At 69.0% G+C, this 55,860-nt stretch carries 52 protein-coding genes (2 of these 52 running past the window's edge); 24 read left to right on the forward strand and 28 right to left on the reverse strand.

The window, feature by feature from the left end:
* A protein-coding gene (locus tag I7X12_RS00340; protein ID WP_198061910.1) for a threonine--tRNA ligase crosses the window boundary here: on the reverse strand, positions 1-1,328 show its 5' portion. 544 nt of this gene lie to the left of the window's left edge; only the first 1,328 of its 1,872 coding nucleotides appear in the window; it begins with the start codon at positions 1,326-1,328; the stop codon falls past the left edge of the window.
* 77 nt (positions 1,329-1,405) lie between these two features.
* Positions 1,406-2,323: a PspA/IM30 family protein gene (locus tag I7X12_RS00345; RefSeq protein WP_198061911.1), complete on the reverse strand. Its 918-nt coding sequence runs from the start codon at positions 2,321-2,323 to the stop codon at positions 1,406-1,408.
* A 229-nt stretch (positions 2,324-2,552) separates the two neighbouring features.
* Between I7X12_RS00345 and I7X12_RS00350 the strand changes: the two genes are divergently transcribed.
* The 4 genes from I7X12_RS00350 (at position 2,553) to guaA (ending at position 8,145) form a co-directional block, all read left to right on the forward strand.
* The gene (locus tag I7X12_RS00350) at positions 2,553-4,646 is read left to right on the forward strand and encodes a hybrid sensor histidine kinase/response regulator (protein WP_198061912.1); all 2,094 of its coding nucleotides are present in this window, start codon (positions 2,553-2,555) and stop codon (positions 4,644-4,646) included.
* A 143-nt stretch (positions 4,647-4,789) separates the two neighbouring features.
* Positions 4,790-5,428, forward strand: a complete 639-nt coding sequence (locus tag I7X12_RS00355; RefSeq protein WP_394355619.1) for an alpha/beta hydrolase — start codon at positions 4,790-4,792, stop codon at positions 5,426-5,428.
* A 123-nt stretch (positions 5,429-5,551) separates the two neighbouring features.
* Positions 5,552-7,228, forward strand: coding sequence for a glutamine hydrolyzing CTP synthase (gene pyrG / locus I7X12_RS00360; protein WP_198061914.1), 1,677 nt, complete (start codon positions 5,552-5,554; stop codon positions 7,226-7,228).
* Positions 7,228-8,145: a glutamine-hydrolyzing GMP synthase gene (guaA, locus tag I7X12_RS00365; RefSeq protein WP_198061915.1), complete on the forward strand. Its 918-nt coding sequence runs from the start codon at positions 7,228-7,230 to the stop codon at positions 8,143-8,145. Before pyrG ends, guaA begins: the two co-directional genes overlap by 1 nt.
* Positions 8,146-8,170: 25 nt before the next feature.
* Here guaA and I7X12_RS00370 read toward each other — a convergent pair whose 3' ends face one another.
* A complete protein-coding gene (locus tag I7X12_RS00370; protein WP_198061916.1) occupies positions 8,171-9,505 on the reverse strand; it encodes a PQQ-like beta-propeller repeat protein in 1,335 nt (444 codons plus the stop codon).
* Between the two features lie 119 nt (positions 9,506-9,624).
* On the opposite strand from I7X12_RS00370, the gene I7X12_RS00375 reads away from it, so the two are divergent.
* The 3 genes from I7X12_RS00375 to I7X12_RS00385 all read left to right on the forward strand — a co-directional run bounded on the left by I7X12_RS00375 (position 9,625) and on the right by I7X12_RS00385 (position 11,574).
* On the forward strand, positions 9,625-9,963 hold the full coding sequence (locus I7X12_RS00375) for a DUF7126 family protein (RefSeq protein WP_198061917.1): 339 nt from the start codon (positions 9,625-9,627) through the stop codon (positions 9,961-9,963).
* 84 nt (positions 9,964-10,047) lie between these two features.
* Entirely contained in the window at positions 10,048-10,830 is a 783-nt protein-coding gene (locus I7X12_RS00380; RefSeq protein WP_198061918.1) for a hypothetical protein, read from the forward strand.
* Between the two features lie 78 nt (positions 10,831-10,908).
* Positions 10,909-11,574 (forward strand): hypothetical protein, encoded by a 666-nt coding sequence (locus tag I7X12_RS00385; protein WP_198061919.1) that lies wholly within the window; start codon positions 10,909-10,911, stop codon positions 11,572-11,574.
* A gap of 27 nt (positions 11,575-11,601) precedes the next feature.
* On the opposite strand, the gene I7X12_RS00390 is transcribed toward I7X12_RS00385, so the two are convergent.
* From I7X12_RS00390 to I7X12_RS00410, 5 genes are all read right to left on the reverse strand, one after another.
* Entirely contained in the window at positions 11,602-12,276 is a 675-nt protein-coding gene (locus I7X12_RS00390) for an MBL fold metallo-hydrolase (protein ID WP_198061920.1), read from the reverse strand.
* A gap of 130 nt (positions 12,277-12,406) precedes the next feature.
* Positions 12,407-14,578 (reverse strand): beta-glucosidase, encoded by a 2,172-nt coding sequence (locus I7X12_RS00395; protein ID WP_198061921.1) that lies wholly within the window; start codon positions 14,576-14,578, stop codon positions 12,407-12,409.
* Positions 14,579-15,188: 610 nt separating this feature from the next.
* Positions 15,189-16,148, reverse strand: coding sequence for a WD40/YVTN/BNR-like repeat-containing protein (locus I7X12_RS00400; protein WP_198061922.1), 960 nt, complete (start codon positions 16,146-16,148; stop codon positions 15,189-15,191).
* Between the two features lie 321 nt (positions 16,149-16,469).
* Positions 16,470-17,660, reverse strand: a complete 1,191-nt coding sequence (locus I7X12_RS20810; RefSeq protein ID WP_198061923.1) for a molybdenum cofactor synthesis domain-containing protein — start codon at positions 17,658-17,660, stop codon at positions 16,470-16,472.
* A gap of 138 nt (positions 17,661-17,798) precedes the next feature.
* A complete protein-coding gene (locus I7X12_RS00410; protein WP_198061924.1) occupies positions 17,799-18,980 on the reverse strand; it encodes an ABC transporter substrate-binding protein in 1,182 nt (393 codons plus the stop codon).
* Between the two features lie 143 nt (positions 18,981-19,123).
* Between I7X12_RS00410 and I7X12_RS00415 the strand changes: the two genes are divergently transcribed.
* From I7X12_RS00415 to I7X12_RS00425, 3 genes are all read left to right on the forward strand, one after another.
* Positions 19,124-20,170, forward strand: a complete 1,047-nt coding sequence (locus tag I7X12_RS00415; RefSeq protein ID WP_198061925.1) for a zinc-binding dehydrogenase — start codon at positions 19,124-19,126, stop codon at positions 20,168-20,170.
* Positions 20,163-20,525 carry a hypothetical protein gene (locus I7X12_RS20505; protein WP_232342957.1) on the forward strand — a complete coding sequence of 121 codons (363 nt, stop codon included), beginning with the start codon at positions 20,163-20,165 and terminating at the stop codon, positions 20,523-20,525. The genes I7X12_RS00415 and I7X12_RS20505 overlap by 8 nt, the downstream gene beginning before the upstream one ends.
* A gap of 116 nt (positions 20,526-20,641) precedes the next feature.
* On the forward strand, positions 20,642-22,459 hold the full coding sequence (locus I7X12_RS00425; protein ID WP_198061926.1) for a histidine kinase N-terminal 7TM domain-containing protein: 1,818 nt from the start codon (positions 20,642-20,644) through the stop codon (positions 22,457-22,459).
* Between the two features lie 301 nt (positions 22,460-22,760).
* Here I7X12_RS00425 and I7X12_RS00430 read toward each other — a convergent pair whose 3' ends face one another.
* Both I7X12_RS00430 and I7X12_RS00435 read right to left on the reverse strand, forming a co-directional pair.
* Positions 22,761-23,363, reverse strand: a complete 603-nt coding sequence (locus I7X12_RS00430) for an NUDIX hydrolase (protein ID WP_198061927.1) — start codon at positions 23,361-23,363, stop codon at positions 22,761-22,763.
* Between the two features lie 88 nt (positions 23,364-23,451).
* Positions 23,452-23,865 carry an Lrp/AsnC family transcriptional regulator gene (locus I7X12_RS00435; protein ID WP_198061928.1) on the reverse strand — a complete coding sequence of 138 codons (414 nt, stop codon included), beginning with the start codon at positions 23,863-23,865 and terminating at the stop codon, positions 23,452-23,454.
* Positions 23,866-23,968: 103 nt separating this feature from the next.
* On the opposite strand from I7X12_RS00435, the gene carA reads away from it, so the two are divergent.
* On the forward strand, positions 23,969-25,036 hold the full coding sequence (gene carA / locus I7X12_RS00440) for a glutamine-hydrolyzing carbamoyl-phosphate synthase small subunit (protein WP_198061929.1): 1,068 nt from the start codon (positions 23,969-23,971) through the stop codon (positions 25,034-25,036).
* A 32-nt stretch (positions 25,037-25,068) separates the two neighbouring features.
* Here carA and I7X12_RS00445 read toward each other — a convergent pair whose 3' ends face one another.
* The 4 genes from I7X12_RS00445 to I7X12_RS00460 form a co-directional block, all read right to left on the reverse strand.
* Complete coding sequence (locus I7X12_RS00445) at positions 25,069-25,776, reverse strand: PH domain-containing protein (protein WP_232342959.1); 708 nt, start codon at positions 25,774-25,776, stop codon at positions 25,069-25,071.
* A 151-nt stretch (positions 25,777-25,927) separates the two neighbouring features.
* Positions 25,928-26,092: a hypothetical protein gene (locus I7X12_RS00450; protein ID WP_198061930.1), complete on the reverse strand. Its 165-nt coding sequence runs from the start codon at positions 26,090-26,092 to the stop codon at positions 25,928-25,930.
* 67 nt (positions 26,093-26,159) lie between these two features.
* The gene (locus tag I7X12_RS00455; RefSeq protein ID WP_198061931.1) at positions 26,160-26,474 is read right to left on the reverse strand and encodes a HalOD1 output domain-containing protein; all 315 of its coding nucleotides are present in this window, start codon (positions 26,472-26,474) and stop codon (positions 26,160-26,162) included.
* Positions 26,475-26,696: 222 nt separating this feature from the next.
* Entirely contained in the window at positions 26,697-27,101 is a 405-nt protein-coding gene (locus tag I7X12_RS00460) for a CBS domain-containing protein (RefSeq protein ID WP_198061932.1), read from the reverse strand.
* A 140-nt stretch (positions 27,102-27,241) separates the two neighbouring features.
* Between I7X12_RS00460 and I7X12_RS00465 the strand changes: the two genes are divergently transcribed.
* Positions 27,242-27,565 carry a DMT family transporter gene (locus I7X12_RS00465; protein ID WP_198061933.1) on the forward strand — a complete coding sequence of 108 codons (324 nt, stop codon included), beginning with the start codon at positions 27,242-27,244 and terminating at the stop codon, positions 27,563-27,565.
* Positions 27,566-27,598: 33 nt separating this feature from the next.
* Here I7X12_RS00465 and I7X12_RS00470 read toward each other — a convergent pair whose 3' ends face one another.
* The 6 genes from I7X12_RS00470 to I7X12_RS00495 all read right to left on the reverse strand — a co-directional run bounded on the left by I7X12_RS00470 (position 27,599) and on the right by I7X12_RS00495 (position 34,836).
* Entirely contained in the window at positions 27,599-27,745 is a 147-nt protein-coding gene (locus I7X12_RS00470) for a hypothetical protein (protein WP_198061934.1), read from the reverse strand.
* Between the two features lie 643 nt (positions 27,746-28,388).
* A complete protein-coding gene (carB, locus tag I7X12_RS00475; protein WP_198061935.1) occupies positions 28,389-31,676 on the reverse strand; it encodes a carbamoyl-phosphate synthase large subunit in 3,288 nt (1,095 codons plus the stop codon).
* A gap of 264 nt (positions 31,677-31,940) precedes the next feature.
* Positions 31,941-32,171 (reverse strand): hypothetical protein, encoded by a 231-nt coding sequence (locus I7X12_RS00480; protein WP_198061936.1) that lies wholly within the window; start codon positions 32,169-32,171, stop codon positions 31,941-31,943.
* Positions 32,172-32,410: 239 nt separating this feature from the next.
* A complete protein-coding gene (locus I7X12_RS00485; RefSeq protein WP_198061937.1) occupies positions 32,411-32,944 on the reverse strand; it encodes a DUF5815 family protein in 534 nt (177 codons plus the stop codon).
* 65 nt (positions 32,945-33,009) lie between these two features.
* Positions 33,010-33,426 carry a DUF7124 domain-containing protein gene (locus tag I7X12_RS00490; protein WP_198061938.1) on the reverse strand — a complete coding sequence of 139 codons (417 nt, stop codon included), beginning with the start codon at positions 33,424-33,426 and terminating at the stop codon, positions 33,010-33,012.
* 129 nt (positions 33,427-33,555) lie between these two features.
* Positions 33,556-34,836 carry an NAD(P)/FAD-dependent oxidoreductase gene (locus tag I7X12_RS00495; RefSeq protein ID WP_198061939.1) on the reverse strand — a complete coding sequence of 427 codons (1,281 nt, stop codon included), beginning with the start codon at positions 34,834-34,836 and terminating at the stop codon, positions 33,556-33,558.
* Between the two features lie 225 nt (positions 34,837-35,061).
* Between I7X12_RS00495 and I7X12_RS00500 the strand changes: the two genes are divergently transcribed.
* Entirely contained in the window at positions 35,062-35,655 is a 594-nt protein-coding gene (locus tag I7X12_RS00500; protein WP_198061940.1) for a DUF6149 family protein, read from the forward strand.
* Between the two features lie 8 nt (positions 35,656-35,663).
* Here I7X12_RS00500 and I7X12_RS00505 read toward each other — a convergent pair whose 3' ends face one another.
* The 3 genes from I7X12_RS00505 to I7X12_RS00515 form a co-directional block, all read right to left on the reverse strand.
* The gene (locus I7X12_RS00505; protein ID WP_198061941.1) at positions 35,664-37,157 is read right to left on the reverse strand and encodes a hypothetical protein; all 1,494 of its coding nucleotides are present in this window, start codon (positions 37,155-37,157) and stop codon (positions 35,664-35,666) included.
* Positions 37,158-37,381: 224 nt separating this feature from the next.
* On the reverse strand, positions 37,382-38,767 hold the full coding sequence (locus tag I7X12_RS00510) for an NAD(P)/FAD-dependent oxidoreductase (RefSeq protein WP_198061942.1): 1,386 nt from the start codon (positions 38,765-38,767) through the stop codon (positions 37,382-37,384).
* Between the two features lie 83 nt (positions 38,768-38,850).
* A complete protein-coding gene (locus I7X12_RS00515; RefSeq protein WP_198061943.1) occupies positions 38,851-41,103 on the reverse strand; it encodes a sensor histidine kinase in 2,253 nt (750 codons plus the stop codon).
* A 179-nt stretch (positions 41,104-41,282) separates the two neighbouring features.
* Between I7X12_RS00515 and I7X12_RS00520 the strand changes: the two genes are divergently transcribed.
* The 3 genes from I7X12_RS00520 (at position 41,283) to I7X12_RS00530 (ending at position 44,287) form a co-directional block, all read left to right on the forward strand.
* Positions 41,283-42,158: a homoserine kinase gene (locus I7X12_RS00520; RefSeq protein WP_198061944.1), complete on the forward strand. Its 876-nt coding sequence runs from the start codon at positions 41,283-41,285 to the stop codon at positions 42,156-42,158.
* A 171-nt stretch (positions 42,159-42,329) separates the two neighbouring features.
* Complete coding sequence (locus I7X12_RS00525; RefSeq protein ID WP_198061945.1) at positions 42,330-43,109, forward strand: DUF485 domain-containing protein; 780 nt, start codon at positions 42,330-42,332, stop codon at positions 43,107-43,109.
* Positions 43,109-44,287 carry an inorganic phosphate transporter gene (locus I7X12_RS00530; protein ID WP_198061946.1) on the forward strand — a complete coding sequence of 393 codons (1,179 nt, stop codon included), beginning with the start codon at positions 43,109-43,111 and terminating at the stop codon, positions 44,285-44,287. The genes I7X12_RS00525 and I7X12_RS00530 overlap by 1 nt, the downstream gene beginning before the upstream one ends.
* A gap of 49 nt (positions 44,288-44,336) precedes the next feature.
* Here I7X12_RS00530 and I7X12_RS00535 read toward each other — a convergent pair whose 3' ends face one another.
* A complete protein-coding gene (locus I7X12_RS00535; RefSeq protein ID WP_198061947.1) occupies positions 44,337-44,945 on the reverse strand; it encodes an undecaprenyl diphosphate synthase family protein in 609 nt (202 codons plus the stop codon).
* 177 nt (positions 44,946-45,122) lie between these two features.
* On the opposite strand from I7X12_RS00535, the gene I7X12_RS00540 reads away from it, so the two are divergent.
* Both I7X12_RS00540 and I7X12_RS00545 read left to right on the forward strand, forming a co-directional pair.
* A complete protein-coding gene (locus I7X12_RS00540; protein ID WP_198061948.1) occupies positions 45,123-46,469 on the forward strand; it encodes a DUF92 domain-containing protein in 1,347 nt (448 codons plus the stop codon).
* Positions 46,466-46,939, forward strand: coding sequence for a GNAT family N-acetyltransferase (locus tag I7X12_RS00545; RefSeq protein ID WP_198061949.1), 474 nt, complete (start codon positions 46,466-46,468; stop codon positions 46,937-46,939). The genes I7X12_RS00540 and I7X12_RS00545 overlap by 4 nt, the downstream gene beginning before the upstream one ends.
* A 56-nt stretch (positions 46,940-46,995) precedes the next feature.
* Here I7X12_RS00545 and dnaG read toward each other — a convergent pair whose 3' ends face one another.
* On the reverse strand, positions 46,996-48,444 hold the full coding sequence (gene dnaG / locus I7X12_RS00550) for a DNA primase DnaG (RefSeq protein WP_198061950.1): 1,449 nt from the start codon (positions 48,442-48,444) through the stop codon (positions 46,996-46,998).
* 253 nt (positions 48,445-48,697) lie between these two features.
* On the opposite strand from dnaG, the gene I7X12_RS00555 reads away from it, so the two are divergent.
* The 5 genes from I7X12_RS00555 to dhaM all read left to right on the forward strand — a co-directional run bounded on the left by I7X12_RS00555 (position 48,698) and on the right by dhaM (position 52,598).
* On the forward strand, positions 48,698-48,919 hold the full coding sequence (locus I7X12_RS00555; RefSeq protein WP_198061951.1) for a DUF3311 domain-containing protein: 222 nt from the start codon (positions 48,698-48,700) through the stop codon (positions 48,917-48,919).
* Complete coding sequence (locus I7X12_RS00560) at positions 48,912-50,417, forward strand: sodium:solute symporter family protein (RefSeq protein WP_198061952.1); 1,506 nt, start codon at positions 48,912-48,914, stop codon at positions 50,415-50,417. The genes I7X12_RS00555 and I7X12_RS00560 overlap by 8 nt, the downstream gene beginning before the upstream one ends.
* 104 nt (positions 50,418-50,521) lie before the next feature.
* Positions 50,522-51,517 carry a dihydroxyacetone kinase subunit DhaK gene (gene dhaK / locus I7X12_RS00565; RefSeq protein WP_198061953.1) on the forward strand — a complete coding sequence of 332 codons (996 nt, stop codon included), beginning with the start codon at positions 50,522-50,524 and terminating at the stop codon, positions 51,515-51,517.
* Positions 51,514-52,218 carry a dihydroxyacetone kinase subunit DhaL gene (dhaL, locus tag I7X12_RS00570; protein ID WP_198061954.1) on the forward strand — a complete coding sequence of 235 codons (705 nt, stop codon included), beginning with the start codon at positions 51,514-51,516 and terminating at the stop codon, positions 52,216-52,218. Before dhaK ends, dhaL begins: the two co-directional genes overlap by 4 nt.
* The gene (dhaM, locus tag I7X12_RS00575; RefSeq protein WP_198061955.1) at positions 52,218-52,598 is read left to right on the forward strand and encodes a dihydroxyacetone kinase phosphoryl donor subunit DhaM; all 381 of its coding nucleotides are present in this window, start codon (positions 52,218-52,220) and stop codon (positions 52,596-52,598) included. Before dhaL ends, dhaM begins: the two co-directional genes overlap by 1 nt.
* A gap of 66 nt (positions 52,599-52,664) precedes the next feature.
* Here dhaM and ptsP read toward each other — a convergent pair whose 3' ends face one another.
* Both ptsP and I7X12_RS00585 read right to left on the reverse strand, forming a co-directional pair.
* Positions 52,665-54,356 (reverse strand): phosphoenolpyruvate--protein phosphotransferase, encoded by a 1,692-nt coding sequence (gene ptsP, locus I7X12_RS00580; protein WP_198061956.1) that lies wholly within the window; start codon positions 54,354-54,356, stop codon positions 52,665-52,667.
* Complete coding sequence (locus I7X12_RS00585) at positions 54,353-54,673, reverse strand: HPr family phosphocarrier protein (RefSeq protein ID WP_198061957.1); 321 nt, start codon at positions 54,671-54,673, stop codon at positions 54,353-54,355. The genes ptsP and I7X12_RS00585 overlap by 4 nt, the downstream gene beginning before the upstream one ends.
* A 109-nt stretch (positions 54,674-54,782) precedes the next feature.
* On the opposite strand from I7X12_RS00585, the gene I7X12_RS00590 reads away from it, so the two are divergent.
* Complete coding sequence (locus I7X12_RS00590) at positions 54,783-55,685, forward strand: HFX_2341 family transcriptional regulator (protein WP_198061958.1); 903 nt, start codon at positions 54,783-54,785, stop codon at positions 55,683-55,685.
* Positions 55,686-55,857: 172 nt separating this feature from the next.
* Here the strand turns inward: I7X12_RS00590 and I7X12_RS00595 are convergent, their stop codons facing one another.
* A protein-coding gene (locus tag I7X12_RS00595; protein WP_198061959.1) for an NAD(P)-dependent alcohol dehydrogenase crosses the window boundary here: on the reverse strand, positions 55,858-55,860 show its 3' portion. It continues 1,038 nt past the right edge of the window; the window shows 3 of its 1,041 coding nt (coding positions 1,039-1,041); its start codon lies beyond the right edge, outside the window; its stop codon occupies positions 55,858-55,860.

Here is a 55,860-nt window from a genome sequence, read left to right on the forward strand (position 1 = left end):
ATCGGCCGGCCCAGGCCGTCGATCGCGGCGAAATCGATCTTCGCCGACCAGTAGTGGCGGCGTTCGGGGACGACCTCCAGGAGGACGGGTTTACCGAGTTCGTCGACTACCTCCGCGACCCACGCCTCGTTGTCCTCGTAGAACTCGCGGGTCACCCGCAAGGCGGGCTGGTAGTCCAGCCCGAGGTCGTCGCTCGTCCGCAGCGAGAGCGTCGCCTGGCGCAGTAGCTCCCGGCGAGCGCCCGCCATATCGGCGGTCGCGGTGTGCATGTCCGGCATCGTGAACGACCGCAGCCGTTTGAGTCCCGTCACCTCGCCCTTCTGCTCGCGCCGGAACGAGTACGTCGACAGTTCGTAGATCCGCAACGGGAGGTCGCTGTCGGCGACGTGCATGTCCCGCATGATGGAGAACTGGCCGAAGCAGGCGGCGAATCGGAGCATCATCCGGCGGTCGCCAGACTCGAAGCGGTACTGGCGCTCCCCGAACTTCCCGGCGTGCTCGTCGATTGCGCGAGCGCCCAGGTCGTACATGACCGGCGTCTCGACGGGCATCCCGCCGTAGTCGACGACGAGGTCGTTCACGTACTCTATCAGGGAGTCCCGGACGAGCTTTCCGCGGGGGTACCATCGGAGGTTCCCCACGTCCGACAGCTCGTCGTAGCCGGCGAGGGACTTCTCCTGCATGAGTTCGACGTGGGGCGGCTCCTCGCCGGGCGAAGCCGTCACGCCCTCGACCTCGCTCTCGACGAACGCCCGCATCCCCTCGCTCACTTCGGATTTGGCCGCGACGGCCTCGTCGGTCGAGCCGTCGGGCCACAGCAGGAGCCACTCGCTGGGCTCGCGCTCGGTCTCCCCCTCCCCGCCCTCGCCTTCGTCCCCTCCGGCCCCCGCTCCGTCGCGGTGAGCGGCGACGTGTCGCGACAGCTCCGAGAGCGGGTGGCCCTTGCAGGCGACCTCGAAGGACTTGTACCAGCCGAAGGGCGCCCGCAACACCTCGTATCCCTCACCTTCGAGTTCGGTCTCCAGGTCCCGCATGACGGACTTGGCGGCGTCGGGGCTCGCCAGGTCATCGCTGAGATGGGCGTACGGGTAGAGCACCACTCGATCCGTGTTGAGCTGGCCCGTCACGTCCCGGAGTTCGTCGGTCGCGTTCGCGACGACGCCCGACAGGTCGGCCTCGTCGTCGGATTCGACGCTGACGAAGGCCGTCACGCACTCCTCCATGCGCCCCTCCATCGGGACGCCCTCCGTCTCGGCGAGGTCGTCGGGGCCGGCCTCCTGGCGGGCCTCGAACTCCAAGTGGTCGGAGTGGACGAACAGGAGTCGCATACCGAACGGTCACGCGGCGGCGCAAAAAGTGTGCTGGCGAGGCCGGAGACCCCTTCAGTACGGGCGACTCGGCGTCGCTACTGCTCGTCTTCTTTCAGCTCTTCCAGTTCCGCTTCGACCTCGGAGTCGTCGACGGACGCGTCCTCGCCGGCGTCTACGTCCGCCGCGTCCACGTCGGTGTCGACGTCCATGTCGACGTCGGCGTCCTCGGTCGCGGAGTCGGCGGTCCCGCTATCGTCGTCCGAACCGCCGCCCGTCCCGCTCGCGCTCTCGGCCTCCTCGCTGGTCTCTGTCGTCCCCTTGCCCATCTCGCCTTTGAGCGTGTCGAGCTCGGCGTCGACGGAGCTGTCGGTGCTGAGCTGCTCGAGCTCGCGGTCGATCTGGTCCTTGTCCGAGAGCACGTCGTCGAACGCCCCGCTCTCCTGGAGTTCGTCCATCGCCTGCGAGCGTGCCTCCATGTCCTCGGTGCGTTCCTCGGCGCGCTCGATGGCCCGGCCCACGTCCTCGAACTCGTCGCCGGCGCCGGTCATCGCCTCGGAGACCTTGGTGCTGGCCTCGGCCGCTTCGTAGCGGGCCTTCATCGTCTCCTTTTTCGTGCGGAACTCCTCGATACGGCTCTGGAGGGTGTTCTTCTGCTCGACGAGCCGGTCCTGCTGGTTCTGGAGTTCGGCGATCTGGCTCTCCAGACCCTCGATCTGGCTCATCTTCTGCTTTTTCTTCTCTAGCGCTTTGCGCGCCAGGTCGTCGCGGTCCTGCTGGACCGCCTCGCGAGCCTGCTCGTTGTGTTTCTCGACGTTCTCTTCGAGGCGGCGCTTCTGGATCTCCAGGCGCTTTTTCTGGGTGGTCAGGTCGGCGATGCCCTGTTTGACGTCCTGCAGCTGGTCGCGCAGTTGCTCGTAGGAGTAATCGAGCGTTTCGGAGGGGTCTTCCGCCCGGTTGAGCACCGCGTTGATCTTCGACCGGACGACGTACGAGGCGCGCGAGATGATTCCCATACCCCTCGCTTTGTGCCCGAGCCTTTAATTGTTTTTCAGCCACAGAGTGCCTCGCGTCGGGCTTGTGCGCCCGGGTCGGGTTCGCGGCGGCCCCCGGAGTCCACGAGTGAGGCCACCGGGCTACGGCGGACTATCCGGAGCATGGTAATTCGCTCCGATCCGAAAGAAGACTCTCAGGCACGATACTCGCGGCCCAATCGTTTTTATCGGGTGCCTCCTGATGGGGATCATGACTGAGGCGTCGCAGGGCGAAATCCGGGTCCTTCACGTGGACGACGACCCGGACGTGTCCGATCTGACCGCTACGTTCCTGGAACGGGCCGACGGGCGGATCACCGTCGAGACGGCCGCCGACGCCGCGGAAGGGCTCGATCGTCTCGAGGACTACGCGTTCGACTGCGTCGTCTCCGACTACGAGATGCCGGGGATCGACGGGATCGAGTTCCTCGAGCGGGTGCGGGAGGAGTGTCCGGAACTCCCCTTCGTTCTCTTCACCGGGAAGGGGTCGGAGGCGGTGGCGAGCGAGGCGATCTCGGCCGGCGTGACCGACTACCTCCAGAAGGAGACCGGCACCGACCAGTACACCGTCCTGGCGAACCGAATCGCGAACGCGGTCGAACACGCCCGCTCTCGCCGACGGGTCGAACACAGCGAACGCCGACTCCGCAAGATCGTCGACTCGCTGCCCCACCTGGTCTACGTCGTCGACGAGACGGGCACCTATCAACTGGTCAACGAGGCGCTCGCGGCGTTCCACGGCACCACCGTCGAGGCGATCGAGGGGTCGACCGTCGACGAAGTGCTGAGCGACCGGGCGGCAGCGCAGTTCCGCCAGGACCTCCAGTCCGTCGTCGCGACGGGGGAACCGAAACGGCTCTCGGGCATCGAAGTGGCCGACGCCGAGGGGGACACCCACGTCTTCGAACCGCAGATCTACCCCTACGACATCGGCGAGACCGACGACCGAGCGGTACTGGGCGTGACGAGAGACGTGACCGAACGAGCGGACCGCGAGCGGAAACTCGAACGGCTCCAACACAGGACGCGGGCACTGATGCACACCGAGACGCGCGAGGAGACCGCGCGAGCGGCGACCGAGGCCGCCGACGCCGTCCTCGAAGCCCCGCTGAGCGGCGTCTTCCTGCGGGACGAGGACAGCGAGCGACTCGAACCGACTGCGGTCGTCGACGCCGTCCGGGAGGTGTTCGACGAAGTGCCGGTCTACCCACGCGAGGCCCCAGCGGGGTCGCGGGCCGCAGTGCTCTGGGGCGTCTTCGAGTCGGGGGAGCCGGTCCGCGTCGACGAGGTGTCGGAGTGGGACCGCCTCGACGAGGAGAGCCCCGCCCAGAGCTTCGTCGTCCACCCGATGGGTGACCACGGCGTGTTCGTCGTCTCCGCCGAGCGAGCGCACGCCTTCTCCGGAACCGACGAGGTGCTCGCCGAGATCCTGGCGACGACGCTCGAAGCGGCGCTCGACCGAACCGAGCGCCGGGCGGAACTACGACGCCAGCGCGACGAACTCGAACGGAAGAACGAGCGCCTCGAGGCGTTCACGAGCGTCGTCAGCCACGACCTCCGGAACCCGTTGACGGTGCTCAACGGCGCGATCGAGGCCGCCGAGGCGACCGGTGACTCAGAACAGTTCGAACGCTCTCGGGATGCCATCGACCGGATGGACACGATGATCGAGAACCTCCTCGCACTGTCCCGAGAGGGCGAATCGATCGCCGAGCCGGAACCGGTCGACCTCGCGCGGGCGGCCAACCGCGCCTGGGGCGCAGTCGAGACCGACGCCGAACGGGTCGCGGTCGAGACAGACCTGACGGTCCGGGCCAACCCCGAGCGGCTCGCGCGGCTGCTGGAGAACCTCTTTCGCAACGCCGTCGAGCACGGCTCGACGAGCCCTCGGTCGCAAGTTCCCGAGGACGCCGTGGAACACGATTCCACGGACAGTCGGCCAGGGGCCGACGACGCCGACGGAGCGAGCACCGTCGAGCCGTCGGGCGTTGACACGTCCGACGACGCCGTCGAGCACGGCGACGCGGACCGCGTGGTGGACGACGCGTCCGCCGAGCGCGACCTCGTCGTCCGTGTCGGTGACTGCGACGGCGGCTTCTACGTCGCCGACGACGGGCGGGGGATCCGTGAGGACGTGCGCGGCGACGTGTTCGACTCCGGATTCTCGACGCGGTCGGACAACACCGGCTTCGGCCTGGCCATCGTCGAGCGGATCGCCGAGGCCCACGGCTGGCGCGTCGACGTGACCGACGACGAGGCGGGCGGTGCGCGCTTCGAGGTGACCGGCGTCGAGTCCGTCGAGTGAGGGCCCCCCGGTCGAGAGCGACCCCGACCTCTCGTCGAGTGAGGGCCCCCCGGTCGAGAGCGACCCCGACCTCTCGTCGAGCGAGGGCGTCGACGGGGAGTGCCCGCCGAAAGCTTCGAGGTGCCGACCGACGAATGTCGGTCGTGAGCGAGCCAGTGGCGGTCCCCGGCGGTCGCGACGTGCGCGGGTCGCTGGACGAACCGGACGACCGCGCCGAGCCGACGGCCTGCGTCGTCGCCTGTCCGCCCCATCCGCAGCTGGGCGGGTCGCGCTCGGACCGCCGGCTGACCGCGGTCGCCGACGCGCTGACCGACCGCGACACCGCCTGCCTGCGCTTCGATTACGGCGAGTGGGGCGAGGGTCGGGGTGAACTCCGGGACACCCGGGCGGCCGTCGCGTGGGCCGCGGAACGCTACGGCACGGTCGGCCTGTTCGGCTACAGCTTCGGCGGCTGTCTCGCACTCGTCGCGGCGGCCGAGCGTGAAGACCGAGAGACCGAAGGTTCGACCGAGTCTCTCGCGGCCGTCTCGGCGCTGGCACCCGCGTCGCGGGTCGGCGACGGCACGGAGGCGGTCGACGCCGTCGTGGCCGTCGAGCGGATCGACTGCCCCGGCCAGGTCGTCTACGGGAGCCGGGACGACACCGTCGACTGGGCGCCGGTCGTCGAGCGGGCGCGCGAGCGGGGGCTCGAAGTGGCGGAACTGACCGCAGACCACCACTTCGTCGGGCAGGCGGGGAAGGCGGCACGGGTCGTCGCGGACTTCCTCGACGGCCGGGTCTGACCGGGTCGTCGACGGATCAACGAACCGACCGGATCGGCGGTCCGCGGCCGTCACACGTTGACAAACGACCGGATCTGAAACGGCTCCCGAAACGGTTTTCAGGTCCCACCGCGCACGGTCGGTATGCCGACGGAACCGGAGACAGGGTACGACGAAACTCTGGGGAACAAGTTCGTTTTCGTCACCGGGGGCGTCATGTCCGGGCTGGGCAAGGGTATCACGGCCGCCAGCACCGGGCGACTCCTCTCGAACGCCGGCTTCGACGTGACCGCGGTCAAGGTCGACCCGTATCTCAACGTCGACGCCGGGACGATGAACCCCTTCCAGCACGGGGAGGTGTACGTCCTCAAGGACGGCGGCGAGGTCGACCTCGATCTCGGGAACTACGAACGATTCCTCGACATCGACATGACCTCGAAGCACAACGTGACCACGGGCAAGGTCTATCAGTCCGTCATCGAGAAGGAACGCTCGGGCGACTACCTGGGCAAGACCGTCCAGGTCATCCCACACGTCACCGACGACATCAAGCGGCGCATCCGCGAGGTCGCCGAGGGCAGCGACGTGTGCATCATCGAGGTCGGCGGCACTGTCGGGGACATCGAGGGGATGCCCTACCTCGAAGCGCTCCGGCAGTTCGCCCACGAGGAAGACGAGGAGGACATCCAGTTCGTCCACGTTACCCTCGTGCCCTACTCGAAGAACGGCGAGCAGAAGACCAAGCCGACCCAGCACAGCGTCAAGGAGCTGCGCTCGATCGGCCTCCAGCCCGACATCCTTGTCGGCCGCGCCGACGACCGGCTCGACCCCGAGACCAAGGAGAAGATCGCCCTCTTTTGCGACGTGCCGACCGAGGCCGTCTTCTCGAACCCCGACGTGCCCGACATCTACCAGGTGCCGCTGATGGTCGAGGACGAGGGCCTCGACGAGTACGTCATGGAACGGCTCGGCCTCGCCGACCGCGCCTTGCCCGAATCGGAGCGCCACAACGAGTGGCGCGAGCTGGTCACGCAGGAACAGACCGGAACCGTCAACGTCGCGCTGGTCGGCAAGTACGGTCTCGAAGACGCCTATCTCTCCATCTACGAGTCGCTGAAACACGCCGGGCTGGCCCACAACGTCAACGTCGAGACCGAGTGGATCCACGCCGAGGAACTGGCCGACGGCACGGACGGGCAGCTCGACGGCATGGACGCCGTCGTCGTCCCCGGCGGGTTCGGGTCGCGGGGCACCGAGGGCAAGATGGAAGCGGTCCGCTACGCCCGCGAGAACGACCTCCCCTACCTGGGCCTCTGTCTGGGCTTCCAGCTCGCGGTCGTCGAGTACGCCCGGAACGTCCTCGGGCTGGAAGGCGCTCACTCCGCCGAACTCGACGAGGAGACGGCCTACCCGGTCATCGACATCCTCCCCGAGCAGGAGGGCGTCGACGACATGGGCGGGACGATGCGCCTCGGTGCGCACGTCACCGAGATCGAGGCAGACACGCTCGCGGCGGAGATCTACGGCGACGACAGCTGCACGGAACGGCACCGCCACCGCTACGAGGTCAACCCCGAGTACATCGACGACCTGGAAGCCGCTGGGCTGCGCTTCTCGGGCAAGTCCGGCCGCCGGATGGAGATCCTCGAACTCCCCGACCACCCCTACTTCGTCGGGACGCAGTTCCACCCCGAGTTCCGCTCGCGCCCCGGCCGGGCGAGCCCGCCGTTCGTCGGTCTGCTCGACGCGGCGCTGGATCTGCAGGAGGGGTCCGGTGAGGACGATGCGACCGTCGCGGAGACCGAGGAGGTGGAGGTCTGATGGTCGACGTCGACTCGTTCATCGACGAGAAGCTGACGGAGATCGCGGAGGAGATCGGCGACGCTAACGCCGTCATCGGCCTCTCGGGCGGCGTCGACTCCTCGACGGCCGCCGCGCTGGCCTACGAGGCCATCGGCGACCAGCTCACCGCCGTCTACGTCGACACCGGCCTCATGCGCAAGGGCGAGACCGACCAGATCCGCGAGACCTTCGACTACATGGACTCGCTGCGTATCGTCGAGGCCCAGGACCGGTTCGTCGAGGCGCTCGAAGGCGAGACCGACCCCGAAGAGAAACGCCACATCATCGGCGAGCAGTTCATTCGGGAGTTCGAGGAGGTCGCCCGCGAGGTCGACGCCGACTACCTCGTCCAGGGGACCATCTACCCCGACCGCATCGAGAGCGAGGGGACCATCAAATCCCACCACAACGTCGGCGGGCTCCCCGAGCGCATCGACTTCGACGGCATCGTCGAGCCCATGCGGGACCTCTACAAGGACGAAGTACGGGAAGTCGCCCGCGAACTCGACCTCGAAGAGATCATCTCCGAGCGGATGCCGTTCCCCGGCCCCGGTCTCGCAGTGCGGATCATCGGCGAGGTCACCGAGGAGAAACTGGAGGTCGCCCGCGAGGCCAACCACGTCGTCGAGGAGGAACTCAAAGACCACGACCCGTGGCAGGCGCTCGCGGCGGTGCTGGGCAAGGCCACCGGCGTCAAGGGCGACAACCGCGTCCACGGCTGGGTCGTCGCCGTCCGTTCCGTCGAGAGCCGCGACGGCATGACCGCCCGCGCACAGGACGTCGACTGGGACACCCTCCAGCGCATCCAGTCGCGGATCACCGGCGAGAACGACAACGTCGCTCGCGTGCTGTACGACGTGACCCACAAGCCGCCGGCGACGATCGAATACGAGTAAGCAGTTCGCCGCGGATCGCAGATTTTCAGTTCCGCCCGAACGCCGCGAGCCCTTCGTCCGTCGCGACGACGTAGTACTCGCCGGCGACGGCCTGGGGGCCGACTCGCGGATTCTCCCACTGCGCTACCGTCGCGGAGCCGACCCGTTCGTCGGCCGCCGGGTCGACCGCGCTCGCGGTCAGTTGCCCGTCCTCGACGGTGGCCCCGTAGAGGAAGCCGTCGGCCGCGACGAGGCCGCCGTCGGTGTCCATCCGCTCGACGGAGCCGTCGCCGGTGTCGACGGCGAAAAATCCCCACTCGCCGCGTCCCATGCCCTGGACGTAGACGGTGTCGTCGAGGACGAGCGCCATTCCGTAGAAGGCGGCCTGTTCGAACTCGTCGTCTTCGCCCTCGTAGTTCGCGGGGTCGTCGCCCTCCGGGATCGCCGTCCACAGCTCCGAGCCGTCCTCGATATCGACGGCGACCATCCCGCCGGTGTCACGGTTGGCGACGCGCCCGCAGACCGCGTAGGCGACGCCGTCGACGACGACCGGCGAGTTGAACGGCGCGCCCCGTTCCTGATAGAGAACGGTGTAGAAGTCGTTGCTCAACCTCCAGCGCCGTTCGCCGCTCTCGCGGTCGACGGCGTGGATCTCGTCGTGCGCGGTCGCGAATATCGTGTCACCGGTCACCGTCGGCGGGTATCGATTGCGCCAGAGCGGGTCCTCGCCCGGCGCGTAGCGGGACTCGCGGCTCCCGTCGTCCGCGTCGTACGTCGCCAGGAGCCGGTCGCCGACGACCAGCGAGCCGCCCTCGGCCGTGACCGGCGACTCGTACGGCGTCTCCAGCGACGCCTCCCACTCGGTCTCGCCGTCGGCCGGCGAGAGCGCCGCGAAGCCGGGGCCGTCCGAGAACGTTCCGACGACGAGACGCTCGCCGTCCGAGCCGAGCGTCCGCGCCGGCGAGGTCTCCCCCTCGCCGTCCGCGTCGGACACCGGGAGCGACCGCTCCCACTGGCGCTCGCCGGTGGCCAGATCGAACGCCGAGACGACAGTCTCCCAGCCGGAGTCGTCGTTGACGTCCGCGGCGGCGAAGACCGTCCCGTCGAGGACGACCGGCGAGGACGTGGCGCCCACTCTCGCGGACGCGTCGGACTCCTCGCGGTAGCCAGCCGTCCACGCCACCGAGAGGTCGCCGCCCGGCCCGGGTGCGGAGGGGTGGACGGCCGCGTTGCGGGGACCGAAGCGAGCGCTCGGCCAGTCGGTCTCGCCGGGTTCGAACGCGGCCGACTGGCCGATACCCGCGGGACAGCCGGCGAGGGCGGCACCGCCGGCGACACCGAGCGCGCGGAGGAGCGAGCGTCGTCGGAGGGACGTGTCCATGTCGGGCGTTCCGGAGGGACTGGTAAGTGTTTTTTCCTGTTCGCGTGACCGGTTTCCGGACCCGCGGCTTGGCTGTCGGAAACGTGAGACACAAGCCCCCGGGTGTCGTGGCTGTCCGTATGAACGCAGTTTTCGCAGGCAGCGACACCGAAGGGTTGGCCGACGAGTTGCGCGAACGGGGGGCGACCGTCGGGATCGTCGACGGCGTCGCCAACCGACCCGCGCTCGAAGACGCCGGCGTCGTGGACGCCGACGTGTTCGTCCTCACCGACGTGGGCCAGGCAACTTCGATCGTCGTCGCGAGGGATCTCAACCCCGACATCCGGGTCGTCGCCTACACCCCCGACTCGCTCCCGGAGTTCGTCAGCGGCCAGCAGGTCCTCGCGATGGACCCCGCGCTGTTCGACGCCGACACCGTCGCCGAGGAGCTGATCGACGCCGGTGACGACAGGGAGTAACGCCGGCGTCGGCCGCTCCGACGGTACCCGGTCGTGTCGGACCCGGGGCAACACTAATGTCCGTCCGCGGTATATTCTATTGACATGACCGAACTATCGACCGGCCCCGCGGTGAACGCGTCGGCGACGGCGGCGGCGCTCTCCGCGTGGCGCGAGGGCGTGGGCGCCCTGGTCGGCGGCGCGCTCCTCGGTGGCGCCCTCCGGTCGCTGCTCGCGATCAACGGTGTCGCGGCGCCGTCCGCGGCCGCGTTCGTCGCCGGCGGCGCGCTGGCCGCGGTCGTCTGCGTCCTCGGCCTGATCGCGGTCGCCGCGGCCCGCCGGACCGTCCGATTCGGTCGCGACTCCCTCACCGTCGAAGGCGGACTCCGACCCGGTGCGACCGCGGTCGACTACGACGACATCGACCTCGCGATCCGCCGCGAGACCGCGAGCGACCGGCGGCTCGGGACGGCGAGCTACGAACTGGTCCGCTCGGGCCAACCGAACCGCTTCCTCGGCCACCTGCGCGAGCCCGACGAGTTCGAGCGGGCGCTCGACGCCCGCGTCCCCACTCCTCGGGAGCGGGTCGGTGCCGTCGACGAGGCGACGGTCCGCGAGGGGCTCCAGCGGAGCCGCGTCTTCTGGCGGGGCTGGCCGAGCGACGAACCGCTCCCTCGTTCGGCCGTCCTGCGCGACGAGACGCTCGTCGGGAAGCTCGACGGGGAGGGAACGGTGACGCCCGCTCGCGGCGGGGACGACGAACGACCGCGTCCCTCGACGCCCGGCGCTGACCGGCCGGCTACGCTCGACGGGATCGCTCGCAACGGGAACGTCAGCCAGGTCGAGGAGTTCTCCGGAGGGACCGGAGGCGACGGAGTCGCCGAGTAACCCCCGGGCGGCCGGAGCCGGCTCCCCGCCGTCCGCTCCGCCACGAAGCTTATCCCCGCTCGCCGAATAGTTAGCACGATGACCGATCCGATCCCGAGCGAACGGTTCGCCGGCGCCGTTCCCGCACTTGGGTCAGAGCTGCGCGTCCATCGCGACCGGCTAGAGTACGACCCCGGTGGACTGCGCGGGCTCGTCAGGGGGCCGAAGACCGTCGATATCGCGGAGATCGATCTCGTCGTCCGCCGCGACACGCGGCTGGACCGGCTGGTCGGCGCCGGGAGTTACGACCTGATCCGCTCCGGGGAGCCGACGGTCAGGCTCTCCCACCTCGCAGATACCGAAGCGGTCGAGCGCACGCTGGGCGGCCGCGTGCCGGTGCCCCGGGACCGGGTCGGGGCGGTCGACGACGCGGAGACCCGTGCGGCGCTCCAGCGACGGCGGGTCGCCTGGCGGCGCTGGCCCGACGACGAGCCGCTCCCCCGTACGGCCGTCGTGACCGAGCCCGACCTGGTCGAGCGGCTCCACGTCGGGGTGGAGATCGAACGGCCCGAGGTCACCCGTGTCGAGGACGCCCGCCTCTCGGACGTCACCGCCGCCGACTTCGAGAACGGGAACTTCCCCGGCGGCGGCGGAGGCGGGGACGCCGACTTCACCGGCGGTACCTCGCGTCACTCGCCGGGACTCGCCTCCAACGAGGCCGGTGCGGAGAAGAACGTCGGCAGCGAGTCCGGCGGCGAGATGTGAGCCGTCGACCCGTCCGGTGAGCCGAGATCAGAGTCGTCCCGCGAGGTCGACCAGACGGTCGCGACCCCCTCGTTCGAACGGGACGCCGTGACCGACGGCCGCGACTTCGAACGCAGTGGCTTCCTCGCTCAGCTCGCGGATGCTCCGCCGGACCTCGCTCGTGTCGGCCGAGATGATCCACGGCGAGGGGGCGAGATCGCCGTCGGACTCGCGGACCAGATCGCCCAGGACCGCGATGCCGAGGGCTTCACTCACGTAGGCGACGTGGCCCGGCGTGTGGCCGGGCGTCTCGCGGACGGTGAACGAGCCGACCTCGTCGCCGTCGGCCAGCGGGACGACGTCGTGTTCCGGCGGTGTGACCAGCGGACCGACCAGCCGCTGGAACGCGCCCTTGGGGACCGAGAACGGCGGCGTCTCGCGGCCGGCCACCAGCGGTGCGTCCCCTCGGCCCGCGTATATCGTGACGTCGAGGCCGTCGAGACGCGCGATGCCGCCGACGTGGTCCAGATCGTAGTGGGTGACCAGCACCCGGTCGAGGTCGGCGAGCGCGAACCCCGCGTCGACGACGGCGTCGAGCACGCGACCGCCGTGCCAGGGCATACCCGCGTCGACGAGCGTCAGCGTCCCACCGTCGTCGACCAGATAGGCGTTGACGCCGCCGAGTTCGATCCACCAGGCGTCCTCGGAGAGTCGCGTGACCATGCGGTCGTGTACGGCCGTCGATGGGATAAAGCAGCGGTCGCGGATACACCGGCGGTCGCGGCGCGAGCACTCGTGATCGGAATTCCCGGCGCGACGGCCCGCGACCCGCTTTCGGCCGTCGAGACGGCCGTTACCGTTCGATCGTCACGTCGAGGGGGCGGTCCCGCGAGGACGAGCCGAGCGAGACGACGTGGTCGCCCGAGTCGACGGTCCAGCCCGATTCGGCGTCGTAACGGCCGAACGCCCGCTCGTCGACGTCGACGGTGACGCGCCGGGACTCGCCGGCGTCGAGCGCCAACGAACGGAATCCGCCGAGCTCCCGCGGCGGCCGCTCCAGGTCGTCGGGCGCCGTCGGCGAGTCGACGTACGCCTGGACGACCGTCCGGCCGGCGCGGTCGGCGGTGTTCTCGACGGTCAGTTCGACCGTCGAGTCGTCGACGGCCTCGGCGTCGCGGTACTGGAAGGTCGCGTACGAGCGGCCGTGGCCGAACGGGTAGGTCGGTTCGGCGTCGGCCGCGTCGAAGTATCGGTAGCCGACGAGCAGGCCCTCGTCGTAGTGGACCTCTCCGTCGACGCCGGGGTACCGGTGCTCGGCGGCGGTGGGATAGGCGTCTTCGGGGGCGAACGTCACCGGGAGCCGCCCGCCTGGGTCGCTGTCGCCGTAGAGGACGGCCGCGGCGGCCGAGCCGTGTGCCTGGCCGGGGTACCAGCTCGCGACGACGGCGGCCACGTCCTCGCGCCAGGGCGTCTCGAACGGGCCGCTCGTGTTCGCGACGACCACCGTCCGGTCGTTCGCGGCGGCGACCGCCTCGATCAGGTCGTCCTGGTCGCCGGGGAGCGCGAGCGTCTCGCGGTCGGCGGCCTCGGTCGCCTGATCGCGGACGAACACGAGGGCCACGTCCGCGTCCTCGGCGGCTGCGACGGCGTCGTCGACGGACACGTCGGCGCCACTCTCGTCGCCGCTCTCCTCCCCGTCGTCGCGTTCGAACGCGTCGAACAGCGAGATGTCCTCGACTCGGGGGTGGCCGCGGGCGACCGAGACCGGCCCCGCCGCGCGGGCCTCGATCCCCTCGACGGGGCTCGTCTCGGTGAACGGCGTGGTCTCCGAGGAGCCGCCGCCGCCGAGGATCGCCTCGTCGACGTTCGGGCCGATCACGGCCACGTCGGCGTCGTCCGCCAGGGGCAGGACGCCGTCGTTGTCCAGCAGGACCGTCCCGCGGGTCGCGATCCGCTCGGCGAGGTCGCGGTGGTCGGGCGTGTCGACCGCGCCCTCGGGTTCGCCCGCGTCGGCGCTTCCGTCGAGCAGGTCGTGGCGCTCCAGCTGCGTGAGCAACCGGCGGACCATGTCGTCGAGCCGCGATTCGGGCACCTCACCGGCTTCGACGGCGTCGGCCAACTCCTCGCCGTAGAGCCCGCCGGTCGTCGGGTCCGGCATCCCGTCGGCGTAGTCGGAGCCCCCCTGGGCGTCGAAGTCTTCGTCTCCGTCCTCGGGCCCGCTCGCCCCGCCGTCGTCGCCGTCGTCGCCCGGCGCGCCCATCGACTCCATCAGCTCCTCGGCGGAGATGCCGGGCATCTGGAGGTCCAGCCCGCCGTTGGCGGTGCCGACCACGCTCTCGGTGCCGAACCAGTCCGACATGACGACGCCTTCGAAGCCCCACTCGCCCTTCAGCGTGTCCGTGAGGAGCCCCCCGTGTTCGCTCATGTACGTCCCGTCGACGCGGTTGTACGAGGACATCACCGCGCCGGCGCCGGCCCCGACGGCGTCGCGGAAGCCCGGCAGATACAGTTCCCGGAGAACCCGCTCGTCGATCTCGGCGCTGACGGTCGCGCGGGCTGTCTCCTGGTTGTTCGCGACGAAGTGCTTCGGCGTCGCGACCACGCCCGTCGACTCGATGCCGTCGACGACCGCGGCCGCGAACCGCCCCGTCACGACCGGATCCTCGGCGTAGTACTCGAAGTTACGCCCGCAGTGGGGGACCCGGATCAGGTTCAGTCCCGGCCCGAGCAGTACGTCCTGGTTTCGGCCCTGCGCCTCGCGGCCGAGCGCCCGAGCGAACTCGCGAGCCAGTTCCGGGTCGAACGACGACGAGAGCGCCGTCGACGCCGGGAACGCCGTCGCCGGCTCGTCCGTGCGGACGCCCAGCGGGCCGTCCGAGAACCTGACCGCGGGGACGTCCAGACGTTCGACGCCAGGGACGAACCCCGTCGCCGTCCCCTCGGTGTCCGTCGCACCGTGGGTCAGCCGTACTTTCTCCGCCAGCGTGAGTTCCGAGAGCAACTGCTCCACTGTGTCCGATGGCATTGACTGGACGTTCAGTCAGGATCGGCTTAATCGTTACGCCACCATCTTTTTCCCGGTGGGGTTTCCTCGCCCGCTTCGCTCGCTGCGGGAACCCCACCGGCAAAAACATGGGTGAAAAAGGCCGCTCGCGCCGCCGGCGCGAGCGGTGAACCGCGCTCACTGCGTTCGCGCGGATGCTCAGTACAGCTGAGAGACTGATCAATCCACCGTGGCGCGCGCTGTCGCGACTCTTGTGTCGCGACAGCATCGTGCGAGGGATGAGCGAACGGAGTGAGCGAATCGGCTGGGGAGGCTCGTGGCCGTCTGCGGTGCTGTGCCTGGCGGACTGAAAGGGCGAGGCGCGCTCGCGCCGTGAGTCGCCTGAGCGGGCACTATCCGCGCGGGCGGTGCCGAGAGCGCGGATATCCCGTCTCAGCGACCGCGAGCGCGCCTCGCCCTTTCATCGCTTGCTGTCACCAGCGAGTGCGGTTGCTGTCGTGTCTGTTTCTTTCACGAGGTATTTGACTGGAACGATAGCTCAACTCACACAAAAAACCGACCAACACAGACGTCTACCGAGGACCGAATGCGGGGGGTTGGAGCCAAGATAGGCCCCAGCGTCGTAGTCGAGTCAGTGTTCGAGGATCGCGCCGCCGGCGCCGATGGCGATCTCGACGTCGCCCCTCCGGCAGACGGCCTTCAGGTTCTGTCCAGTCGGGGTGGCGTCGGACTCCCAGGCCTCGCTCTCGCGGTCGTAGACGTTCCCGCCGCCGCCGACGGCGAGGCCCGCACCGCCTTCGACCTCGATGTCGCGGAGGCCGGCGTCGCCGGTGTCGGTGGGGACCCAGCGCGACCCGGTCCAGTGGAACACCATGCCGCCGCCGCCGGAGACCCACACGTCGTCGGCCCCGTCGGAGTCGACGCCGTAGAAGTTGACGTTGGCGTCGGCCAGTCCGATCGCGTCCCAGGTCGCGCCGTCCCGGGTGGCGAAGACGGACTTGTTGCCGTCGACGATGTGGCCCTTGCGGTCGTCGTAGAAGTCGACGGCGTTGATGGCCGACCCGGAGCCGGGCGTGACGTAGTCCCAGGTCTGGGTGGCGCCGTTCTCGAAGCTGTAGTACATTTTCCCGGAGTCGCCGGCGACGTAGACGTTGGCCTCGCCGGCCGCGCCCGTGACCGACACGTCGTTGAAGTTGTTGGTCACGTCCATCGGCGCCGAGTGGTCGTTCAGGTTGCCCGTCGTCACGTCGTACTCGCCGATGGCGCCCGAGGAGCCGACGAACCACAGTCGCTCGCCGTCGTCGGTCACGTCCGCGCCGTAGAGGTTGTTGCCGTTGCCGGTCGGCCCGCCATCGAGGATCTTCTGCCAGCCCCGCTCCGTTCGGTCGAGGACGACCCCGGCGTCGCCGACCGCGTACGCGCCCTCGCTCGTCTCCTCGACGTCGTAGAGCGTGCCCCCCGTCGGCGACTCGACGGCGGTCCACTCCGAGTCGTCGGTCGACGCGGCCGCGGCCGTCGGGATCGCCGCCGCGCCCAGCGCCGCGCCGGCTGCCTTCAGCACGTTGCGTCGGGTGGAGGTGCGTTCGGACATTGCATCCGGGACATGCGACCGGTTACACTTAATGCGAGGTCGCATTTAGCGCCGATTTACGGCATTTTAGAGCCTAAAGAGACGTATTTCGATCCGCTCGGTCCGACGAACCGACGGATTCCGGTTCTGGGGCGTCGCGCCGCTAGCCCGCGTTAACAGACGTGAAACGCCGAAAGGTTGAACTTGGGGAAAGCGAACCGGCCGACGGCGACCCGAATCGGACCGAATACGCTCTCGTCTCGGGAGGACGGATCGGTACCCGAACGCTGTGGTGAATTGGCGGCCCGACGGACGGCGGGCGACGAGCCCAAGGCCAGGTGGTCAGTCGTCGCGGCGGGCCAGCGAGACGAGGTGGGCCATCTCCTCGACGACGAGTTCCTCAGTGCCCAGCCGGGCGGCGGCCTCGCTCCCGGGGAGACAGAAGACCGGGACACCGTCGACCATGCCGGCGGTGGCCCGGGAGACCATCGCACGGGTGCCGATCTCCTCGTAGGAGAGGATGCGGAACAGCTCGCCGAAGCCGGGGAGTTCGCGGTCGAAGAGGGGCCGGGCGCCCTCGACGGTCACGTCGTCGGGCGTGACGCCCGTGCCGCCGGTCGTGACGACGACGTCCACGTCGTCGCGTCCGGTGAGGTTCAACAGTGCAGTCTGGACGCCGTCGAGGTCGTCACGGAGGATCTCGCGGGTGACCACTTCGTGGTCGGCGGCCTCGATCACCGCCTCGATCACGTCGCCGCTCGCGTCGTCCTCGCGTGTGCGCGTGGAGGAGACCGTGACGACCGCGACACCGAGCAAGTCCACCGCTGCGCCGTGGGCGTGACCGTGAGCGTGGCCGCCCGAATCGTGCGCGTGGTCGTCGCTGTCGTGGGAGTGACCGCCGGACCCGTGGGCGTGCTCGTCGGGCTCGTGCGAGCGGCCGGCATCGGACTCGACGGCGGCCTCCGCGTCGGTCTCGTCGTCGGCGAACGGGTGGTCCCCGGGGTCGTCTGCTTCCTCGGGGGTCCGATCCGACTCGCCCGCCTGCGACAGCGGGTCGTCCGCCGACGGGTCGACGCCGCGGCCGTCGTCGGTCGGTTCTCGTCCGCTTTCGTGGACCGACCGGTCCTCGGCGTCGTCGGTCGACAGATCCGTGCCGACGTCGCTCTCCGAGGAATCCGTTCCGGCGTCGCCCGTGTCGGGCGCAAGCGGGTCGGCACTCGGTCCCCCGGACGAACTGGCGAGTGGGTCCGTACCCGAGTCGAACGCATCGGCATCGCTCTCATCGTCGGACGCCTCCGGGACGGATTCGGCGGTGTCCCCGCTCTCGGACGTGCTCGCGTCGTCCGCTTCTGAGTCGACGGCCGATTCGTCCGCGGGTTCGGACTCGGTCGACTCCGCTGCCGGTTCCCCGTCGACCGGCTCGTCCGTCGGCTCTCCTTCGGCGCCCTCCGTCTCGTCCCCCTCTGCGTCGGCCGCCTCGTCCTCGTCGTCGCCGTACCCGCGGCTGGTGTCGCGGGACTGGAAATCGACCATGCCGTCGTTACCCGGCAGCGAACCAAAAAGGCCAGCATGCCGACCGGAAGAGCGGAGCGCCCCGAGCGGCGTGGCCGAGGCGATGCGGGCGGCGCCGATCGGGAGGATGCGACGGCGGTCGCGAGCGCGCGGCGGCAGTCAGGACAGCGCCGTGACCACGGTGTCCGCGGCGGCGTCGGCGTCGCGGTCCTGGAGGAACGTGGCGACGGCGTCTTTGAGCTGGACGACCTGCTCGGGCTGGACCGCCAGCCCGTGACACATCGACGGGAGCTGGGTCGCGCGGCCGCCGAAGGCATCGTGCAGCTCGCGGCTCATCGGGTGCAGCTCGGCGACCGACACGTCGCTGCGCGGCGGGACCGAGCCGCTGATCGTGTTGAACCGCTCGATCGTCTCGGCGGAACCGAGGTACTCGACGAAGTCCATCACCTCGTCGTCGCCCTCGGTGTGGGCGGCCGGGACGATCGCGTTCGTATTGACGATGTGGGTTCCGTCCGTGCCGGGGAACGGGACGCAGTCCCAGTCGTGACCGAACTCCATGTCCGTCCCGGCCATGTGGCCGGTCGACCACGAGCCGTTGTTGATGCAGGCCGCCTCGCCGTCGGAAAAGGCGAACTCGAGGTCGCTGGAGTCCATGAACTCGGGGTTGTCCGGCCCGGCGGCGAGGTACTTGCCGAGCGTGTCGAACCCCGCGCGGATGCCCGCTCGATGGGGCGAGGGTCGGCCGTCGGCCGCTTCCCTGTAGCCGCTCGGCCCCTCGTGGGCGAGGAACAGGGTCTCCCACAGCTGGAGGAGCCCGAACGGGTTGCGCCCGAAGACGGCGATCGGCTGGTCGGCCTGCTCGGCCAGCGCCGGCAGTGCCTCGGCGAGTTCGGTCGGGCCGGAGAGCCGCGCGGGATCGACTCCCGCCGCCTCGAACAGCTCGACGTTGTAGTAGAGGTTGCTGATACGATGCATATCCAGCGGGACGGCGTGGTACTCGCCGTCGAAGCGGGCCACGTCGACCATCCCGTCGAAGTACGCCCGGTCCATATCGGTGCGCTCCCACAGCTCGGTGATGTCGGCGGTCGCGCCGGCCTCGACGGTCGGTCGGAGGTTCGCGCCCGGCCACTCGTCCCACACGTCCGGCGGGTCCTCGCGCAGGATCCGGCTCTTGATCATCAGCCGGAGCGCGTTGATGACCGTCTGCTCCTCGGCGACCGACACGTTCGGGTTGCGGTCGGTGTACTCCGCCAGGACCGCGTCCATCGCCTCCTGCTCGCTCCCCCACACGAAGTGGTGGTGGATCTCTATCTCGCGCTGTCCGCCCACGGCCGTTGACATACGTTCCCATCTGTCCGACCCCCATAATGAGCTTACCCCCGAATTATCCGAACTGAGAATCGGTCTGGGCCGTCCGCCGCTCGCTGGCGCGGCGGGTTCGTCGGGTTCGTCACCGTTTTGACACCGCGCGAACGAGTACGAGTATGTACGCAGTCCAGTACGCGGACCACGGCGACCGCGACGTGGTCGAGTACGCCGAGCGGTCCGACCCCGAGGTGGGCCGGGGGGACGTGCTCGTCGACGTGAAGGCGGGCGCGCTGAACCACCTCGACGTGTGGACCCGGAAGGGTCTGCCCGGGGTCGACCTGGAGATGCCCCACGTCCCCGGCTGCGACGCCGCGGGCGTCGTCGAATCGGTCGGCGCGGACGTGACCCGCTTCGAACCCGGCGACCGCGTGGCGGTCACCGCGGGCGTCAGCTGCGGCGAGTGCGAGTTCTGCCGGGCGGGCGAGGAATCGATGTGCGTCGACTACCACATCGTCGGCGAGCACGTCCCCGGGGTCCACGGCGAACTCGCCGCCGTCCCCGAGGACAACCTCGTCGCCGTCCCCGAAGGCGTCGACTGGGAAACCGCCGCCGCGGCGCCGCTGGTCTTCCAGACGGCCTGGCGGATGCTCGTCACCCGCGCCGACGTCGACCCCGGGGAGTCGGTCCTCGTCCTCGGCGCCTCGGGCGGCGTCGGCCACGCCGCCGTCCAGATCGCCGACTACGCCGGCGCCGAGGTGTTCGCGACGGCCAGCACCGACGAGAAGCTAGAGTACGCCCGGGAAGTCGGCGCCGACCACGCGATCGACTACACCGAGGACGATTTCGCCGCACGGGTTCGCGAACTGACGGACGGCCGGGGCGTCGACGTAGTGGTCGACCACGTCGCCGGCGAGACGTGGGACGACTCGCTGCAGAGCCTCGCGAAGGGCGGCCGACTGGTCACCTGCGGTGCGACCGCCGGCGGCCGGCCACAGACCAACGTCAACCGGGTGTTCTGGAATCAGCTGTCGATCCTCGGCTCGACGATGGCGACCCCCGGCGAGGTCGACGACGTCCTCGCGAAGGTGTGGGACGGAACCTTCGAAGTACGGGTGCGCGACCGTCTGCGGATGAGCGAGACGGCCCGCGCCCACGAACTGCTGGAGGACCGCGAAGGGTTCGGGAAGGTCGTCGTGGTCCCGGACAGTGAGTACGATGAGTGAGACGCCAGCTACGGACGACGACGAACGCGCGGACGCTCGCGGACGGCGTGGGAACTCGGACGACGGAGCCGGAACGGAATCGGACGCGAGCGTCCCGCCAGTGGACCCTGGGGGTTACGACGTGCCCGACCCCGAATCGCGCGAGTTCGGACTCCGCGGCTGGGGGCTCGTCGTCGCGCTCGTCGTCGCGCTCGTCGTGATCCCCTGGACGATCATCGGGATCCCACAGGCCCAGGGGCTGCTCGAGACGCTCCCGCTGGGGTATCGGGACGCCTACCTTGTCCTGCCGTTCGTCCCCGCGGTCTTCCTCGGCGCGCTCGGCGTCTGGACGGCGCTCGCGAACCGGCGCGCCTGACCGACCGAATCACTCGCCGTCACCGGTTTCGCCCGGTCCGTCGCGACCGCTCCGATCCAATTTTGATATCGGGCCATATACACTTATCTCGGGGACGGCGAAAAGCTCCCGTATCGATGGCGACGCCGGCGTTTGCGCCCTTCGTCCTGCTCGCGGCTATCGTCGGGAGCGGCGTCGCTACGTTCGTGTGGGCGTTTCGCGACACGCCGGGCGCGAAACCGCTGTCGGCGTTCGTCGCGGGGGCGAGCCTGTTCGCGCTCGCCCAGGGGATGGCGCTGGCGTCGCCGGGACTGGCCGGGAAGCTCCAGTGGTCGAGCGTCGCCGCGACCGTCTCGGTGGTCCTCCCGGCCGCCTGGCTGCTGACCGTCCTCGCCTACACCGAGAGCGACCGGTCGCTGGAACGGAGGGCGCTCGCGTTGTTGCTCGTCGAACCTCTCGTGTTCGCATCGCTGGTCTGGACGAACGACGCCCACAACCTCGTCTGGGCCGACCGCTGGATCGAGACGGCCGGCGCGAGCGCGTATCTGACCCGGGAGTTCGGCCCCGGGATGTGGGCCCACGTCGGCTACTCCTACCTGCTCATCGCCGTCGGTGGGCTCGAACTCGTCCGGCTGAACTTCCGCACGACGGACTTCTTCCGCAGCCAGGGGACGGCACTGCTGGCCGCGATGTTCGTCGCCGCGTCGCTGTGGGCCGGGTCGCTGTTCGGCCTCGTCCCCAGACAGTACGACCTGGGCGGCGTCGGGTTCGTCTTCGGCGGTCTCGTCATGACCGCCACCCTGTTCCGCGGTCGGCTGCTGTCTATCACCCCCGCGACCCGCCAGCTCGGCCGCGAGGCCGTCGTCGACGAGATGGACGACCGGATCGTCATCCTCGACGACGAGGACCGCGTCGTCGACGTGAACCCCGCGGCCGCACAGCTCCTCGACGTCGACCCACAGGGGGTCGTCGGAACGCCGATCGGAACTGTCGCGCCAAGACTCGCGTCGGCGATCGACGGCGACTCGACGGGGCAGACCGACCTGGAACTCGACGGCCCCGACGGACGCCAGTACTACGACGTGCGTGTCTCGCCGCTCTACCGCAGTTACGGCGGCGTCGCCGGCCGCGTCGTCAGTTTCCGTGACGTGACCGACCGCCGCCAGCACGAGCAGCGACTCGACGTGCTCAACCGCGTCCTCAGGCACAATCTCCGCAACGAGTTGAACGTCGTCGCCGGCAACGCCGAACTGCTCCGCCAGGACGTCGAGGAGACCGAGGACGTGCGTCGGCGACTCGACCGCATCGAGGAGACCGTCGACGGTATCGTCGCCCGCAGCGAGAAGATCGGCCACGTCTCCAGAATGGTCGACGAGGAGTGCGACCAGGCGTTCGCCGCCGCCGAGCGGGTCGATAGCCTCGCCGACGGCGTCGAATCCGCTCACGACGGCGTGACCGTCACCGTCGACCTGCCCGAGGGGCTGACAGTGGTCGGCGGCCCCTGTCTGGAGCGGGCCTTCGAGGAACTGCTCGAGAACGCGGCCGAACACGCCGGCGACGACCCCGGGGTCAAGGTGCGAGCGCCGGACCGTCGGGGCGAGTTCGTCGAGATCCGGGTCGCCGACGACGGGCCCGGGATCGAAGACCAGGAACGGACCGTCATCGAAGCGGGCCGCGAGTCGGCACTCGAGCACGGCAGCGGTGTCGGCCTCTGGCTCGTCAACTGGGTCGTTCGCGAATGCGGCGGATCCGTCGAGTTCGTCGACGAGGGCAGCGGTTGCACCGTCGCGCTCAGACTTCAGCGGGTCGACGCTGCCGACGGCGTCGGACCCGGTTCCGGCGGGGATTCGAACGGCGAGTCGGACGCGAACTCGGACCCGGGCTCTGCAGCCGATCCGACCGGTGAGGGAAGCACCGACGGTCGCGACCGGACGGAACTCGAAGCGGACGACTGACGCCCGCCGACCCCCGTCCGGGAGTCGGTCCGCGCCCGAACCCGCGCTCACCGTCGGTGTGGCGCCGCTGGGTGTCCGTTTCACGCCGTGTCGGGTCCCGACGGTCGCTCGGCGGCCCGTCGCAATCGTACCGTTCACGACGCCGAAACGTGAACGGAGGCTCGCGTCCGACGCCGTCGAGGGCGACGAGGAGAGCGCGACACGGTCCGACGGGGGACCGGCCGGAGAACGGGGTGACGAGAGGCGACGGCTCTAGTGAGAAGCGAGGGGGCACTCGCGGGAGAACGGCGGGTCGACCGCCTTACTCGAAGTCCCGGCGCATCGCGATCTCGAACCAGGGACAGAGCCGCAGTTGCCGGTACCAGCGCGGATGCTCGTGCAGCCGCTCGTAGGGGACCCACATGTAGCCGCCGACCTCCTCGGGGTCGGGGTCGAGGGAAGTGTCGAGCAGCGTGGCCTTCAGTACCGCACAGACCTCGTGTTCGAGGCCCTCGTCCATGTAGTAGCGCTTGTACTCGAAGCGGTCGGTCACCCGGAGGTTGTCGTACTGCTCGGGCGTGACGCCGAGTTCCTCCTCCAGGCGCTGGCGGGTCGCTTCGACCTGCGTCTGTCCCTCGACCGGGTGGGAGGCGACGGTGCCGTCCCAGTAGGTGTCCCAGAGCCGTTTCTTCGGGCTGCGCTGGGCGAGCAAGATGCGGTCGTCCTCGTCGAACAGCAGCGCGGTGAACGCGCGGTGGCGAGTGCCGTCGCCGGTGTGAGCGTCGAGGCGGTTGACCAGCCCCTGTTCCTCGTCGTTCTCGTCGACGGCGATCACCGACTGCTCGGCGTTCTCGTGGTAGTCGTCGGCTCCGTCGGCCGACGGCGCGCCGTCGCCTCCGGGAGCCCCCTCGTCGTCCGTACTCATGGGAGTCACGTGGGAGAGCGGGTTCAAACAGTCTTCGACTCGCGTCGGTGGTCGCTCCCGTCCGCGTCCGCCGGTTCGCGATATACGCTCACCCGACGCGCTCGTCCAGAATCAACCTCGTCTTCGTACTCACGACCTCGTCCAGCTCGCGGGTCTGGGTGATGATCTCGTTGACCCGCTCGGTGTCCTGGGCGTCGACGACGAAGACGATGTCCTCCTCGCCGGAGACCTGCCAGACGAAGTCGACCTCGGTCCAGTCGGCGACGCGCTCGCTGATGTCGTGGGTGTCGACGCTCACGTCGACCCCGACCTCGATCATCGCTTTGACGTTCCCCGTCCGCGTCGCCACGGTGAAGCGCTCGATGACGCCGTCCTCGACGAGCGACTCCACGCGGTTGCGGACCGTCCCTTCGGAGGTCCCCACGTCGTCGGCGATCTCCGTATACGGCGTGCGTGCGTCCCTGCGGAGGATGTTCAGGATCGCCCGGTCGAGGTCGTCCATCGAATATCTCCACCTTCCGCACCACCCCACTTGACCGTTACGAAATTCGTAACCTGGCTTCGAAAGCAAGGCTTATGCACGGAGGTGGTATACGCATCTCGTAATGACGGACGCCTACGTGGCACTGGAGGGCGGACGCGTCGTCGAGGCGCGCGCTCGCTCGCCGGGCACGACTCGCGGGGAACTGGTATTCACCACAGCGTACACGGGCTACGAGGAGAGTCTCACCGACCCCTCCTACGAGGAGCAGATCCTCACCTTCTCCTATCCGCTGATCGGTAACTACGGGGTCCGAGAGGAGCGCTTCGAGTCCGACCGCGTCCACCCGCGCGGCGTCGTCGCACGCGACCTGACCGACGACGTGGTCGAGTGGCTCGAAGAGGAGGGCGTCCCGGCCGTCGACAAGCTCGACACCCGCGACCTCGTGACGGAGATCCGCGACTCCGGCGCGATGAAGTGCGGCATCGCCGCGGGCGAAGACGTGACCGAGCAGGACGCGCTGGACGAACTCGACCAGTGCGAGCACATGAGCGACCACACGGAGATCGGCGACCAGGTCACCACGCCCGACACCGTCGTGTACAACGAGGACGGTGACGGCGCGGACGTGGCGCTGATCGACTGCGGCGCCAAGGGCTCGATCGTCGACTCGCTCGTCGAGCGCGACGCGACGGTCCACCTCATGCCCCACGACACCACCGAGGCGGAGGTCGCCGAGCTGGACCCCGACGTGCTGTTCATCTCCAACGGCCCGGGCGACCCGGAGAACTTCGAGGAAGCAAACGAACTCGTCGACGACTTCGTCGGCGAGACGCCGATCGCGGGCATCTGCCTGGGCCAGCAGGTCGTCGCCAACGCGCTGGGCGGCGAGACCGAGAAGATGGAGTTCGGCCACCGCGGCGTCAACCAGCCCGTCCGTGACCTGCGGACCGACCGCGTCGTCATGACCACTCAGAACCACGGCTACACCGTCGCAGACCCCGGCGACAACCTCGAAGTCACCCAGATCAACGTCAACGACGACACGCCCGAAGGCCTGGAGAACGACGACCTCGACATCCTCACCCGCCAGTACCACCCCGAGGCCAACCCGGGCCCGAACGACTCGAAGAGCTTCTTCGACGAGGTCCTGGCGATGGCCGACGACGAGCCCGTCACGACGACGAACTGAAGGCGTCTCTTCTCCGACCGCGCCGCCTCGTCTCACTCGGACCGGTCGACTGGTTTCCCGCGGTACTGGATCTCCGAGTCCGACCCGTCCGCTCCGCGAGCGGTGTCGCTCTCGACTCCGGCCTCGTCGGGCCCGTCACCACCGGCCGACCCGGAGTCCGACGGCGGCTCGTCGGGGACGCCCGGGTGGGCCTCGCGGCTGATCGGCTGGCCGCGGTAGGTTAGCTGGTTCGCACCGTCGTCTATCTCGATCTCCTCGGGCGACTCCGACGTGCGCTCCTCGACGTACTCCGCCGCTGCGGCGAGCAGCGACTCGCTCGTCGACCGCTTGGCCCAGCAGTGGTACTGCTTGCGCGGCGTCCGGAGGACGAATCGGTTTGCGAGCAGCCCGGTGTGATACGAGGCCGCGACGACCGAATCGTGGGGGACCTCGACCACGCTGTCTTCCTCGTCGCCACCGACCAGACAGAGCGTCCGACGGTCCGTGACGACGACCGCCGTCCCGCGGTCGCCGGCCGGTTTCGTCGTGTTGCGCTTGGTTCCCAGGCCGATACCGCGTTTCGCGTTGGTCAGGACGTACGCCGGCGCCTCGGTCCCGTCGAGGCGCGTGACCGGGGGCCGGTGCAGTCGTCCCTCGGGGAACGCCTCCTCGCGTCCCGCGAGGACACCGACGGTCACCGATGGGTGTGGCGCCATCTCCGCGAGTGTCATCGCCCTGTCGAGGGCGCTGCCCTCGGTCATCGACTCCCTCCGGGCGGCGTCGCGGGCGACTCGCCAGTCATCGACCGGTCGTTGACACCGAGCTCATATCAGCATACGCCTACGATTCCTTTGGGTGGGGGTACGTCCTAATACGCTCGGATGTCAGCCGTCCGAACCCAGGTAGCACGGGCTAGCGTTCCCACTCGTAGAACCACCACGACGCGCCGAACAACAGGAGTCCGGCGCCAAGCGCCGACGTGGCCGGCTCCGGGAAGACGAACAGCACGAACCCGACCAGGATGAGGAGGCCCGGCTCGATCTCGTTCCAGTACTCGGAGTAGCTCGGGAGTGCCATGTGCCGTCGTTGGACGCCGACGGGCAAATACGTTGACCAGCCGGTCGAGGCGGTCCGGACTCGTCCGCTATGCCGTGCCCGAGTCGTCCACCCGAACCAGCTTGACGTTGCCCCGCTGGTCGATCGTGACTCTGTAGCCCGAGTACGAGAAGGCGACCTCCATCTGCGCGGCCGACGACGGCGGCGTTTTGAACAGGTTCTCGATAGTGTGGTTGACCTCGCGGTACAGCGAGGGGAGTTCGGTCGTGTCTACTCCTTCGAGTCGCGCGACCAGTTCGAGAAACTCGTTGTCGGCCGTCTCCGACCGCGGCTCGATCTGTGCTCGCACGATCCCCGGGGGATCCCCCCGCTGCTCGTCGTCGTCGGACGGCTCCCGTGGCATATACCGTACGATACGGAGCAAACGAGACAAGTGTAGTTGCCAGCTTTCGACGGGCTACCCACCGAGAACCGTTCGATCGACGGTACGATGACACCGTCGGGTTGCGAGTTCGAGGCCACCGGGCCACCGGGAACGCCGCCGCTCGCGGCCGGGACGCTCCCGATCCAGCGGTGGCTCTCCAGTCGCCGAGCGGTGACGGAGAGGGAGACGGAGCGCCCGCGGTCAGGCCGGCGACGGCGTCTGCACGCTGGAGATGTAGCCGGCCAGGTCGGTCGTCGAGATCATCCCGATGACACCTTCCTCGTCGTCGATCACGGGCAGGTGGTGGATCCCGTGTTCGATCATCAGGTCGGCGGCGTCGACGATGGAGGTCTGGGCGTCCGTCGTCACCACGTCGGTCGTCATGTAGCGCTCGACCGTGGTCTGGGCCTTCGGCTTGGACTTGGCGACGATGTCGACGAAGTCCGTCGTCGTGAGGATGCCCAGCAGCTGGTTGTCCTCGTCGACGACGACCAGCGACCCGACGCCGTTGTCCTGCATCTGGGTGGCGGCGTCCTCGACCAGCGTGTCGGGGCCGACGGCCTGGAGGTCCGAACTCATCAACCGCGCGACGAAGATGTCTTCCATAGACACCCCTACACATATCCAGCGTATAAACGTCGGCGGTCCCGGCAGAGCGGTCGGGCGAGCGGCCCCGCGCCGCGACCTCGGCCTGCCGGGGGGCTCGAACCGCAAGTCACAGGCACCCCCTCACGAAAGGGGGCCTCATGGCGTGGTACCTCCTCCTCGTCGCCGGCCTGTTCGAGATCGCGTGGGCGATCGGCCTGGAGTACTCCGAGGGACTCAGCCGCCCGGCCCCGACCGCCGCGACCGGCGTCGCGATGCTGATCAGCGTCGTCCTGCTCGCGAAGGCCGTCGAGACCCTGCCGGTCGGCACCGCCTACGCCGTCTGGACCGGTATCGGCGCCGTCGGCACCGCCGCGCTCGGGATCGTCCTCTTCGACGAACCGCTGAGCCCCGCCCGCGTCGCGTTCGTCGGCCTCATCGTCGTCGGCATCGTCGGGCTGAACCTCACCGCGAGCGCGTCCTGAGGCGGGGCTGGCGCGTCGCGCGTCGACGGCGTGTCAGGTCTGCCGATACAGCAGCGTCGCGACGCCGACGGCGAGGAGGAGCAACCCCCACATCAGGTCGCCGCCGGGGAGGACGCCCAGTAGCAGGGTGACGATACCCGAAGAGATCAGCGACCAGCCGAGCGTGGTTCGGAAGGCCATGGGATCGGTTGGTGGTCCGAACGGAAAGGTGTCGGGTCGAGGTTCGCGAGCGGTCAGTTCGCGTGCTCACTTATCGGTTGGTTCCGGTTGTACTGGAGCGAAACGAAGTCGAGCGACAGCGACCGCACTCACCGGGGACAGCAGGCGATGGCCGCCCTCGACGCGCTCGCGGTCGCTGCGGCGGATATTCTCGCTCCGCTCGAATAGTGCCGCCGCAGACGACTGAACTGCACGCGAGCGCACCTCGCCCGTTCAGTCCACCAGGAGAGCAAGCTCCGCTGAGCCCTCGTTCGCTCCACTCACGAGGACGCCAGGACCGCACAGCACCATGACCGCCGCGCGCAGCACCGCAGACGGCCACGAGCCTCCCCAGCCGATTCGCTCACTCCGTTCGCTCATCCCTCGCACGGTGCTGGCGCGTCTGGCGAGATCGAAGCTCTCGCTAACCCTCGTTCGCTGCGCTCACGAGAAAGACGAGACTCGCGACAGCGCGCGCCACGGTGGATTGCTATCTCTCTCACCTGTACTGAGCACGATCGACATCACCGCAGCTCGTGGCGGGTCGAAACGGAGAAAGAAAGCGGAGAAAGAAAAGGGAGAAAGAAAGCGGAGCAGTGGGAGGGGTCGAACCGGGGTCGACCGCTCAGTCGTCTTTCGGCTGGCCCCAGTACTCGTCGCGCTTGACCCGGTCGCCGACGGGCTGGACGTCCAGCGGTTCGTCGGCGGCCTCGATGGCTTCCAGGGCCGCGCGGGCGGAGGCGAGCGTCGAGAAGTAGGTGATCTCTTCCTCGACGGCCGCTTCGAGCGGCGCGCGCTGGCGCGAGACGATGAGGTCGACCTCGCCGCTCTCGACGGCGTCGACGAACTCGTCCTCGCTGTCGAACTCGACGAGGTCGAAGTGCTCGGCGTAGGCGTCGACCAGTTCCTCGCCGGCCTCGGTCCCGCGGCCGGGGAACTCGCTCTCGGAGAGGTCGACGACGGCGGTGCCTTCGAGCGGGATGGCCTTGCCGACGGACATCTGGGCCTTCTGGTAGGCCTTGCCGAAGCTGTCGGCGGTGCCCATGACCTCACCGGTCGATTTCATCTCCGGGCCGAGGCGCGGGTCCGAGCCCGGCAGGCGGTCGAACGGCAGGACGACCTCCTTGATCGAGGTCTGCTCGGGCACTTGCTCGGTCACGTCGAGGTCGTCGAGAGACTCGCCGGCCATGACCTTCGCGGCGAGCTTCGCGATGGGGACGCCCGTCGCCTTCGAGACGAACGGGACGGTACGCGAGGAGCGGGGGTTGGCCTCCAGTACGTACACTTCCTCGTCGCGGACGGCCAGCTGGACGTTCATCAGCCCGACGGTGTCGAGCGCGCGGGCGATGTCCTCGGTGACCTCGCGGACCTTGCGGTTGACGTCACGGCCGAGCGAACGCGGCGGGATCATGCAGGCGGAGTCGCCGGAGTGGACACCGGCGGACTCGACGTGCTCCATGATGCCACCGATGAGGACGTTCTCGCCGTCGGAGACGGCGTCGACGTCCAGCTCGACGGCGTCCTCGAGGAACTCGTCCACGAGGATCGGCTTGTCCGGGCTGACCCGAACCGCTTCCTCGATGTACTCCTTGAGGTCCTCGTCGCTGTAGACGACGTCCATCGCACGGCCGCCCAGAACGTAGGACGGGCGGACGAGGACGGGGTAGCCGATCTCGTGGGCCAGGTCCAGCGCCTCCTGCTCGCTGGTCGCGGAGCCGCCCTGGGGCTGTGCGATGTCCAGGTCGTCCATGAGGCGGTTGAAGCGGTCGCGGTCCTCGGCGAGGTCCATGGCGTCGACTTCCGTGCCCATGATCTCGCAGTCGAGACCGCGGCGTTCGATCTCGGCTTCGAGCGGGTGGCCGATGTCGACGGAGGTCTGGCCGCCGAACTGCACCATCACGCCGTCGGCGCCGGTCTCTTCGACCACGTCGGCGACCTCCTCGGCCGTGATCGGCTCGAAGAACAGGCCGTCGGAAGTGTCGTAGTCCGTCGACACCGTCTCGGGGTTGTTGTTGACGACGGTGGCGTCGATGCCCAGCTCTTCGAGGGCGCGGACCGCGTGGACCGAACAGTAGTCGAACTCGACGCCCTGCCCGATGCGGATCGGGCCGCCGCCGACGACCACGACGCTCTCGGCGTCGCGGTCGACCTGGACCTCGTTGCGACCCAGCCCCGAGATGGGGTCACGGGAGGAGTAGTAATAGGGCGTCGTCGCCGCGAACTCGCCGGCACAGGTGTCGACGAGCTTGAAGTCGCGGTCGGAGGTCTCGCTCTCGACATCGTCGACGGTCACGTCGGGACCGGGGGCGGTCGCCGCGTCGGCGGACTCCGCCTCGGCCCCGCCGTCGGCCATCGCGGTGTCGTCGTCGGGCGCGTCGGGCCCCTCGACGGTCGGGAGCCAGGAGACGTGCGTGTCGTTGAACTCGCCGCCGGCCAGCGCGGTGATCTCCTGGTCGGTGAAGCCCACGTCCGCGGCGGCCTGGTAGTCGCCCTCGGCGGCGGCGTCGGCCGCGTCGGCGATGCGCTGGAAGCGTTCGAGGTACCACTCGCGGATCTCCGTGATCTCGTTGATCTCGGAGACGTTGTAGCCACGGGAGAACGCCTCGAAGATGGCGTAGGGACGGTCCGGCGAGGGGCGTTCGAGGTAGTGCTCCTCCAGTTCGTCGTTGAAGACGGTCGCGAAGTCGACGGCCGGGTCGTACTCCGAGGAGCGTAGCGCCTTCAACAGAGACTCCTCGAAGGTGCGGCCGATCGACATCGCCTCGCCGGTGGACTTCATCGCCGGGCCGAGTTCGAACTCGACGTCGCCGAACTTGTCCTTGGGCCACCGGGGCACCTTCGTGACGACGTAGTCGATGGCCGGCTCGAAGGCGGCGGTGGTCTGGCCGGTGATCTCGTTTTCGATCTCGTGGAGGCGCTTGCCCAGCGCGACCTTCGCGGTGACGCGGGCGATGGGGTAGCCCGTCGCCTTCGACGCGAGCGCGGAGGACCGGGAGACGCGCGGGTTCACCTCGACGACGCGGTACTCGCCGCCGGGGGTGCCGTCGTCGCGCCAGGCGAACTGGATGTTACAGCCGCCCTGGATACCGAGTTCGCGGATCACGTCGAGGGCCGTGTCGCGCATGACCTGGTGGCCCTCGTCGGGGATGACCTGGCTGGGCGTGACGACGGTGGACTCGCCCGTGTGGATGCCCATCGGGTCGAGGTTCTCCATGTTGCAGATGATGATACACGAGTCGTCGGCGTCGCGCATCACCTCGTACTCCAGTTCGATCCAGCCGTCGATGGACTCCGTGATCATCACGCGGTCGTCCCGCGAGAGGCGTAGCCCCTTCCGGACGGCTTTCTTGAGCTCGTCCATGTCGTCGATGACGCCCGAGCCGGCTCCACCGAGAGTGTAGGTGGTGCGCATGATGACCGGGAGGCCGCCGACGGCCGCGACGGCCTCTTCGACCTCGTCCATGGACTCGATGGTGATCGACTCGGGGACCGGCTCGTCGATGGACTCCATGCGCTGGCGGAACTGGTCGCGGTCCTCCGTCGCGTAGATGGTGTCCAGCGGCGTGCCCATGACCTCGACGTCGTGCTCCTCGAGGACGCCCTCTTCGGCGAGTTCGGCGGTGACGTTCAGGCCCGTCTGGCCGCCCAGCCCCGCGATGACCCCGTCGGGGTTCTCCTTCCGGATGATCTCCGAGATGGCCTCCGTGTCGATGGGTTCGATGTAGACGGCGTCGGCCATCTCCGGGTCGGTCATGATCGTCGCCGGGTTCGAGTTGACGAGCACGACGCGGGCGCCCTCCTCCTGAAGCGCGCGACACGCCTGCGCGCCCGAGTAGTCGAACTCGGCCGCCTGTCCGATCTTGATCGGCCCGCTCCCGATCAGCAGAATGGTACGGTCCTCGTCCTGTGTCATTACTCGGGGGGAGTCCGCTCGTCGTAATAAACCCGGCGAAAGAATGCGGAAATCGAAACGCAGTTTCGAAAATCGTATCTGGGCGGTGACGTCGCGGTTCGTCGACGGATCGCGTAGGACGGGTCGATTCGGAGGGCTCGCGTCGGTCGGATATCACCGCGTGGGCGCGGCCGGCGGTCTACCGGAGCCACGACGAGGGAACGTAAATGAGCGACGATACGGCGACGACTACCAGCGGCGCGACTCCGTCCTCGAAGGACGGTCTCAGTTGGTCCGCTCGGTGAACTCGTAGCGGTAGGGCTGGTCGCGAATGACTTCGACCTCGCCGGTCTGTGCGTGGCGACCGAGAACGGTCGCCACGCGGTGGGCGCTGTCGAACTCCTCGCCGTGCTCGTCGAGGAGGTCCAGGATCTCCCTGGCCGTCAGCGGCTCCTCCGCGTCGGCCTCCTCCAGCACGGCGCGGATCCGCTCGAAGTCGCGCTGCCGTACGCGCATACACTTCCGTATACTCTCCTCTACCATTAAACGCCGTCAGACAGCCGTCAGACGGCCGATCTCCGCAGATCGCAGGACGGCACGGCCGCACGTCTGTCGTCGGTCGTCATACGTATCTGTCACCCGCGTGCAGCCAATCGAAAAGCTACCCGACTCTGTTCGGTATCGTAGAACTGTCGTTCGATCGGACTGCCCTCGGATCCGGACGAGTGCGGTCGATCGACCGGTTCGCGGCGCGCTCAGACCGCCGAGTCGTGTTCGGTTTCGAACTCGCGCTCCTCGCGGTACTGGTCGACGAACTCGCTCACGTCGAACTCGTGGAGCCACTCCTCGAACTGCGCGGTGGCCGCGTCGTCGTCGGCGTGGCTGACTGCGTGGTCCATCAGCTCGACGACGAGTTCGACGACGACCTCGTGGAGTCGTCGGGCGTCGAAGTCGGTGAGCCACAGCATGGAGTAGCCGACCTCGCCCTGCTCGGAGAGGTCCTCGCTGACCACGGCCTCGGGGAACTCTTCCATCACGATGCCCATGACGTGAGCGGTCGTGAACTCGGGGAACTCGTCGGCGGTCTCGATACTCTCGGTGAGCACCTCGACGAGGAACTCGGGGACGAACCGGCCCAGCGGATGTACGTCCATCACGACCGCGTGCGCGTCGCCACAGTCACAGTCGTACTCCCGCAACCCCATGTCCAGGTCGTGGACGGCGACCGTCTCCCCGCAGGGTAACTCGACGTCCGCCCTCTCGCTCCCGGGCACGCGCGGCTCTGCCATTGGCGGATCTATCCCCGTCAGCCGTTTAAACGCCGCGGTACCCGACGAGCGAGCGCCACGAGGCCTCAGGGCCAGTCGTCGCGTTCGTCGTCGCCCGCGTCTTCCGCCGGGGCCTCCGGCTCGCCTAGCTCCCACTCGGCGGCCTCGGCCGCGTTCTCGACCGGGAGGAACTCCCAGCCGACTTCCTCCGCGAGTTCGGCGTCCTCGTCGTCGGTTCCGACGAAGACGTGCCGCTCGGTCCCGAACTGCTGGGCGACGTTCTCGAGGCTCTCGGCGCGGCTGCGCGGCCCCGAGAAGAAGTCCTGGCGGATACGGTGTTTGCGCGTGAAGTTCGTCACCACGTAGGTCGGCTGCTCGGAGACGACGCCGACGTACTCGCTCCACTTGCGCGCGTCCTGGAACACCCGGTCGGGGTATGCCAGGGCCTTCAGCGCGTCCAGGTCGAAGGCGAGAGTCATGTCGTTGCTGCCGCCGCTGTCCATACTCGATAGGGGTACTGGCCCGGGGAAAACGGCTTCGATCAGGCTCCGAACGACCAATCTGGTTCGGGGAGCGAGCCGCGGAGCGCTCGCGGCGGTCGTCGACGAGCGGACGAACGGAGTCGGTCCGCGTTACTCGGGTTTCGGGGTCGCTTCCTCGAGCTTGTCCATGTCGACGTCCTCCTCGAGGAGCAGGTCCTTGTGCTGGGCCACCTCGCGCTCCTCGCGCATGAGCTTCTTGAACTTGGACTGCTGGGAGAGGTCACCGATGAGGACGCCGCCGACGATCTTGCCGTCGTTGAACGCGAGACAGCGATACTCCGTGTCGCTGTACTTGCGAGCGGCCTCGTCGTCGCCCTCTGTCGGGTGCCCGAACGAGAGGAACGGGAAGTCGAAGTGCGTGATCGAATACGAGGAGACCCAGCGGAACTCCTCGGGCTCGTCGGTCTCGCCGCCCGCTTTCAGGTCCTCGACCATGTTCTGGCCGGCGATCGAACCCTGCTCTTTCGCCGAGCCCCACGAGCCGTTCTGGCCCATCTCGCCCAGGATCGTGTCGTAGAACCAGGTCAGGTCGCCGGCTGCGTACACGTCGTCGACGTTCGTGCGCATGTACTCGTCGGTGACGACGCCGTCGTCGTTGGTCTCGACCGCCGTGTCCTGGAGGAACTCCGTGTTGAAGCTCAGACCGATGGCGACGCCGGCCCAGTCGCCCTCGAAGCGCTCGCCGTTGGGGTCGACGGCGGCCCGAATCTGTCCGTCCTCGTCGGTCTCGAACTCGTCGACGCCCGAGTCGAACACCGGCGTGACGCCGCGCTCGCGCATGGCGTCGTGGAGGATCTCCGCGCCCTCCTCGTCCAGCGCGTAGCGCCACCAGCACTCGCCGCGCATGAGGTAGTTGGCCTCGAGCTCCTGGGCGCCACAGATGGCCGCCAGGTCGATCCCCAGCAGGCCCGCGCCGACGATGATACCCTGGTCGGCCGCCTCGACGTTCTCCTTGATCGAGCGGGCGTCCTGGAACGTCCAGAAGTGGTCGATACCGTCGGCGTCGGCGTTTTCGATGCCGAAACTCGCCAGGCTGGCGGGCGTCCCGCCGGTCGCGACGAGCAGTTTGTCGTACTCGTAGACCGTCCCCTCGTGGGTGAGGACCTCGTTGTCCTCCGTGTCGATCGTCGTGACGTGTGTGTCGAGTTGGAGGTCGATGTCCCGCTCATCGTACCACTCGGGCTCGTGGATCGAGATGGGCGCTTCGGGCAGCTTGCCCTTGGCGAACTCCTTGATCAGGATGCGGTTGTACAGCGCCTCACCCTCGTCGGTGATGACGGTGATGTCCGCGTCGGGGTCCTCCTCGCGAATCGTCTCCGCTGCCGAACTCCCCGCGATGCCATCACCGATGATGACGTGGGATGCGCTCATGCCCAGGGTGTTCGCAAGCGTGGTTAATGTGGGTTGCTATCTCTCCATGCGGATGATTGGCAAACACATTCCCTCGAACGAAATAGTTGATCGTTCCGGCATGACGAACGGCCACGGGAACCGAAACCGGTAGCGGATCGCCGCTCCGGTCGGCGTTCGGGCGTGGCGTCGGTCGGTGGCCACCCGAGACGTTGAATACGGTAGGGGCCAAACCGTCTGGCAACGATGAAGATCCGCCAGAACGTCCGTCACTTCGCCGCCAAGCAGGCGCTGACGCTCCCGGTCGTCGGGGAGAAGGTCAACGACCGACTCGTCGGGATGCACACGGACATCTTCGCCGAGAAGGCCGACGCGGGCCGGCGCGAGGAGCGACGGGACCACCTCGACGACTTCTTCGACGCGACGATGGACACGTACGTGGCGGCGCTCGAAGCGGGACTCCCCGAGGCCGAGGCCCGCGAGATCACCCACGTCCAGGCGAACTTCGACTTCTACAACCACGGCTGGACCGAGATGATGGAGTTCCCGAGCGACGAACTCGGCGACCACTACGACCGCTACAGCGAGTTCTTCGAACGCTACGGCATCGCCATCGAGGACCCGCTCGGGCAGTTCACGCCGGCCGACGGCGTCGCCGACGCCCCCTCGACGCCAGAGAAGCTCGACGACCCCGAACACCCCTACGCAGAGGGCGGCTTCGCCGACGACGTGTACGTCGAGACCGCCGACGGCGAGCTGGTTGTCGGCGGTGAGGAAGAGCCCGAGGACGTGTCCGTCGAGGAAGCGCCCGGTGTGGACGGCGACGAAGTCGACGCCTGAGCGGCCGGTCAGTCCGCGCCTGACTCGCCCGTCTCGGACGCCGCGCCCGATAGCGCGTCGACGACGGTCGCGCGCCACTGCTCGACCGACTCCATCTCCTCGCCGAGTCGCGCGAGTTCCGACTCCACCTCGTCCACGGCGTCGGTCAGCTCCGCGCGCGTCTCGCTGACGCTCTCGTCGAGGTCCTCCACGTCACCGACGCGTTCGTCGAGCGCCTCGAGTTCGGCTTCGACCGACGTCAGGCGCGCTTCGAGCCCCGACTGGGCGGACTCGGCGGCATCGAGCCGCTCGGCCACGTCCTCCGTGCGCGCCTCGACGCGGTCGATGTCGTCACGGAAGTCCGTGAGCAGCTGTCGGGCCGTCCCCTCGTCGCCGAGGAACGCCTCCAGCGCGTCGACGTAGGCGTCGAGTTCGCCGATCCGCCGCAGGCAGTGGTCGAGTTTCGCGTCGACGCTGCCGGTGGTGTCGGGCCGGAGTTGACTCCGGAGCGTCGCTACCGTCTCTTCCGGGGGGTCGTCGCGCCGGAGCTCGAAGGCGACCCGTTCCGCGACCGTCTCCTCGTCTCCGAGGTCGTCCGGGAACGAATCACCGCCGCTCCGGTCGGTCTCTGGCGACTCCGGTTCGATCCGTGACCCGTCCGCGTCGGCCGCGTTCGAACCGCCGCCGGTGTCGGTCGGAGTCGAACCGCACTCGTCCTCGTCCCTGGTCGCACCGTCGTCTTCGACCTCCGAGACGGATCCGTCGTCCGTTCTCCCGCTCTCTCCAGCCGGATCCGGTGTCGTCGATGGGTCGGTGTGGCCGTTCGTCGCCCGAGCGGCCCCGCTCCCGCCCCGATAGAGGACTTCCTCGTCGGAGTCGGTCGTCTCTGAGGCGCCGGGGCCGGTTGGCTCCGGGTTGGGGTCGCCCTCGCCGCTCGGTTCATCGTCCTGTGCGTCGTCGGTAGGTGTGTCCTGATTCATCGTGGTGTCCGAACCGTCCCAATCTCCGCCCCTCGGACTAGTCTGTCGGTCCGCGGCGCGAATCTCCGTCCCGTCCGCGTCGAGGATCGTCACGTCGATCCGGTCGTCGTCGAGCGTCGCTCGGTCGTCCCCGACGATCGTCCAGTCGTCGTCGAGCGTCGCCGCCCGGTCGTCGAGCGCTGCCCGGTCGCACTCGAGTGCTGCTCGGTCGTAGACCGGTGCGGCCACGACTGTCGGCGGGTCCAGGGACGCCGACAGCCGCTCGGGGTCGACGGCGATCCCGTAGAGCGTCGAGACCGATTCGCTCGCTTCGACGACGTTCTCGTAGACGATCCGACGCTCGTCGGCCACGGCCCAGTGTTCGTACCCTTCGTCCGCGTGGAACCCCACGGCGGTCGCGTCCACACCCGGTGGGAGCGACTCGACGAGTCGAACGGCGACCGGGCCGGACCCGTTCACCGTGATACGTATCACGACGGACGGATACGCGTAGCCGTCTACGTCGAGTCGCTTCGAGACCGCCAGGGAACGATCGGCGTGCATTCGTTACCGCCACCAATACGATATCGAAGCGTATCACTTCGGTATGAGCCGAATACGTGCGTTCTCACGAGCTAAGAATACCGAACGCGATCACTCGATCATCGGTTCGTTAGAAATACTTGCGGGCCGGATGCGAAGGAACCGAACGCGAACGGTTCAGGCGACGCCGTCACGACAACTCCCGTCGTCGTCCACCGCCGACCGCGTCGTCGGTCGCAGCCGTGTCATCGGTTCGCGATGAGATCCGCACAGGCGTAGCCCGCTTCGATCCCGCCGTCGAGCGAGCGCTCGGGGTACTGCGCACGCGAGGCCATCCCGGCGTAGTAGACCCCCTCCGCGACCTCCGCCCCGAGGTCGTAGGGGACGACCATGTCGAGGTAGCCCCGCTCGTAGATGGGCGCGGTGCGGGGATTGCGGGCGGTCTGCACCCAGTTGACGCTCTCGCGGTCGAAGTGGGGAAACATGTCGCCGATCCCCTCGGCCCAGTGGTCTTCGACCTCGTCGTCGGACATCCCCCACAGATCCTCCTCGGGGTCCTGAATGTAGCTGGCCGTGTAGTAGAGGTGTTCGCCGCCGTAGCGCTCGGGCGGCACGAAGTTGGTGTGTTCGATGAACACGCCGAACGGGGCCTCGTCCTTGATGTTCAGCCAGTAGGTGTCCGAGAGCGACCGGTCCATGCTCCAGACCGAGCAGACCGTCCCCTGGAAGTCGATCTCGCAGGGGTAGCCCGTCAGGTCCTCCAGCACGTTCGGCATCGCCGCGACGACGACGGCGTCCACGTCGTGAGTCTCGGTCTCGCCGTCCCGCTCGACGGTGATCGACTCGACCGTCGTGTCGGTGCCGGTCGTCGACGTCGCGCCCGCGACCGCTGCACCACCGTCGGCCGCCGTGCCGGTACTCGTCGCGCCGTCGCCCGTCCCGATCTCTGTCACGCGCGCCCCGGTCGTAACGTTCGCCTCGCCGACCGCCGCGAGCAGCTCGTCCAGCAGGACGCCGAACCCACCCGCCAGATAGCCCAGCTGCTCGCCCTTGATCGGATCGCGCTCGCCGCGGAACTTCACGCGGCCGAGCAGCCACGCCGCCGACACGTCCTCCTTTCGCGAGCCGAACTTGGCGTCCAGCAGCGGCTCCCAGAAGGACTCGTAGACGTGGCGGGTGGTGTGGTCGAGCAGGAACTGCTTGATCGGCACGTCCTCGAAGTCGGTGATGTCGTCGTAGGTGTCGAACGTCGGGACGCCGCCGCGCACGTCGATCTCCTTGACGAGCATCGCGAGGCGGAACTTGTCGTAGATAGAGAGGTGGGGGTAGGCGAGGATCTCCCACGCTTTCTCCATGGGGTGGACGACGCCGTCGACGTAGTAGGAGTCGGTCTTGTAGCGCCACTCCAGAGCCTCGCCGAGGCCCAGGTCGTCGATCAGCTCGACGATGGTCTCCTCGGAGGCCGAGAGGTGGTGGTAGAACTTCTCGATTGGGTCGCCCGCGGTCTCGTAGACGGCGGCCAGCCCGCCCACGTCGTCGCTCGCTTCGAACACCTGAACCTCGCGACCGCGTTGCTGGAGGCGATACGCGGCCGCGAGGCCGGCGACGCCGCCGCCGACGACTCCGATCATACGCCACGTTCCGCCGTGATCGGAAAAGCCCTTTCGCTCGGTCGACCCTCGTCGGGGCTCGGCGGTGGGCGACCCACGAACGGTCACTCGTCGGGGGACAGTTCGGGAGCGGTCTCGGCGAGCCGGAACTCCAGTACGACGACGGTCCCGCGAGACCGGTCGCTGGATCCCGTCGAGTCGATCGACGGGGACAGCTCCGCACTCTCCTCGAACCAGACGTTGCCGCTGTAGAGGTCCATCATCACCGAGACGAAGTAGAGACCGAACCCGTGGGCGGTCTGGCTGGTGGCCATCTCCCGCTGGAAGACCTGCGTCTGCATCTCCTCCGAGAGGCCGGGTCCGTTGTCGGCGATCCGGACCTGGATCCACTCGCCCATCGGCTCGGTGGAGACCCGGACCCGCGGCTGAGCGCTGTCGTTGTGTTCGACCGCGTTCGAGAGGACCCCCTCGACCACGTCCGCCACGAGCTCGTTCGCGGCGACGGTCAGGTCGTCGCAGACGTCGAACTCGATGGCGACGTCGTAGCGCTCCGAGAGGGCGAGGACCTCCTCGTGGAGGATTCCCGAGAGGTCGACGCGTTCGAGTCGCTCGTCCTCCGTGGCGGTCACGGTGTCGTTGACCGCCCGGATCTTCTCGGTCATCTCCGTCAGATCCGAACACCACGTCCGGATCGTCCCCAGTTTCTCGGCGTCGCCCTCGTCGACGCGCGACTGGAGGTGGTGAGCGTGGCCGTCGATGACCAGCATCGCGTTGCGGATGTTGTGCCGGAGGACCCCGTTGAAGAACTCGATCTGCTTGTTGCGCCGCTCGACGGCGGCCCGGCTGGCGCGCAGTTCCTCCTCGTACTCGACGCGCGTCAGCGCCGTCTCGGTCGTCCGCGCGAGGATCTGGCCCAGCTGTTCGTCGGTCTCGGTGTAGCCCTCGCCCTCGTCGGTCCCGATGACGAGGACGCCGCGCTCGCCGAGCGGCAGGAACAGCGCGACCGCCGAAGCGAACGCGTACGGGCCGATGACGAGGTCGCGCTCGCCTTCGAAAGCCGCGAGTTCGCCGCTCTCGAAGGTCTCCCAGAGCGGTCCCGACCCGCGTGGGACCCGGATCGACTCGTCGGGCTCGACGCGCAGTTCCGCCGCCAGCCGGTCGGTGACCGCTTCCGAGACGAGCGCGTCCGTCGTCTCGTCGTAGCGCAGCAGCGCCGCGTAGGGCTGGTCGTGGACGTCGCTGGCGAACCGGACCGCGATGTCGGCGACCTCGGCCGCGGTCCGCGCACCGATGAACTGCCGGGTGGCCGCCTGCATCGCCGTCAGCTGGTCGAGCCGCCGCTGCTGGTGAGTCACGTCCCGCAGGTGGACGAGCCGTCCCTTCGCGACCCCGTACTGGTCCTCGACGGCGGTCACGCCGAGCGAGAACGAGGACACGTCTCGGTCGTCACCGGGCGCGTCGACGGTGACAGCCGCGCCGTCTGCCAGCCGGTCCGCGAACCCGTCGGTGACCGCGTCCGCGTGGCGCCCCGTGAGGTCGCCGTCGTCGACGAGTCGCTCCGCGGCCGGGTTGTGATCGATCACCACGTCGTCGTCGTCGAGGACCACCACCGGGTCCGCGAGTTCCTCGGCGAGCAGATCCGTCGCGACGGGCGCGACGGACTGGAAGTCGTATCGAAAGAGGACGAGCCCCGCCACGACGCCGTGGACGGCGAACATCGCCGGTGCGACCGAGACACCCGGATGGACCCCGCCAGCGACGGAGACCACGACGGTCCCCGCGGTCGGGAACAGCCCTCCGAGGACGAGCGCGCCCGTCTCCGCCCGATAGACGTTCCGCGAGTCCAGCAGGAACGCGACGAGGAGGAGGTAGCCGACGAGTATCAGACCGTAGGCGACCAGCGACTGGGCGGCGAGCGCGACCGTCTCCGTCGGGGCCGGCGCGGCGATCCCGTTCTCGGTGACGACCCGTACCGGGGCGAGCGCGACCCCGTGGACCGGCGCGGTCAGGCGGACGAGCGAGTACGCCGACAGCGGCGTCCAGAGCGCGACCAGCCGACCGCGAGTGAGCCACTCGCGGTGGCCCGTGTAGACGACGGTAAAGACGAGCCAGAGCATCGGGATCTGCGACGAGACGGCGTCGCCGAGGAGGGCGGCGCCGCTCGCGACCTCGGTCGAGGGTGCCAGCAGGACGATCACCTGCAGGACCGCCCAGCCACCGGCCGCGAGCGACAGCCACCCGAACGGTCGCGCGCCCTGCCGCTCCCGGTGGTGGTAGGCCACCGCCGCGAGGGAGAACTGAACGACACCCCCGACCGCGGTCGCGACGACCACCGGACCGAGCGCCTCACCAGCCATCTGACGGGTTCACGAACCCGTAATTTCAACTTGTCCGTATTATAGATTGTGTCGCATTATCGTCGGAGACAACGCGGCGGTCGGGTCCCGATGCGGTGTCCCCGCTGGGGTCGGCACCGTTCGGGCTCCGTCCCCGCACTCCGCTACCTTTTTGCCCGCAGTCGCGGAAATCGCTGGATATGGTGACGGTGCGGGCGCCGGCGACGAGCGCGAACCTGGGGAGTGGCTTCGACGTGTTCGGTGTGGCGCTGGACAGACCGGCCGACGTGGTCCGGGTTCGGCGGGCCCCCGAGACCACCATCGACGTGACCGGTGCCGGGAGCCAGTTCATCCCCGAGGACCCCGCGGACAACACCGTCGGCGCCGTCGCGGAGGCGCTCGACGCCCCCGCACACATCGAGATCGACAAAGGCGTCCGCCCCGCCTCGGGGCTGGGCTCGTCGGCCGCCTCCGCGGCCGCGGCCGCGGTCGCGCTCAACGAGCTCTACGACCGCGGGCTCACCCGCAAGGAACTCGTGCCCATCGCGGCGGAGGGCGAGGCGGTCGTCTCCGGCGACGCCCACGACGACAACGTCGCCCCCGCGATCCTCGGTGGGTTCACGATCGCGACGCCGAGCGGCATCGCGACGGTCGACGCCGACATCTCGCTCGTGACCTGCCTCCCCGACATCGTCGTCTCCACCCGCGACGCTCGCGAGGTCGTCCCCGAGGGCGCACGCGTCGCGGACATGGTCGAGACCGTCGGCAACGCCGCGACCCTGACCACGGGCATGCACCGTTCGGACCCCGAACTCGTCGGCCGCGGCATGGAGGACTCCGTGGTCACCCCGGCCCGCGCCGAACTCATCGACGGCTACAGCGAGGTCCGCCAGGCCGCCTTCGACGCCGGCGCCACCGGCGTCACCATCAGCGGCGCCGGACCGAGCGTCATCGCCGCCTGCTACGAGACCGACCGGCGGTCCATCGCCTCCGCCATGGTCGACGCCTTCGACGAGGCGGGCGTCGAATCCCGTGTCTATCAGACGGAGATCGGCGAGGGCGCGACGTTTCACTGAGCGATAGCGTCACGTTCCACCGAGCGGGCGCGTGACGGTCGAACGCTCGCGTCTTTGCCAAGGTACTTGACCCGAGAGCCACTGAGTACGGACACGCGTGTCTTCTTTCCCATCTCGTCGACAGCGTATCGCTCCCCCATCCCAACGGCCCCGGGACAGGGCCGGTAACCGATGAACCCGAGCCGCGTCGACTCGATCGTCGACCTGTCCTACGGGCTGCTGATCGCCGTCTCGGTCGGACTCATCATGGTCGCCGGCAACACCGTCGGCCTGGCGTTCGGGTTCGGCGTCCTCATCTCGTATCTGATCCACGTGGTCTGGAAGATGGCCCGGTTCGACCCCGACTGGATGACCACCGCGGTCAAAGAGACGGTCGAGGAGACCGTCGACGAGACCGTGGAAGCGAAAGTCGGCGAGACCGTCGAAGAGACCGTCGAGGAGACGGTGGACGAGACCGTCGGCAGCTCCGTCGACGAAACCGTCGAGAAAACCGTCGAAGCGACTGTCGGTGAAACGGTCGAAGAGACGGTGGGCGAAACCGTCGAGGAGACCGTCGGCGAAACCGTCGAGGAGACCGTCGAGGAGACCGTAGAAGCGAAAGTCGGCGAGACCGTCGAAGAGACCGTCGAGAAGACGGTCACCGATACCGTCGAGGAGACCGTCGGCGAAACGGTCGAGGAGACCGTCGAAGAGAAGGTCGGCGAAACGGTCGAAGAGAAGGTCGGCGAAACGGTCGAAGAGACTGTCGAGGAGACAGTCGAGGAAACGGTCGAAGAGAAGGTCGGAGAGACCGTGGAGGAGACCGTCGGTGAAACCGTCGAGGAGACCGTCGGTGATACCGTCGAGGAGACGGTCGAAGAGACCCTGGAGGAACGGCTCGAGGCGGTCGAGAGCGAGGGCGATGAATCCGACAAGGAGTCGGAGCGATCGGCCGACGACGGGGATCGCTGATGGTCGAACTCCTGCTCGTCGTCGGCGTCCTCGTCTCGATGTTCGTCGCGTACAACATCGGCGGGTCGACGACGGGGCCGGCGTTCGGCCCGGCCGTCGGCGCGGACGCCATCTCGAAGACGACCGCAGCGGCGCTGATGGGCCTGTTCTTCTTCGTCGGCGCCTGGACCATCGGCCGGAACGTCGTGACGAAACTCGGGTCGGAGCTGGTCACAGACGTCGGCGTGTTCACGCTGGAGACGTCTATCGTCGTCCTCTTTTTCATCGGCGTCGCGCTGCTCCTGGGCAACGTCTTCGGGGTACCGGCCTCGACCTCGATGACCGCGGTCGGTTCGATCGCGGGGCTCGGGCTCGCGGGCGGGGCGCTGGACCTCGCCGTCATGGGCGAGATCGTCACCTGGTGGGTCGTCTCGCCGATCATCGGCTTCTGGGTGTCGCTCGTCATCGGCCGGTACTTCTACGCGCGGCTCAACCGGTTCGTCGCGATGGAGCGCAGCACCGGCCCCCTGTTCGACGTGGACCGCTCGGGGTCGATACCGGGCGTGAGCGTCCACCGAACGACCAATCGTCGAGAGCTGGCCGGCGTGGTCACGGTCGTCGCCATCGGCTGTCTGATGGCCTTTAGCTCGGGGACCTCGAACATCGCCAACGCCGTCGCGCCGCTGGTCGGGAGCGACGAACTGGCGATGGATCCGGCCATCATCTTCGGCGGGATCGGCGTCACCATCGGCGCGTTCACGATCGCTCGACGGACCCTGGAGACGATGGGGAGCGACATCACGGAGCTGCCGCTGACGGCCGCGATCGTCGTCGCCGCGGTCAGTTCTACGCTGGTCGTCTTCCTCTCGGCGCTGGGGATCCCCGCGAGTTTCGTCATCATCGCGACGATGTCGATCGTCGGGCTGGGGTGGGGCCGGGCGACCCGGCCGGTGACCGTCCCCGAGGCCGTCTCCGCCGAGGAGGCCCCGCCAGTCAGCGTCGACGCGCTCGCCGCGGACGAACCCGGCGAGGAATTGCCGCCCATCGGCGAAGAGGACGCCGCGGACATCCCCGAGCCCGGTGACCTGTTCAATCCCGCGACGACCGCGCGCGTCGTCCTGATGCAGAACGTCGTGCCGGCCATCGCCACCGCCGGCGCGTACCTCACCTTTCGATTCGTCCCGGTGTTCGGGTTCTGATCGAGGCTCGGGTTCCGATCGTGGACTCGCGGGCGGCGGCGTGAGCCGCCTACCGGCCGAACCGCCGCTGGCGGTTCTGATAGTCCCGCAGCGCCCGCAGGTAGTCGCGACGGCGGAAGTCCCGCCAGTTCACGTCGGTGAAGTACAGCTCCGAGTAGACGGACTGCCAGATCATGAAATCAGAGAGCCGCTCGGCGCCGGTCTTGACGACGAGATCCGGCTGGACTGGGAAGACGAGTTCCCCCTCGATAGCGGCCTCGTCGATGTCTTCGGGCGCCAGCTCGCCGGCCTCGACCGCCTCGGCGAGGCTTTGGACGGCGGCTGCGAACTCGTGTTTGCCGCCCAGCCCGATACCGATCTGGATCGGCGCGTCGGCCTGCTCGTCGTCCTCGGGGCCGCGGACGGCGAGCGCCCGTGGGGCGTCCACGTCCGCGAGCTCGTGACGGATGGTGTCGACGACCTCGGTGTCGAGGACGCTGACGTAGACGACGACGCGGTCGGCGCCGAACTCGAACGCCCACTCGAGACAGGCCTCCAGCGTCTCGTAGGCGCCGGTTTCGAGCAGGTCCCGCTCGGTGACGATGACCGCGACCGTCTCGGGGAGGGCGGCGTCGCTGGAACGCAGACGGAGGGCGAGATATCGGTCGTAGAGTCCCACGCCCACGCTTTTCCCGGACGCGTCCTAAACCTCACGCTCGGTCGCCACGGCTACCGCGGGTCGGCCGGCGGTCGGGAATCGGCGTCTAGCTGGCGGAGCGCGAACGTGTCACCCCGGGGCCACGGGGCGAAGTGGTTCGGAAACGGTAAGTAGCTCACCGGGGATACCGGAGATAGCGTGACAACGACAGTCCGGCGTGCGGGCGCGTTCGCCCTCGTCGGGACGCTGGCGCTCGCCGTCCCGCCGATCGCCAGCCGAACGAGCCGGGCGCTCGCGACCGTCGCCGCACCGGGCCCGTTCCTCCTCGTCGCCGCCCTCGCGCTGTACGTCGTCGACGAGGGGACGATCTTCGAACTGTTCGCCAGACCGGGCGACCGCCGCGACGGTCGCCTGTACGGTCTCGCGGGCTTCTCACTGGCCGCCGCGGCGCTTGCCCTGCTATCCGTGCGATTCACCCTCCCCCCGACGGTCTTCGTCGGGACCGTCTTCCTGCTCGCGTGGGGCAACCTCGGTGGCCACCTCGTCCGAACCGTGCGCGACGAACCGTTCGCCGCGACCGCCGGGTTCGTCCTCGGGGGCTTTCTCGCCGGGAGCGTCGGCCAGTTCGCCGCCGCACGCCTGGTCGGGACCACGGTCGAGTGGCCGCTCGTGGCGTTCCTCTCCGCCAGCGGTGCTCTGCTGGGCGCGCTGTTGCGCGCCGTGCTCTTCGAACGCGACGACCCGCTCGTGATGGTCTCGATCGGCCTGTTGCTGTGGCTGTTCGCCGACCTACCGCTGTCGATCGAACCGACCGTCGTCGGCGCCGCGCTGGCCCTGGCGTTCCTGTTCGGCTATCTCGCCTACGCCCTGGAGACGGCGTCGCTCCCGGGCATGATCACCGGCGTCTTCCTCTGTCTGCAGACGATCGTCCTCGGCGACTTCGGCTGGTTCGTCCTGCTGGTGACCTTCTTCGGCGTCGGCGGCCTCTCGACGAAGTTCCGCTACGAGGAGAAAGAACGGCGCGGCATCGCCGAGGAGAACGAGGGCGCCCGCGGCAGCGGGAACGTTCTCGCCAACTCGCTGGTCGGCCTGTTCGCCGTCCTCGGGTGGTCGGCGAGCCCGACGCTGACGGGGCTGGACCCGGAGCTGTTCCTCTTCGCGTTCGCCGGCTCGATCGCCGCCGCGATGAGCGACACGCTCTCCAGCGAGATCGGCGGCGTCTTCGACAACCCGCGGTTGATCACCACCTTCGAGCGCGTCGAACCCGGCACGGACGGCGCCGTCACCTGGCAGGGCGAGGTCGCCGGACTGGCCGGCGCCGTCCTCATCGCGGTCATCGCGCTCGGCGCGTTCGGCCGCGTGGACGCGCTCGGTGCCGGCATCGTCGTCTTCGGCGGCGTCGTCGGCATGACCGTCGACAGCCTGTTGGGCGCCACGGTCGAGGACGTCTTCCTGGAGAACGAGGGGGTCAACTTCTTCGCGACGCTCGCGGCCGGGATCGCGGCCGCCCTCGCCGCCGTGGGCGTCGGTTTCGTCGCGATATGACCGACAGCCGTCGGGTCCGCGAGGGGCGGTCGACCGACCTCCCTGCGCTCCGGGCGATCCAGGCCGCCGTCCTCGCCGAACCCTGGGAGGAGCTACTGGCGGTCGCCCCCGACGGCCCGCCGATACTGCTGGTCGCGACACCGAGAGGGCCGGCTACCGCGACCGAGGACACGGCGACACCGGTCGGCTACGCGCTGGCGGTCACCGACGGCGACGACGACGCCGGCTATCTCGCCGAACTCGCGGTCGCGCCCGACGCCCAGGACGAGGGCCACGGCTCGGCGCTGCTTGCCGCGCTCGTCGAACGACTCCGCGAGTCCGGCGCGACAGAACTCCGTGTGACGGTCCGCGAGGTCGACGAGGCCGCTCACGCGTTCTATCGCGACCGCGGCTTCGAGCGCCGCGAACGGCTCCCCGAGCGCTACGAACGCGGGGACGGGTTCCTGCTGGCGCGGTCACTCGACGATTGAGAGACGAGTCGGCCGCCGAACGAGGGGACGGCCACCGAGAAAGTGACGGCCGCTGGTCAGACCTCGTCGGCCGTGACGATGCGGACGTTGACCGGCTGTTTGACGTACTCACCCTTCCCGCGGGGGACCACGAGGTCGACGCCGCGCTGGGCGGCCACGTCGAGGACGCGCTGGGAGAGGTCGCCGTCGAGGACGACCGACGCCGGCACCGGCTCGGCGGACTCGACCAGGTCGAACGCCTCGTCGGCTTCGCCCTCACCGATCGTCTCGTATGCGGCGTCGAGGAGTCGCACGCGCCCGGTCTCGCTTCCGACGACCGCGTCGACGTGGCTCGCGAGCGTCGCCGGCCCAGACTCGTCGGGCGAGTCGGTGGCGGACGAACCGGTGTCGGCCGACGTCTCGGTCGAGGGCGACACTTCGGCGTCGGCCTCAGGTTCGGCGTGGTCCGCGGCGGGTGATTCTGACGCGCCCTCCGCGTCCGAATCGGTGGAAGCGGTCGACTCGGCTTTCGTCGACGCTTCGACGGTGCCGCCGGGCGCGTCCGGGCCGTCCGGTTCGGTCGGCGACTCCGTGTCGACCGTCGTCACGTCGCCGTCCGGCGGCGAAGGCTGGCTCGACCCGTCGGTGGCGGCGAGCCCGCGCGCGTCGTCGGTGTCGGCTCCCTCGGTGGCCGACGACGGGTCGGTCGTCGCCGTCCCGTCGCCGGTCGAGACCGTCTCGAAGGGGACCTTGTCCCGGAGCGCGTCCATGACGGGGCCGCGGGGGAGATCCTCGACGGAGCGGCCGGTCGGCGCGAGGGCGACGTAGTCCACGTCGCCGACCTGCGACAGTTCCTTCAGGATGAGGTCGCCCCCGCGGTCGCCGTCGAGGAACGCGGTGACGGTCCGGTCGTCGGTCAACTCGGCGACGGCGTCGGGCACGTCGGTCCCTTCGACCGCGATCGCGTTCTTGATGCCGTACTTGAGCAACTGGAGCACGTCGGCGCGGCCCTCGACGACGATGATCGCGTCGCTGTCGGCGACGCGCGGGCCGGCGGGCAGGCCGGCGAACTCCGTGATGTCCTCGACGCGGACGCTCCGGCGGACCTCCTCGACGAGGTCCTCGCTGGACATCGTCGTCGCGTCGAACTCGGCGAGCAACTCCGTGGCCCGTTCGACGACGCGACGGCGCTTCGCCGAACGCACGTCCTCGATGTCGCGTATCTCGACGTCGGCCGTCGACGGGCCGACGCGCTCGATGCTCTCCAGCGCGGCCGCGAGGATCGCCGTCTCGACGCGGTCGAGTCCGCTGGCGATCGTGACCTCGCCGAACGAACTCCCGCGTTCGGAGTCGACCTCGACGTCGATGCGGCCGAGCTTTCCCGACTCCTGGAGGTCCCGGAGGTCGAGCTCGTCGCCGAGCAGGCCTTCGGTCTGCCCGAAGACCGCGCCGACCACGTCACTCCGCTCGACCACCCCGCTGGTCCTGATGTCCGCGTGGATCAGATACTTCGCTGAATCGTACATTGGTGAACTGCCCCGGTTCGGGGCGTGCTGTGAATGCTGTGGGTGATGGTGAACCGCCGTCCATGAACGCGTCCACTGAACAACCCGTAACTTGTCACTCGACGACTGTAATATCTGCCGATGCCCCGGTTACCTCCGCGTTCCGGAGCGACCAACCGCTCCGTCCACCACGAATGAAGAGAAATATTCTTCGAACTCATTCTTCGTAGGCGTTCGACGAAAGGTTAAGGGACGAGTAGCCGAACGGTCGTGTATGAACGAGCGCACGCGGTTGGTCGGCTGGGCGGCGATCGCGGTCGCGCTGGCGGCGCTGTCGGTGCCGTGGTTCCTCTGGGGCGCCGACGGCGTCGTCGCGGGGCTGCCGGTGTGGGTGGTCTATCACGTCGGCTGGCTCTGTTTGGTCGCCGTCGTCTTCTGGGTGTTCACGAAGCGGGCGTGGGGCCTGGGCGTCGAGGAGGTGAGTCGCGATGGCTGACACAGCGCTGCAGGTCGGGATCGTCGCCGGCTACATGCTCGTCGCACTGGCGATCGGCGTCGTCGCCTACCGCCTGACCGAGCGCACGGCCGAGGACTACTACCTCGCCTCCCGGACGCTGGGAACCGTCGTTCTCCTCTTCACGACGTTCGCGACGCTGCTGTCGGCGTTTACCTTCTTCGCCGGGCCGAACATCAGCTACGGCGCCGGTCCGGAGTGGATCCTCGTCATGGGCCTGATGGACGGCGTCATCTTCGGGATCCTGTGGTACGTCCTGGGCTACAAGCAGTGGCTCGTCGGGAAGGCGAACGGCTATCTCACCCTGGGGGAGATGCTCGGTGACCGGTTCGGGTCGCTTCGCCTGCGCCTGCTCGTCGCCGGCGTCAGCATCTTCTGGTTGTTCCCGTACGTGATGCTCCAGCAGCAGGGTGCCGGCACCGCCATCGAGGCGCTGACCGGCGGCGCGGTCCCCTACTGGGCCGGCGCCGGGGCGATCACCCTCTTCATGATCGGCTACGTCGCCCTCTCGGGGATGCGCGGCGTCGCCTGGACGGACACGCTCCAGGGCGCGTTCATGCTCGTGATCGTCTGGGCGGCGTTCGTCTGGGTCGGGTCGGCCGCGGGGGGTATCGGCTCGGCGACCGCGACGCTGGGCGACGTGGACGGCAACTTCCTCGCGCTCGGCGGCGGCACCTACACGCCCGAGTACGTCCTCTCGACGGCGATCTCGATCGCGTTCGGCGTCACGATGTTCCCCCAGGTCAACCAGCGCTTTTTCGTCGCCGAGTCGAAGGCCGTCATCAAGCGCACGCTCCCGCTGTGGCCCGTCCTCGTCGTCCTCCTGTTCGTCCCGGCGTTCATGATGGGGTCGTGGGCGCGGGGCCTCGGCATCCAGGCCGGCGCCAACGAGAACGTCCTTCCCCTGCTGCTGGCCGAGTACACGCCCGCGTGGTTCGCGGCGCTCGTCGTCGCGGGGGCGATGGCCGCGATGATGTCCTCCAGCGACTCGATGCTGCTGTCGGGCTCGTCGTACTTCACTCGCGACATCTACCGGCCGCTGGTCGAGGAGGCAAGCGAGGAGCGCGAGGCGTTCCTGGGTCGGGTCGGCGTCGCCGTCTTCGCGACTCTATCCTTCGTCGCCAGCCTGTTCCAGCCCGCGACGCTGCTCGAGATCGGCGACACCGCGTTCGGCGGGTTCGCCCAGCTGGCGCTGCCCGTGGGCGTGGCGCTGTACTGGCGAGCCACGACGAAGTGGGGCATGTTCGTCGGGATCGGCGGGAGTCAGATCGTCTACATCGCGGGCGTCCTGTTCCCGGTGGTGTCCGTCTCGCTACCGCTCGTCGGGACGGTCCCGTTCGGCGTCCCCGGCTCGCTGCTGGGCTGGAGCATCTCCGTCTGGTGTATGCTCCTCGGCCTCGTCCTGACCGTCGGCGCCTCGCTGGTGACGAACGCGAGTCCCGAGGAAGACGCGTCCGTCTACGCCACCGGCGCGGACTGACGGGGCCGAAACCCGCGACTCGCCGCTCCGGAACGAGCTCGTCCGGCCGGTCGGCGTCGTCCGGCTCAACACTTATTTCTTCACGATTCATTATTACGTACGGGATGAAGAAACTGATCAACGACCCGGACGACGTCGTCGACGAGATGCTCGACGGGATGGTCGCGGCCCATCCCGACCGGCTCCGTCGGCTCTCCGACACGCAGGTCGTGGTCCGGACCGACGCGCCGCTCGACGAGGTCGGTGTCGTCAGCGGCGGCGGCAGCGGACACGAGCCGACACACGCCGGCTACATCGGTGACGGAATGCTCGACGGCGCCGCGGCGGGCGACGTGTTCTCCTCGCCCACCGCCGACGAGTTCGAGGCACTCGTCGACGCCTGCGACGGCGGCGAAGGGGTCCTCGCGGTCGTCAAGAACTACGAGGGGGACGTGATGAACTTCGAGACGGCGATCGAGCTCGCCGAGATGGAGGGGGCCGAGGTCGCGACGGTCGTCGTGAACGACGACGTGGCGGTCGAGGACTCGCTGTACACCTCCGGTCGCCGCGGCGTCTGCGGGACCATCCTCGTCCACAAGGCCGCGGGAGCGAAGGCCGCCGAGGGCGCCGACCTCGCGGACGTCCAGCGCGTCGGTCAGAAGGTGGTCGACAACGTCGGGACGATGGGCATGGCGCTCACCTCCTGTGTCACGCCCGAGAAGGGCGAACCGACCTTCGACCTCGGCGACGAGGAGATCGAACTCGGGATCGGCATCCACGGCGAACCCGGCACCGAACGGACGGGGACGATGTCCGCCGACGAGGTCACCGACGAGCTGACCGAGTCGGTCCTCGCGGACCTGGACCTCGACGAGGACCAGGAGGTGCTCACGATCGTCAACGGGATGGGTGGGACGCCCCAGATGGAGCTGTTCGTCGTCAACCGCCGGCTCCAGGAACTGCTCGACGAGCGCGGGCTCGACACCTGGGACGCCTGGGTCGGCGACTACATGACCTCGCTGGACATGGCAGGGTGTTCGATCACCGTCTGTGCCGTCGACGACGAACTGAAAGAGCTACTCGCCGCGCCGGCAGACACGCCAGCGCTGACGGTGCGATGAGCGCGGACGGTGAAGCGGCCGTCGCCGCGGTCGAACGGGTCGCCGAGCGCCTCGAACGCGAGCGCGACTACCTCACGGAGCTGGACTCCGCGATCGGCGACGCCGACCACGGCGGGAACATGGCCCGCGGCTGGGCCAGCGCCGCCGAGGCCGTCCGCGAGCTGGACGACCCCGACCCTGCGACGGTCGCGAAGGCGACCGGGCGGACGCTCATGTCCGAAGTCGGCGGAGCTTCGGGCCCGCTGTACGGCGGGTCGCTCGTCTTCGCCAGCGTCGAACTCGACGACGGGCTCACCCCGGAGTCCGCCGTCGCGTTCGCCGAGACGTACCTGGAGAAGGTACGGGACCGCGGCGACGCCAGCGTCGGGGATCAGACGATGGTCGACGCGCTCGTCCCGCTGGTCCACACGTTCAAGAAGTCGATCGAGGTCGACGGCCTGCCGCCGGTGGTGGCGCTCGCGAAGGCCGTCGACGCCGCCGAGCGCGGCGCCGCCTTCACCGTCCCGATCCGAGCGAGGAAGGGGCGCGCGTCGTATCTCGGCTGGCGTTCGGTGGGCCACAAGGACCCGGGCGCGACGAGCACGCTGTTCGTCGCGGAGTCGCTGCTTGAGACCGCCCGCGACCGCCTCGACGCGACCGTCGCCCCAGACCTCGACGCCACGTCACCGACGGTCCCCGAGGAGGGGGCCACGGAGGGGTGATGATCGGCCTCGTCGTCGTCTCCCACAGCGAGCGGGCGGCCGACGGGATCGCCGAAGTCGCCGCCGAGATGGGCGGCGAGACCCACATCGAACCGGTCGGCGGCGACGGTCGGGGCGGTATCGGGACCGTCCCCGACGACATCGAGGCGGCACTCGCGGCGGTGGACGACGGCGAGGGCGTCGTCGTCCTCGTCGACCTCGGCAGTGCCGTGATGAACGCCGAAGTGGCCATCGAGATGGCGGACACGGAAGCGGTCGTCGCCGACGCGCCCGTCCTCGAAGGCGCGGTCAACGCCGCCGTCGCCGCGACGAGTCCGACGGCGACGCTCGACACCGTCCGCGAACGGGCCGAGGCCGCCCGCGAGATCGACAAGCTGTAGACTCGCCTGCCACCGGAGCTCGGCCGCGGTAGTCGGCCGCCGGGGATCGCCTCGCTCCGGCCGGCCTCACGACCGGTCGAGCACGTCGAGGACGCCTTCGCGGGTCTGACAGGCCAGCGCACGCTCGGCGAGGGCGGCCGCGTCGTCGGCGTCGGTCTCACGCACCCGCGCTTTCACCGCGGGCACCGTCACCGAGCTCGCGCTGAGTTCGTCCAGACCCAGGCCGACGAGCAGTTCCGTCAGCGCCGGGTCACCCGCCATCTCACCGCACATCCCGATCCACGCGTCCGTCCTGCCGGTGGCCTCCGCAGTGCGGTCGATCGCCCGCAGAACCGCCGGGTGGAGCGGATCGTGGAGGGTCGCGACGCCCTCGTTCTCCCGGTCGGCGGCCATCACGTACTGCGTGAGGTCGTTCGTCCCGATGCTGAGGAAATCGAGGCGGTCGGCCAGTTCGTCCGCGAGGAACGCCGCCGCCGGCGTCTCGACCATCGCGCCCAGTTCCGGCATCGCGTGGTCGATCCCCGCCGCATCGAGGTCCTCCGCGACGGCCTCTATCCGGTCGAGGGCAGCCTCGACTTCCTCGACGCGGGCCACCATCGGGAACATCACCGCCAGACCGTCGCCGTGGTCGCTCGCGGTCGCGCGCAACAGCACTCGCAGTTGCGTCTCGAACAGGTCGGCGTGTTCGTCCAGCGAGGGCCGGATCCCTCGCCGGCCCAGGAACGGGTTCGTCTCCGTCGGCGTGTCGAGATAGGGGACCGGCTTGTCGCCCCCGACGTCCAGCGTCCGCACGACGACCCGGTCGTCGGGGAACGCCGCCAGCGCGGCGGTGATAGCCTCGTACTGCTCGTCCTCGTCCGGCGGCGTCGCGCGGTCGAGGAAGAGGAACTCCGTCCGGAACAGCCCGACGCCGTCGGCCCCCCGCTCGGCCGCCGGGCCGAGTTCCGCGACGCGCCCGACGTTGGCGGCCACTTCGACCGCGCGACCGTCGGCCGTGTGCACCCGCTCGGTACGGACCGGTGCCTCGACGCCGCCCGCGCTCGCCCGTCTGCGCTCGTCGGGGTCGACGACGACCTCCCCGGCCTCACCGTCGACGAGTACGTCGACGCCCTCGTCGACGGTCGCGAGTCCGTCGCCGACGCCGACGACGGCCGGGATCGACAGCGCGCGAGCGATGATCGCCGCGTGGGCCGTCCGGCCGCCGGTCGCGGTCACGATGCCCGCGACGGCGTCGGGGTCGAGTTCGGCCGTGTCGCTCGGCGTCAGCCGCTCGGCCAGCAGGACGGTCTCCGACGGCAGGGCCGCGAGGTCGACCGCATCGATGCCCAGCAGCGCGCGCAGGAGCCGGTCGCGTACGTCGCGCAGGTCGTCCGCGCGCTCGGCCATTCGCCCCTCTAGCCCCTCGAACTGCGCGACGGCCTCGGCGAAGCGGTCGGCGACGGCGTGTTCGGCGAGCGTCCCGTCGGCGACGGCGTCCTCGATATCCCCGACCAGTTGCGGGTCGTCGAGGAACTGCCGGTGGGCCTCGAAGACGGCGGCCTCGTCCGCGCCGACACGGTCGGCGGTTCGGTCGCGCGCGACGGCGAGCGCTTCACGCGCTTCGTCGCGGGCACGCTCGACGCGTTCCACTTCCGCTTCGGGGTCGACCGTTTCTGGGTCGGGTCGTTCCGGGAGCGAGAGGGCGGCCTCGGGGCGGTACCAGCGTGCGCGCCCGACGCCCGACAGCGGCGTGGTTCCCACGCCCGAGAGCGTTCTCACGGCGGTTCACCCCCGCCGCTGTCGGTCGCGGGTTCGCTATCGCTCTCGCCGTTCTTGCCCTCTACGGGGGTCGTCAGGACCGCTTCGAGCGCGTCGAGCGCCTCCGCGGCGTCGTCACCCTCGGCGACGATGCGCACCGTCTCGCCGTTGCGGACGTTGAGACCGGTGACGGCGAGCATACTGTTCGCACCGACCCCCTCCTCGCCGGGACGGCCGACCGTCAGTTCTGCTTCGAACTCGTTCGCCGCCCGGACGAACGCGGCGGCGGGGCGGGCGTGCAGCCCCGCGTCCGGGACGACCTCGACGGTTCGTTCCATAGTGATCGATCGTGTTTGATAGGCATGACGCTGTCGTCGGTGGTTCCGTCGTACCTCGCCGCCGGGTCGAGACTGGCCTTTTTTACCCACACCGGTCGTCCGTTCGCGTATGCAGACCCACATCGTCCCGGTCGGCTTCGACTACGACCGGTTGATCGCGCCGCTGGTGCGCGACAGACTCGACGTGGACCGCGTCGTCCTGCTGGAGGGCGCGGTCGGCAGCGAGGCCAACGTCGAGTACTCCCGGAACCTCGCCGCCAAGCTGGAGAAGGACTACCGCAACCTCCTCGGGGCGACGACCGAACGGTTCGTCGTCGAAGACGTCTACGACTACGACGAGGCCTTCGAACAGGCGTTCGAACTCATCAACGCCGAACTCGACCGCGAGGACGACGCGAAGGTGTGGGTCAACATCTCCGCGATGCCCCGGACGGTGTCCTTTGCCTTCGCCACGGCCGCCCACTCCATCATGGTCGAGCGCGAGGAGGACCGCCAGCGCATCCACACCTACTACACCGTCCCCGAGAAGTACCTCGAGACCGAACTCGCCGAGGAGCTCCACCGCGGGATCGACCTCCTCTCGGACCTGGAGGGCGCCGTCGACGACCCCGACCTCGCCGAGCGCGTCGACGAGCGGCTGGCCGCCGCCGAGGAACTGCTCTCGGAGTTCGACGAGCGCGGGACGACCATCGGCGCCAAGGAGTTCGACGGCCAGCACATCCTCGAACTCCCCGTCGCCTCCTTCTCGAACGTCAAGCCGTTCGAGGAGCTGATCCTCTTCACCCTCGGCGAACACGGCGAGTTCGAGTCCGTCTCCGAGCTGGCCCAGGAACTCGCGCGCGAGCTCGGCGAGGAGTACACCGACAGCTTCCGCTCGAAGGTCATCTACAACGTCGACCGCCTCGGACCGGGGGGGAAGGGCTACATCGAACAGGAGGAACAGGGCAAGTCCTACCGTACGCGACTGTCGCGCATCGGCGAGCTGTGGGTCCGCGCGCACTCGGACGACTGAGGTGAGCCAGGATGGATCGAACGCGGGTCACGCTCGGGTCGGCCTCGTCGGGTTCGCACTCGTGGCGCTCGGGTTCGCGGTGACGCCGGGACTGGTCTCGAAGACCGCCGTCGCGTGCTCGTCGCACGAACCGGCCGCCTTCCACGGGTTCGACGGCTGCTCGGAGAGAGTCTTA

This window comes from Halosimplex litoreum, from assembly GCF_016065055.1.
GTDB lineage: Archaea > Halobacteriota > Halobacteria > Halobacteriales > Haloarculaceae > Halosimplex > Halosimplex litoreum.

Bases quoted from the DNA above. Each gene is read 5' to 3' on its own strand.
- dhaK (WP_198061953.1), top strand. From the start codon at position 50,522: ATGAAGAAACTGATCAACGACCCGGACGACGTCGTCGACGAGATGCTC.
- I7X12_RS00560 (WP_198061952.1), top strand. From the start codon at position 48,912: ATGGCTGACACAGCGCTGCAGGTCGGGATCGTCGCCGGCTACATGCTC.
- I7X12_RS00480 (WP_198061936.1), bottom strand. From the start codon at position 32,171: ATGCGCGTACGGCAGCGCGACTTCGAGCGGATCCGCGCCGTGCTGGAG.
- carB (WP_198061935.1), bottom strand. From the start codon at position 31,676: ATGACACAGGACGAGGACCGTACCATTCTGCTGATCGGGAGCGGGCCG.
- I7X12_RS00430 (WP_198061927.1), bottom strand. From the start codon at position 23,363: ATGAGTACGGACGACGAGGGGGCTCCCGGAGGCGACGGCGCGCCGTCG.
- I7X12_RS00495 (WP_198061939.1), bottom strand. From the start codon at position 34,836: ATGAGCGCATCCCACGTCATCATCGGTGATGGCATCGCGGGGAGTTCG.
- I7X12_RS00380 (WP_198061918.1), top strand. From the start codon at position 10,048: ATGACCGAACTATCGACCGGCCCCGCGGTGAACGCGTCGGCGACGGCG.
- I7X12_RS00450 (WP_198061930.1), bottom strand. From the start codon at position 26,092: ATGGCACTCCCGAGCTACTCCGAGTACTGGAACGAGATCGAGCCGGGC.
- I7X12_RS20810 (WP_198061923.1), bottom strand. From the start codon at position 17,660: ATGGTCGATTTCCAGTCCCGCGACACCAGCCGCGGGTACGGCGACGAC.
- I7X12_RS00375 (WP_198061917.1), top strand. From the start codon at position 9,625: ATGAACGCAGTTTTCGCAGGCAGCGACACCGAAGGGTTGGCCGACGAG.
- dnaG (WP_198061950.1), bottom strand. From the start codon at position 48,444: ATGTACGATTCAGCGAAGTATCTGATCCACGCGGACATCAGGACCAGC.
- I7X12_RS00500 (WP_198061940.1), top strand. From the start codon at position 35,062: ATGAAGATCCGCCAGAACGTCCGTCACTTCGCCGCCAAGCAGGCGCTG.
- I7X12_RS00465 (WP_198061933.1), top strand. From the start codon at position 27,242: ATGGCGTGGTACCTCCTCCTCGTCGCCGGCCTGTTCGAGATCGCGTGG.
- I7X12_RS00415 (WP_198061925.1), top strand. From the start codon at position 19,124: ATGTACGCAGTCCAGTACGCGGACCACGGCGACCGCGACGTGGTCGAG.
- I7X12_RS00345 (WP_198061911.1), bottom strand. From the start codon at position 2,323: ATGGGAATCATCTCGCGCGCCTCGTACGTCGTCCGGTCGAAGATCAAC.
- I7X12_RS00390 (WP_198061920.1), bottom strand. From the start codon at position 12,276: ATGGTCACGCGACTCTCCGAGGACGCCTGGTGGATCGAACTCGGCGGC.
- I7X12_RS00445 (WP_232342959.1), bottom strand. From the start codon at position 25,776: ATGACCGAGGGCAGCGCCCTCGACAGGGCGATGACACTCGCGGAGATG.
- I7X12_RS00485 (WP_198061937.1), bottom strand. From the start codon at position 32,944: ATGGCAGAGCCGCGCGTGCCCGGGAGCGAGAGGGCGGACGTCGAGTTA.
- I7X12_RS00520 (WP_198061944.1), top strand. From the start codon at position 41,283: ATGGTGACGGTGCGGGCGCCGGCGACGAGCGCGAACCTGGGGAGTGGC.
- I7X12_RS00385 (WP_198061919.1), top strand. From the start codon at position 10,909: ATGACCGATCCGATCCCGAGCGAACGGTTCGCCGGCGCCGTTCCCGCA.
- I7X12_RS00435 (WP_198061928.1), bottom strand. From the start codon at position 23,865: ATGGACGACCTCGACCGGGCGATCCTGAACATCCTCCGCAGGGACGCA.
- I7X12_RS00525 (WP_198061945.1), top strand. From the start codon at position 42,330: ATGAACCCGAGCCGCGTCGACTCGATCGTCGACCTGTCCTACGGGCTG.
- I7X12_RS00455 (WP_198061931.1), bottom strand. From the start codon at position 26,474: ATGCCACGGGAGCCGTCCGACGACGACGAGCAGCGGGGGGATCCCCCG.
- I7X12_RS00350 (WP_198061912.1), top strand. From the start codon at position 2,553: ATGACTGAGGCGTCGCAGGGCGAAATCCGGGTCCTTCACGTGGACGAC.
- I7X12_RS00515 (WP_198061943.1), bottom strand. From the start codon at position 41,103: ATGGCTGGTGAGGCGCTCGGTCCGGTGGTCGTCGCGACCGCGGTCGGG.
- dhaL (WP_198061954.1), top strand. From the start codon at position 51,514: ATGAGCGCGGACGGTGAAGCGGCCGTCGCCGCGGTCGAACGGGTCGCC.
- dhaM (WP_198061955.1), top strand. From the start codon at position 52,218: ATGATCGGCCTCGTCGTCGTCTCCCACAGCGAGCGGGCGGCCGACGGG.
- I7X12_RS00510 (WP_198061942.1), bottom strand. From the start codon at position 38,767: ATGATCGGAGTCGTCGGCGGCGGCGTCGCCGGCCTCGCGGCCGCGTAT.
- I7X12_RS00530 (WP_198061946.1), top strand. From the start codon at position 43,109: ATGGTCGAACTCCTGCTCGTCGTCGGCGTCCTCGTCTCGATGTTCGTC.
- guaA (WP_198061915.1), top strand. From the start codon at position 7,228: ATGGTCGACGTCGACTCGTTCATCGACGAGAAGCTGACGGAGATCGCG.
- I7X12_RS00370 (WP_198061916.1), bottom strand. From the start codon at position 9,505: ATGGACACGTCCCTCCGACGACGCTCGCTCCTCCGCGCGCTCGGTGTC.
- I7X12_RS00460 (WP_198061932.1), bottom strand. From the start codon at position 27,101: ATGGAAGACATCTTCGTCGCGCGGTTGATGAGTTCGGACCTCCAGGCC.
- I7X12_RS00505 (WP_198061941.1), bottom strand. From the start codon at position 37,157: ATGCACGCCGATCGTTCCCTGGCGGTCTCGAAGCGACTCGACGTAGAC.
- I7X12_RS00585 (WP_198061957.1), bottom strand. From the start codon at position 54,673: ATGGAACGAACCGTCGAGGTCGTCCCGGACGCGGGGCTGCACGCCCGC.
- I7X12_RS00590 (WP_198061958.1), top strand. From the start codon at position 54,783: ATGCAGACCCACATCGTCCCGGTCGGCTTCGACTACGACCGGTTGATC.
- carA (WP_198061929.1), top strand. From the start codon at position 23,969: ATGACGGACGCCTACGTGGCACTGGAGGGCGGACGCGTCGTCGAGGCG.
- pyrG (WP_198061914.1), top strand. From the start codon at position 5,552: ATGCCGACGGAACCGGAGACAGGGTACGACGAAACTCTGGGGAACAAG.
- I7X12_RS00410 (WP_198061924.1), bottom strand. From the start codon at position 18,980: ATGTCAACGGCCGTGGGCGGACAGCGCGAGATAGAGATCCACCACCAC.
- I7X12_RS00490 (WP_198061938.1), bottom strand. From the start codon at position 33,426: ATGGACAGCGGCGGCAGCAACGACATGACTCTCGCCTTCGACCTGGAC.
- I7X12_RS00470 (WP_198061934.1), bottom strand. From the start codon at position 27,745: ATGGCCTTCCGAACCACGCTCGGCTGGTCGCTGATCTCTTCGGGTATC.
- I7X12_RS00400 (WP_198061922.1), bottom strand. From the start codon at position 16,148: ATGTCCGAACGCACCTCCACCCGACGCAACGTGCTGAAGGCAGCCGGC.
- I7X12_RS00395 (WP_198061921.1), bottom strand. From the start codon at position 14,578: ATGCCATCGGACACAGTGGAGCAGTTGCTCTCGGAACTCACGCTGGCG.
- I7X12_RS00545 (WP_198061949.1), top strand. From the start codon at position 46,466: ATGACCGACAGCCGTCGGGTCCGCGAGGGGCGGTCGACCGACCTCCCT.
- I7X12_RS20505 (WP_232342957.1), top strand. From the start codon at position 20,163: ATGAGTGAGACGCCAGCTACGGACGACGACGAACGCGCGGACGCTCGC.
- I7X12_RS00425 (WP_198061926.1), top strand. From the start codon at position 20,642: ATGGCGACGCCGGCGTTTGCGCCCTTCGTCCTGCTCGCGGCTATCGTC.
- I7X12_RS00555 (WP_198061951.1), top strand. From the start codon at position 48,698: ATGAACGAGCGCACGCGGTTGGTCGGCTGGGCGGCGATCGCGGTCGCG.